At 52.8% G+C, this 57,671-nt stretch carries 55 protein-coding genes and 4 tRNA genes (1 of these 59 running past the window's edge); 45 read left to right on the top strand and 14 right to left on the bottom strand.

What is annotated here, in order from left to right:
- The 12 genes from rfbA to NNO03_RS14390 form a co-directional block, all read left to right on the top strand.
- A protein-coding gene (gene rfbA, locus NNO03_RS14445; protein ID WP_271449832.1) for a glucose-1-phosphate thymidylyltransferase RfbA crosses the window boundary here: on the top strand, positions 1–33 show its end. Its footprint begins 849 nt before the window's first position; only the last 33 of its 882 coding nucleotides appear in the window; its start codon lies beyond the left edge, outside the window; the stop codon is at positions 31–33.
- On the top strand, positions 11–688 hold the full coding sequence (gene rffC / locus NNO03_RS14440) for a dTDP-4-amino-4,6-dideoxy-D-galactose acyltransferase (RefSeq protein WP_271449831.1): 678 nt from the start codon (positions 11–13) through the stop codon (positions 686–688). The genes rfbA and rffC overlap by 23 nt, the downstream gene beginning before the upstream one ends.
- Before the next feature lie 4 nt (positions 689–692).
- The gene (rffA, locus tag NNO03_RS14435) at positions 693–1,823 is read left to right on the top strand and encodes a dTDP-4-amino-4,6-dideoxygalactose transaminase (protein WP_040230067.1); all 1,131 of its coding nucleotides are present in this window, start codon (positions 693–695) and stop codon (positions 1,821–1,823) included.
- 1 nt (position 1,824) lies between these two features.
- A complete protein-coding gene (wzxE, locus tag NNO03_RS14430; RefSeq protein WP_271449830.1) occupies positions 1,825–3,075 on the top strand; it encodes a lipid III flippase WzxE in 1,251 nt (416 codons plus the stop codon).
- Complete coding sequence (locus NNO03_RS14425) at positions 3,072–4,151, top strand: TDP-N-acetylfucosamine:lipid II N-acetylfucosaminyltransferase (protein WP_271449829.1); 1,080 nt, start codon at positions 3,072–3,074, stop codon at positions 4,149–4,151. Before wzxE ends, NNO03_RS14425 begins: the two co-directional genes overlap by 4 nt.
- Positions 4,148–5,503, top strand: a complete 1,356-nt coding sequence (gene wzyE / locus NNO03_RS14420; RefSeq protein ID WP_271449828.1) for an ECA oligosaccharide polymerase — start codon at positions 4,148–4,150, stop codon at positions 5,501–5,503. Before NNO03_RS14425 ends, wzyE begins: the two co-directional genes overlap by 4 nt.
- Entirely contained in the window at positions 5,503–6,243 is a 741-nt protein-coding gene (wecG, locus tag NNO03_RS14415) for a lipopolysaccharide N-acetylmannosaminouronosyltransferase (RefSeq protein ID WP_005133328.1), read from the top strand. Before wzyE ends, wecG begins: the two co-directional genes overlap by 1 nt.
- Positions 6,244–6,522: 279 nt before the next feature.
- On the top strand, positions 6,523–7,908 hold the full coding sequence (locus NNO03_RS14410) for an amino acid permease (protein WP_271449827.1): 1,386 nt from the start codon (positions 6,523–6,525) through the stop codon (positions 7,906–7,908).
- A 102-nt stretch (positions 7,909–8,010) separates the two neighbouring features.
- Positions 8,011–8,087 (top strand) — tRNA-Arg (locus tag NNO03_RS14405).
- Positions 8,088–8,143: 56 nt separating this feature from the next.
- Positions 8,144–8,219 (top strand) — tRNA-His (locus tag NNO03_RS14400).
- A 20-nt stretch (positions 8,220–8,239) separates the two neighbouring features.
- Positions 8,240–8,326, top strand: a tRNA-Leu gene (locus NNO03_RS14395).
- Positions 8,327–8,367: 41 nt separating this feature from the next.
- Positions 8,368–8,444, top strand: a tRNA-Pro gene (locus NNO03_RS14390).
- 424 nt (positions 8,445–8,868) lie between these two features.
- Here the strand turns inward: NNO03_RS14390 and hemY are convergent.
- The 4 genes from hemY to hemC are packed head-to-tail and all read right to left on the bottom strand — an operon-like array spanning position 8,869 to position 12,955.
- Positions 8,869–10,068 (bottom strand): protoheme IX biogenesis protein HemY, encoded by a 1,200-nt coding sequence (gene hemY, locus NNO03_RS14385; protein WP_271441037.1) that lies wholly within the window; start codon positions 10,066–10,068, stop codon positions 8,869–8,871.
- Between the two features lie 2 nt (positions 10,069–10,070).
- Positions 10,071–11,255 carry a uroporphyrinogen-III C-methyltransferase gene (gene hemX, locus NNO03_RS14380; protein ID WP_271441005.1) on the bottom strand — a complete coding sequence of 395 codons (1,185 nt, stop codon included), beginning with the start codon at positions 11,253–11,255 and terminating at the stop codon, positions 10,071–10,073.
- A 21-nt stretch (positions 11,256–11,276) separates the two neighbouring features.
- Positions 11,277–12,017, bottom strand: coding sequence for a uroporphyrinogen-III synthase (gene hemD, locus NNO03_RS14375; protein WP_271441006.1), 741 nt, complete (start codon positions 12,015–12,017; stop codon positions 11,277–11,279).
- Complete coding sequence (gene hemC / locus NNO03_RS14370; protein WP_271441007.1) at positions 12,014–12,955, bottom strand: hydroxymethylbilane synthase; 942 nt, start codon at positions 12,953–12,955, stop codon at positions 12,014–12,016. The genes hemD and hemC overlap by 4 nt, the downstream gene beginning before the upstream one ends.
- 395 nt (positions 12,956–13,350) lie before the next feature.
- Between hemC and cyaA the strand changes: the two genes are divergently transcribed.
- Entirely contained in the window at positions 13,351–15,897 is a 2,547-nt protein-coding gene (gene cyaA, locus NNO03_RS14365) for a class I adenylate cyclase (RefSeq protein ID WP_202039645.1), read from the top strand.
- Positions 15,898–15,972: 75 nt separating this feature from the next.
- Here the strand turns inward: cyaA and cyaY are convergent, their stop codons facing one another.
- Positions 15,973–16,293: an iron donor protein CyaY gene (gene cyaY, locus NNO03_RS14360; protein ID WP_271449826.1), complete on the bottom strand. Its 321-nt coding sequence runs from the start codon at positions 16,291–16,293 to the stop codon at positions 15,973–15,975.
- A 137-nt stretch (positions 16,294–16,430) separates the two neighbouring features.
- Between cyaY and NNO03_RS14355 the strand changes: the two genes are divergently transcribed.
- From NNO03_RS14355 to corA, 8 genes are all read left to right on the top strand, one after another.
- Positions 16,431–16,634, top strand: a complete 204-nt coding sequence (locus NNO03_RS14355; protein WP_005133315.1) for a lipoprotein — start codon at positions 16,431–16,433, stop codon at positions 16,632–16,634.
- A gap of 36 nt (positions 16,635–16,670) precedes the next feature.
- A complete protein-coding gene (gene dapF, locus NNO03_RS14350) occupies positions 16,671–17,495 on the top strand; it encodes a diaminopimelate epimerase (RefSeq protein WP_040230073.1) in 825 nt (274 codons plus the stop codon).
- On the top strand, positions 17,492–18,199 hold the full coding sequence (locus NNO03_RS14345) for a DUF484 domain-containing protein (protein ID WP_271441009.1): 708 nt from the start codon (positions 17,492–17,494) through the stop codon (positions 18,197–18,199). Before dapF ends, NNO03_RS14345 begins: the two co-directional genes overlap by 4 nt.
- Positions 18,196–19,098, top strand: a complete 903-nt coding sequence (xerC, locus tag NNO03_RS14340) for a tyrosine recombinase XerC (protein WP_271449825.1) — start codon at positions 18,196–18,198, stop codon at positions 19,096–19,098. The genes NNO03_RS14345 and xerC overlap by 4 nt, the downstream gene beginning before the upstream one ends.
- A complete protein-coding gene (yigB, locus tag NNO03_RS14335) occupies positions 19,098–19,814 on the top strand; it encodes a 5-amino-6-(5-phospho-D-ribitylamino)uracil phosphatase YigB (protein ID WP_271449824.1) in 717 nt (238 codons plus the stop codon). Before xerC ends, yigB begins: the two co-directional genes overlap by 1 nt.
- A gap of 88 nt (positions 19,815–19,902) precedes the next feature.
- The gene (uvrD, locus tag NNO03_RS14330; protein WP_271441012.1) at positions 19,903–22,065 is read left to right on the top strand and encodes a DNA helicase II; all 2,163 of its coding nucleotides are present in this window, start codon (positions 19,903–19,905) and stop codon (positions 22,063–22,065) included.
- 264 nt (positions 22,066–22,329) lie between these two features.
- Complete coding sequence (ysgD, locus tag NNO03_RS14325; protein ID WP_212723238.1) at positions 22,330–22,386, top strand: YsgD/CorL family protein; 57 nt, start codon at positions 22,330–22,332, stop codon at positions 22,384–22,386.
- 154 nt (positions 22,387–22,540) lie between these two features.
- Complete coding sequence (gene corA / locus NNO03_RS14320) at positions 22,541–23,491, top strand: magnesium/cobalt transporter CorA (protein WP_271449823.1); 951 nt, start codon at positions 22,541–22,543, stop codon at positions 23,489–23,491.
- 88 nt (positions 23,492–23,579) lie between these two features.
- Here the strand turns inward: corA and rarD are convergent, their stop codons facing one another.
- Together rarD and yigI are read right to left on the bottom strand one after the other, a co-directional pair.
- Positions 23,580–24,473: an EamA family transporter RarD gene (gene rarD / locus NNO03_RS14315; protein WP_271449822.1), complete on the bottom strand. Its 894-nt coding sequence runs from the start codon at positions 24,471–24,473 to the stop codon at positions 23,580–23,582.
- Positions 24,474–24,524: 51 nt separating this feature from the next.
- Positions 24,525–24,992 carry an acyl-CoA thioesterase YigI gene (gene yigI / locus NNO03_RS14310; RefSeq protein ID WP_005133301.1) on the bottom strand — a complete coding sequence of 156 codons (468 nt, stop codon included), beginning with the start codon at positions 24,990–24,992 and terminating at the stop codon, positions 24,525–24,527.
- A 165-nt stretch (positions 24,993–25,157) separates the two neighbouring features.
- On the opposite strand from yigI, the gene pldA reads away from it, so the two are divergent.
- The 3 genes from pldA (at position 25,158) to rhtC (ending at position 28,628) form a co-directional block, all read left to right on the top strand.
- Positions 25,158–26,027, top strand: a complete 870-nt coding sequence (pldA, locus tag NNO03_RS14305; RefSeq protein ID WP_271441015.1) for a phospholipase A — start codon at positions 25,158–25,160, stop codon at positions 26,025–26,027.
- An 87-nt stretch (positions 26,028–26,114) separates the two neighbouring features.
- Entirely contained in the window at positions 26,115–27,944 is a 1,830-nt protein-coding gene (gene recQ, locus NNO03_RS14300; protein ID WP_271441016.1) for an ATP-dependent DNA helicase RecQ, read from the top strand.
- Positions 27,945–28,007: 63 nt separating this feature from the next.
- Entirely contained in the window at positions 28,008–28,628 is a 621-nt protein-coding gene (gene rhtC, locus NNO03_RS14295; protein WP_271449821.1) for a threonine export protein RhtC, read from the top strand.
- A 45-nt stretch (positions 28,629–28,673) separates the two neighbouring features.
- Here rhtC and rhtB read toward each other — a convergent pair whose 3' ends face one another.
- Entirely contained in the window at positions 28,674–29,294 is a 621-nt protein-coding gene (gene rhtB, locus NNO03_RS14290; RefSeq protein WP_271441019.1) for a homoserine/homoserine lactone efflux protein, read from the bottom strand.
- Between the two features lie 110 nt (positions 29,295–29,404).
- Here rhtB and pldB point away from each other — a divergent pair, with 110 nt between their 5' ends.
- The 3 genes from pldB (at position 29,405) to NNO03_RS14275 (ending at position 32,217) form a co-directional block, all read left to right on the top strand.
- Positions 29,405–30,421 (top strand): lysophospholipase L2, encoded by a 1,017-nt coding sequence (gene pldB, locus NNO03_RS14285; RefSeq protein ID WP_271441020.1) that lies wholly within the window; start codon positions 29,405–29,407, stop codon positions 30,419–30,421.
- 15 nt (positions 30,422–30,436) lie between these two features.
- The gene (gene yigL / locus NNO03_RS14280; protein WP_202037303.1) at positions 30,437–31,237 is read left to right on the top strand and encodes a sugar/pyridoxal phosphate phosphatase YigL; all 801 of its coding nucleotides are present in this window, start codon (positions 30,437–30,439) and stop codon (positions 31,235–31,237) included.
- 80 nt (positions 31,238–31,317) lie between these two features.
- Positions 31,318–32,217 carry a carboxylate/amino acid/amine transporter gene (locus NNO03_RS14275; protein WP_271449820.1) on the top strand — a complete coding sequence of 300 codons (900 nt, stop codon included), beginning with the start codon at positions 31,318–31,320 and terminating at the stop codon, positions 32,215–32,217.
- On the opposite strand, the gene metR is transcribed toward NNO03_RS14275, so the two are convergent.
- A complete protein-coding gene (gene metR, locus NNO03_RS14270) occupies positions 32,105–33,058 on the bottom strand; it encodes an HTH-type transcriptional regulator MetR (protein ID WP_271449819.1) in 954 nt (317 codons plus the stop codon). The genes NNO03_RS14275 and metR overlap by 113 nt on opposite strands.
- A gap of 235 nt (positions 33,059–33,293) precedes the next feature.
- Here metR and metE point away from each other — a divergent pair, with 235 nt between their 5' ends.
- The gene (gene metE / locus NNO03_RS14265) at positions 33,294–35,555 is read left to right on the top strand and encodes a 5-methyltetrahydropteroyltriglutamate--homocysteine S-methyltransferase (protein ID WP_271449818.1); all 2,262 of its coding nucleotides are present in this window, start codon (positions 33,294–33,296) and stop codon (positions 35,553–35,555) included.
- A gap of 77 nt (positions 35,556–35,632) precedes the next feature.
- Here metE and NNO03_RS14260 read toward each other — a convergent pair whose 3' ends face one another.
- Positions 35,633–36,439, bottom strand: a complete 807-nt coding sequence (locus NNO03_RS14260; RefSeq protein ID WP_137383154.1) for a dienelactone hydrolase family protein — start codon at positions 36,437–36,439, stop codon at positions 35,633–35,635.
- Between the two features lie 265 nt (positions 36,440–36,704).
- Here NNO03_RS14260 and udp point away from each other — a divergent pair, with 265 nt between their 5' ends.
- The 9 genes from udp (at position 36,705) to tatD (ending at position 44,646) form a co-directional block, all read left to right on the top strand.
- Positions 36,705–37,466 (top strand): uridine phosphorylase, encoded by a 762-nt coding sequence (gene udp / locus NNO03_RS14255; RefSeq protein ID WP_006686084.1) that lies wholly within the window; start codon positions 36,705–36,707, stop codon positions 37,464–37,466.
- 140 nt (positions 37,467–37,606) lie between these two features.
- The gene (gene rmuC / locus NNO03_RS14250) at positions 37,607–39,037 is read left to right on the top strand and encodes a DNA recombination protein RmuC (RefSeq protein WP_271449817.1); all 1,431 of its coding nucleotides are present in this window, start codon (positions 37,607–37,609) and stop codon (positions 39,035–39,037) included.
- A gap of 94 nt (positions 39,038–39,131) precedes the next feature.
- Entirely contained in the window at positions 39,132–39,887 is a 756-nt protein-coding gene (gene ubiE, locus NNO03_RS14245; protein ID WP_202037298.1) for a bifunctional demethylmenaquinone methyltransferase/2-methoxy-6-polyprenyl-1,4-benzoquinol methylase UbiE, read from the top strand.
- A 13-nt stretch (positions 39,888–39,900) separates the two neighbouring features.
- Positions 39,901–40,506, top strand: a complete 606-nt coding sequence (gene ubiJ / locus NNO03_RS14240; RefSeq protein ID WP_202037297.1) for a ubiquinone biosynthesis protein UbiJ — start codon at positions 39,901–39,903, stop codon at positions 40,504–40,506.
- The gene (gene ubiB / locus NNO03_RS14235; protein WP_271441027.1) at positions 40,503–42,143 is read left to right on the top strand and encodes a ubiquinone biosynthesis regulatory protein kinase UbiB; all 1,641 of its coding nucleotides are present in this window, start codon (positions 40,503–40,505) and stop codon (positions 42,141–42,143) included. Before ubiJ ends, ubiB begins: the two co-directional genes overlap by 4 nt.
- Positions 42,144–42,221: 78 nt before the next feature.
- Positions 42,222–42,476: a Sec-independent protein translocase subunit TatA gene (gene tatA / locus NNO03_RS14230; RefSeq protein WP_003017888.1), complete on the top strand. Its 255-nt coding sequence runs from the start codon at positions 42,222–42,224 to the stop codon at positions 42,474–42,476.
- 3 nt (positions 42,477–42,479) lie between these two features.
- Entirely contained in the window at positions 42,480–43,028 is a 549-nt protein-coding gene (gene tatB, locus NNO03_RS14225; RefSeq protein WP_271441028.1) for a Sec-independent protein translocase protein TatB, read from the top strand.
- Positions 43,029–43,030: 2 nt separating this feature from the next.
- Positions 43,031–43,822, top strand: a complete 792-nt coding sequence (tatC, locus tag NNO03_RS14220) for a Sec-independent protein translocase subunit TatC (RefSeq protein ID WP_137383148.1) — start codon at positions 43,031–43,033, stop codon at positions 43,820–43,822.
- A gap of 41 nt (positions 43,823–43,863) precedes the next feature.
- Positions 43,864–44,646, top strand: a complete 783-nt coding sequence (gene tatD / locus NNO03_RS14215; RefSeq protein ID WP_137383147.1) for a 3'-5' ssDNA/RNA exonuclease TatD — start codon at positions 43,864–43,866, stop codon at positions 44,644–44,646.
- 6 nt (positions 44,647–44,652) lie between these two features.
- Here tatD and rfaH read toward each other — a convergent pair whose 3' ends face one another.
- On the bottom strand, positions 44,653–45,141 hold the full coding sequence (rfaH, locus tag NNO03_RS14210; RefSeq protein ID WP_137383146.1) for a transcription/translation regulatory transformer protein RfaH: 489 nt from the start codon (positions 45,139–45,141) through the stop codon (positions 44,653–44,655).
- A gap of 166 nt (positions 45,142–45,307) precedes the next feature.
- Here rfaH and ubiD point away from each other — a divergent pair, with 166 nt between their 5' ends.
- The 4 genes from ubiD to NNO03_RS14190 all read left to right on the top strand — a co-directional run bounded on the left by ubiD (position 45,308) and on the right by NNO03_RS14190 (position 49,694).
- Positions 45,308–46,801 carry a 4-hydroxy-3-polyprenylbenzoate decarboxylase gene (gene ubiD, locus NNO03_RS14205; protein ID WP_040230095.1) on the top strand — a complete coding sequence of 498 codons (1,494 nt, stop codon included), beginning with the start codon at positions 45,308–45,310 and terminating at the stop codon, positions 46,799–46,801.
- A gap of 40 nt (positions 46,802–46,841) precedes the next feature.
- Positions 46,842–47,543 carry an NAD(P)H-flavin reductase gene (gene fre, locus NNO03_RS14200; RefSeq protein ID WP_271449816.1) on the top strand — a complete coding sequence of 234 codons (702 nt, stop codon included), beginning with the start codon at positions 46,842–46,844 and terminating at the stop codon, positions 47,541–47,543.
- A 248-nt stretch (positions 47,544–47,791) separates the two neighbouring features.
- Positions 47,792–48,706, top strand: a complete 915-nt coding sequence (locus tag NNO03_RS14195) for an ROK family protein (protein ID WP_271449815.1) — start codon at positions 47,792–47,794, stop codon at positions 48,704–48,706.
- A 7-nt stretch (positions 48,707–48,713) separates the two neighbouring features.
- Complete coding sequence (locus NNO03_RS14190) at positions 48,714–49,694, top strand: LacI family DNA-binding transcriptional regulator (protein WP_271449814.1); 981 nt, start codon at positions 48,714–48,716, stop codon at positions 49,692–49,694.
- Between the two features lie 154 nt (positions 49,695–49,848).
- Here NNO03_RS14190 and fadA read toward each other — a convergent pair whose 3' ends face one another.
- Together fadA and fadB are read right to left on the bottom strand one after the other, a co-directional pair.
- Positions 49,849–51,012 (bottom strand): acetyl-CoA C-acyltransferase FadA, encoded by a 1,164-nt coding sequence (gene fadA / locus NNO03_RS14185; RefSeq protein ID WP_271449813.1) that lies wholly within the window; start codon positions 51,010–51,012, stop codon positions 49,849–49,851.
- 9 nt (positions 51,013–51,021) lie between these two features.
- Complete coding sequence (gene fadB / locus NNO03_RS14180) at positions 51,022–53,211, bottom strand: fatty acid oxidation complex subunit alpha FadB (RefSeq protein WP_271441033.1); 2,190 nt, start codon at positions 53,209–53,211, stop codon at positions 51,022–51,024.
- Between the two features lie 189 nt (positions 53,212–53,400).
- On the opposite strand from fadB, the gene pepQ reads away from it, so the two are divergent.
- The 4 genes from pepQ to hemG are packed head-to-tail and all read left to right on the top strand — an operon-like array spanning position 53,401 to position 57,393.
- Positions 53,401–54,732 (top strand): Xaa-Pro dipeptidase, encoded by a 1,332-nt coding sequence (gene pepQ / locus NNO03_RS14175; protein WP_271441034.1) that lies wholly within the window; start codon positions 53,401–53,403, stop codon positions 54,730–54,732.
- Entirely contained in the window at positions 54,732–55,346 is a 615-nt protein-coding gene (locus tag NNO03_RS14170) for an IMPACT family protein (protein ID WP_271441035.1), read from the top strand. Before pepQ ends, NNO03_RS14170 begins: the two co-directional genes overlap by 1 nt.
- Positions 55,347–55,384: 38 nt before the next feature.
- Positions 55,385–56,836 (top strand): Trk system potassium transporter TrkH, encoded by a 1,452-nt coding sequence (gene trkH, locus NNO03_RS14165; RefSeq protein ID WP_003017848.1) that lies wholly within the window; start codon positions 55,385–55,387, stop codon positions 56,834–56,836.
- Between the two features lie 11 nt (positions 56,837–56,847).
- Positions 56,848–57,393: a menaquinone-dependent protoporphyrinogen IX dehydrogenase gene (gene hemG / locus NNO03_RS14160; RefSeq protein WP_271449812.1), complete on the top strand. Its 546-nt coding sequence runs from the start codon at positions 56,848–56,850 to the stop codon at positions 57,391–57,393.
- Between the two features lie 24 nt (positions 57,394–57,417).
- On the opposite strand, the gene NNO03_RS14155 is transcribed toward hemG, so the two are convergent.
- Positions 57,418–57,671, bottom strand: a 254-nt coding sequence (locus NNO03_RS14155; RefSeq protein ID WP_271449811.1) for a hypothetical protein, incomplete at its 5' end; no start/stop codon positions are given.

Genomic DNA, 57,671 nt, shown 5'->3' with positions numbered 1-57,671 from the left:
GAGCTTCTCCGTGCCCGTCCGCGCCAGTATTGAGTCCCTGGATTGGGAAAATACGTTCTTTGGTGTGAATAGCGCCATCGTACGGTTTGACCCGCATGCACCGATTCTGACAGCAGAAGTCTTACAGCGCTGGGACCGGGTGCAGGCAAAAATTCATGCTGCAAATACGAATGAAATAGATGCTTTACAGCAGCTGGGTTTTTCACTGGTAGAAGGTGAAATGGACTTTGTTCTGCCGGTTACGTGCGCCCGTGAAAATCCCGGTGCTCAGGTGGCACAAGCTGCGGATATTCCGCTACTGCGTCAACTGGCTGGAGAGGCGTTCGCCCAAAGTCGTTTCCGCGCACCGTGGTATCCCGTGGAGGCCAGTGCGCGTTTTTATGCACAGTGGATAGAAAACGCTGTGCTGGGCACGTTCGATCATCAGTGCCTCATTTTTCGCACACAGACTGGTGGGATTCGCGGTTATGTCTCACTACGTGACGTCAATGATACTGATGCACGAATTGGCCTGCTGGCTGGTCGTGGTGCGGGCGCAGAACTCATGCAAGCTGCGCTTTGCTGGGCGCTGGCTCGCGGTAAAACAACATTGCGCGTGGCGACCCAGATGGGCAACACCGCCGCGCTTAAACGTTATATACAGAGTGGTGCAAATGTGGAAAGCACCGCGTACTGGTTATACAGGTGACAAAATGATTCCATTTAACGCGCCGCCGGTGGTGGGAACCGAGCTTGAATACATGCAGTCAGCGATGAGCAGCGGTAAGCTGTGTGGCGATGGCGGTTTTACCCGTCGTTGCCAGCAATGGCTGGAGCAGCATTTTGGCAGTGAGAAAGTGCTGCTGACGCCATCCTGTACCGCGTCACTGGAGATGGCGGCATTATTGCTGGACATCCAGCCCGGCGATGAAGTCATCATGCCCAGCTACACATTTGTATCTACCGCGAATGCATTCGTGCTGCGTGGCGCAAAAATCGTCTTTGTCGATATCCACCCGGATACCATGAACATTGATGAAACGCTGATTGAAGCGGCGATTACTGAGAAAACCCGCGCTATCGTGCCGGTGCACTACGCCGGGGTTGCCTGTGAAATGGATACCATTATGGCGTTGGCGTCACAGTACAACCTGTTCGTGGTGGAAGATGCTGCTCAGGGCGTAATGTCGACCTACAAAGGCCGTGCGCTGGGGACCATTGGGCATATTGGCTGCTTTAGCTTCCATGAGACCAAAAACTATACCGCAGGCGGTGAAGGCGGGGCGACGCTGATCAACGACCGTAAATTAGTTGAACGTGCAGAAATCATCCGTGAAAAGGGGACGAATCGCAGTCAATTTTTCCGCGGTCAGGTTGATAAATATACCTGGCGTGATATTGGCTCCAGTTATTTGATGTCCGATCTCCAGGCTGCCTATCTGTGGGCGCAACTGGAAGCGGCAGAGCGTATTAATCATCAGCGACTGGTACTGTGGCAGAATTATTATGATGCCCTCGAACCGCTGGCGCGCGCCGGGCGCATTGATTTACCCGTCATCCCGGAAGGTTGTGCGCAGAATGCCCATATGTTTTATATCAAGCTGCGTGATATTGATGATCGCACGGCGTTGATTAACTTCCTGAAAGAAGCCGAAATTATGGCGGTATTCCATTATATTCCGCTGCATGATTGTCCGGCTGGCGATAAATTTGGTGTGTTTTCCGGAGTCGATCGTTATACCACCAAAGAAAGTGAACGTCTGTTGCGTCTGCCGCTGTTTTACAACCTGTCGCCGGTTAACCAGCGCACAGTGATTACGACCTTACTCAACTACTTTTCCTGATATGTCGCTGGCTAAAGCGTCCTTGTGGACGGCTACCAGTACGCTGGTAAAAATTGGTGCGGGTTTGTTGGTGGTAAAACTGCTGGCGGTCTCTTTCGGCCCTGCGGGTGTGGGCCAGGCGGGAAACTTCCGCCAGATGGTCACCGTGCTTGGCGTGTTGGCGGGCGCTGGGATTTTCAACGGCGTCACGAAATACGTTGCTCAGCACCATGATGATCCGGCGCGGTTGCGTAAGGTGGTGGGGACATCATCCGCAATGGTGCTGGGATTCTCTACGCTGATGGCGGCGATTTTTTTGCTGGCAGCAGCGCCCATCAGCCAGGGATTGTTTGGTCATACGCATTTTCAGGGGTTGGTACGCCTGGTTGCGCTGGTACAGATGGGGATTGCCTGGGCAAACCTGTTGCTGGCGTTGATGAAGGGCTTTCGCGATGCGGCGGGAAACGCGCTGTCGCTGATTGTGGGTAGCCTGGTCGGCGTCGTGGCCTACTACGGCTGCTATCGGTTGGGCGGATACGAAGGTGCCTTGCTGGGCCTGGCGCTGGTACCTGCGTTGGTCGTTATTCCTGCCGCTATTATGCTGATTAAGCGCGGGGTGATCCCCCTGCATTACCTGAGGCCCTCGTGGGACAACGGCCTGGCAGGGCAACTCAGCAAGTTTACGTTGATGGCGCTCATTACCTCTGTGACGCTACCAGTGGCGTATGTGATGATGCGAAACCTATTGGCGGCGCAATACAGCTGGGATGACGTGGGGATCTGGCAGGGGGTGAGCAGTATCTCTGATGCGTACCTGCAATTTATTACTGCTTCATTCAGTGTGTATCTACTGCCAACACTGTCTCGCCTTACTGAAAAGCGCGACATCGCGCGTGAAGTTATCAAGTCGCTGAAATTTGTATTGCCGGCGGTTGCCGCCGCGAGTTTTACCGTCTGGCTGTTACGTGATTTTGCTATCTGGCTGCTTTTCTCCGCTAAATTCACCGCTATGCGTGATTTATTTGCCTGGCAATTGGTGGGGGATGTTCTGAAAGTAGGTGCCTACGTATTTGGCTATCTGGTGATCGCGAAGGCCTCGCTGCGTTTTTATATTCTGGCCGAAATTAGCCAGTTCATTTTGTTGACGGCATTTGCCCACTGGTTGATCCCCGCGCACGGTGCTCTCGGCGCGGCACAGGCCTATATGGCAACGTACATCGTCTATTTTTCTCTTTGTTGTTGCGTGTTTTTACTCTGGCGTAGGCGGGTATGACTGTACTGATTCACGTTCTGGGATCGGATATCCCTCACCATAACCAAACCGTGCTGCGGTTCTTCAACGACGCGTTGGCTGTAACAAGTGAGCACGCGCGCGTGTTTATGGTTGCTGGTCAGGATACGGGATTAAGCGAGAGCTACCCGGCGTTATCACTGAGTTTCTACGGCGGAAAAAAGGCGCTGGCAGAGGCCGTTATCGCCAAAGCTAAGATGGATCGCCAGCAGCGTTTCTTCTTTCATGGGCAGTTCAATACTAGCCTGTGGCTGGCATTGCTGAGCGGGGGCATTAAACCTGAGCAGTTTTACTGGCATATTTGGGGTGCCGATCTGTATGAAGTCTCCAGTGGGCTGAAATTCCGTCTGTTTTACCCAATTCGTCGAATAGCGCAAAACCGCGTGGGATGTGTCTTTGCCACGCGAGGCGATCTGAGCTATTTCGCTGAGCAGCATCCGCGTGTACGTGGGGAATTGCTCTATTTCCCAACGCGTATGGATCCATCGCTGAACAATATGAGTAATGAGCGCCTGCGACGCGGGAAAATGACGATCCTGGTCGGAAACTCTGGCGATCGCAGTAATGAGCATGTAGCCGCGCTACGCGCTGTTCATCAGCAGTTTGGTGATACGGTGAATGTGATTGTGCCAATGGGTTACCCGGCAAATAATGCAGGCTATATTGATGAAGTACGCCAGGCAGGTCTGGCGTTATTTAGCGCCGATAATCTGCAAATTCTCAGCGAAAAGCTGGAGTTTGATGACTATCTGGCGCTACTGCGTCAGTGCGATCTGGGTTACTTTATTTTTGCCCGTCAACAGGGGATTGGTACATTGTGTCTGCTGATTCAGGCGGGGATTCCGTGCGTGCTCAACCGTGAAAACCCATTCTGGCAGGATATGGCAGAGCAAAATATCCCGGTTCTGTTTACGACAGATGTACTCAATGAAGGTATTGTACGCGAAGCGCAGCGCCAGCTGGCATCGGTTGATAAAAGTGCAATTACTTTCTTTAGTCCGAATTATCTGCAACCGTGGCATAACGCGCTGCGCATTGCCTCAGGAGAAACCGTATGAGTCTGATGCAATTCAGCGGTCTGCTGGTGGTGTGGCTACTCTCTACTTTGTTTATCGCCACGCTGACCTGGTTTGAATTCCGACGCGTGCGGTTTAACTTCAATGTCTTCTTTTCATTGCTGTTTTTATTGACGTTTTTCTTTGGTTTCCCGTTGACCAGCGTGCTGGTCTTTCGCTTTGATGTGGCGGTGGCCCCGCCGGAAATTCTGCTGCAGGCGTTGCTGTCTGCTGCCTGTTTCTACGCAGTGTACTATGTGACCTATAAAACACGCCTGCGTAAACGGAGCCCGGAGAGAACGCGCAGACCGCTGTTTACGATCAATCGCGTTGAAGCACATTTGACCTGGATTATCCTGATGGCGATTGCGCTGGTGAGCGTGGGCATTTTCTTTATGCACAACGGTTTCCTGCTATTCAGGCTGCAATCCTATAGCCAGATTTTCTCCAGTGAAGTCTCCGGGGTGGCTCTGAAACGCTTCTTCTACTTCTTCATTCCGGCGATGCTGGTGGTCTACTTCCTGCGTCAGGACAGCAAAGCGTGGTTGTTCTTCCTGGTAAGTACCGTTGCATTTGGTTTGCTGACGTACATGATTGTTGGCGGAACCCGCGCCAATATTATTATCGCGTTTGCCATTTTCCTGTTTATCGGCATTATTCGTGGCTGGATTTCACTATGGATGCTGGCCGCCGCGGGTGTACTGGGTATTGTCGGGATGTTCTGGCTGGCGCTGAAGCGCTACGGGATGAACGTCAGCGGTGATGAGGCGTTCTATACTTTCCTGTACCTCACGCGCGATACCTTCTCGCCGTGGGAGAATTTGGCGCTATTGCTACAAAATTACCACAATATTGAGTTTCAGGGGCTGGCGCCGATCGTCCGTGATTTCTACGTCTTTATACCGTCCTGGCTGTGGCCGGGCCGACCGAGCATTGTGCTCAATTCCGCGAACTATTTTACCTGGGAAGTGCTGAACAACCACTCGGGCCTGGCTATCTCCCCGACGCTGATTGGTTCGCTGGTGGTGATGGGCGGTGCCTTGTTTATACCGTTAGGTGCGATTGTGGTCGGCCTAATTATTAAATGGTTCGACTGGTTGTATGAATTAGGTAACCGGGAGACTAATCGCTATAAGTCAGCGATTTTGCACAGTTTCTGTTTCGGCGCCATTTTTAATATGATCGTTTTGGCACGTGAAGGGTTAGATTCGTTTGTCTCGCGAGTGGTCTTTTTCCTCGTGATTTTCGGCGTCTGTCTGTTGGTGGCAAAATTGTTGTACTGGCTGTTTGATAGTGCGGGACTCATCCATAAACGAATAAAGTCGGTGCCCCGGACACAGGTTGAAGGATCGTAATGACAGATAACACAACTGCGCCGCTGTATTCACTGCGCGGATTAGAACTGATTGGCTGGCGCGATATGCAGCATGCGCTGAATTACCTGTTTGCTGAGGGACGCCTCAGGCAGGGGACGCTGGTAGCAATTAACGCCGAGAAAATGCTGACAGCGGAGGATAACCCAGAGGTTCGGACGTTGATCGAGGCCGCTGAGTTTAAATATGCGGATGGGATCAGCGTGGTGCGTTCCGTGTGCAAAAAATTCCCGCAGGCGCAGGTATCACGTGTGGCGGGGGCCGATCTCTGGGAAGCGCTGATGGCTCGCGCCGGGAAGGAAGGAACGCCCGTATTCCTTGTTGGCGGTAAGCCTGATGTTCTGACACAAACAGAGGCAAAATTGCGCGCACAATGGCACGTCAATATTGTTGGCAGTCAGGACGGCTATTTTACCGCCGATCAGCGTCAGGCGCTGTTTGAGCGTATTCATGCCAGCGGCGCACAGCTTGTTACCGTGGCGATGGGGTCGCCGAAACAAGAAATTTTTATGCGCGATTGTCGCCAGGTCCATCCACATGCGCTGTATATGGGCGTGGGTGGCACCTACGATGTGTTTACCGGCCACGTAAAGCGTGCGCCCAAATTCTGGCAGAGCCTGGGATTGGAGTGGCTGTATCGCTTGCTGCTGCAACCGAGTCGTATCACCCGCCAACTTCGTTTATTACGTTATCTCCGCTGGCACTATACCGGCAATCTCTGACATCACCTCTGCGTTGTTCAGTAGCGCGTTATGCTAAACGCGCTACTTATTCACAACATAATCGCTGCTTTCTCGCACAATCTATTCATTTTTTGAATGCTTTAATTGCCATTTAGACGATTTTAAGAAACCATTCGCAACAATCATTGCAGTGCCGTGGTGTTTTTGGCGCCAACCGTAAGCGGTCGGTGCTGAATGGCCTGTTATGGCAAAAAAAACGATGTACCCATAACGATAACCGGAAATACCGGAAACAATGCAATCACAACAAGAGGATCTATGGCAGAGAATAAATCTGAGCTACAGCGTGGGCTGGAGGCTCGTCATATCGAATTGATAGCCCTTGGGGGGACCATTGGTGTCGGACTGTTTATGGGGGCTGCCAGTACCCTGAAATGGGCTGGACCATCGGTTCTGCTGGCGTATATCGTCGCTGGGCTGTTCGTCTTCTTCATCATGCGTTCCATGGGGGAGATGTTGTTCCTGGAGCCGGTCACTGGCTCATTCGCCGTTTACGCTCACCGTTATATGAGCCCCTTCTTTGGCTATCTTACCGCATGGTCATATTGGTTTATGTGGATGGCGGTGGGGATCTCGGAGATTACCGCCATTGGGGTCTACGTGCAGTTCTGGTTCCCGGAAATGGCACAATGGATACCCGCGTTGATTGCGGTGGGTCTGGTAGCGCTGGCAAACCTGGCAGCAGTTCGCTTGTATGGTGAAATCGAATTCTGGTTTGCCATGATTAAAGTGACCACCATCATTGTGATGATTGTCATTGGCGTAGGGGTTATTTTCTTCGGTTTTGGTAATGGTGGTCAGGCGATTGGCTTTGGCAATTTGACCGAGCATGGCGGCTTCTTCGCGGGGGGCTGGAAAGGGTTCCTGACAGCACTGTGTATTGTTGTTGCTTCCTATCAGGGCGTGGAGCTTATCGGCATCACGGCAGGTGAGGCTAAAAACCCGCAGGTCACGCTACGTAGCGCCGTGGGTAAGGTTCTGTGGCGCATTCTGATTTTCTACGTAGGTGCGATTTTTGTTATCGTCACTATCTTCCCGTGGAATGAGATTGGTAGTAACGGCAGCCCGTTCGTTCTCACTTTTGCCAAGATTGGTATTACGGCAGCCGCTGGGATTATCAACTTTGTGGTCCTGACGGCCGCGCTATCTGGCTGTAACAGCGGGATGTACAGCTGTGGCCGTATGCTCTATGCGCTGGCAAAGAACCGCCAATTACCTGCCGCCGTCGGAAAAGTCTCTCGTCACGGAGTGCCAGTCGCTGGTGTGGCGATTTCTATCGTGATCCTGCTGATTGGCTCGTGCCTGAACTACATCATTCCCAATCCGCAGCGGGTGTTCGTTTATGTCTATAGCGCCAGCGTGTTGCCGGGCATGGTTCCGTGGTTTGTGATCCTGATAAGCCAGTTGCGTTTCCGTCAGGCACATAAGGAAGCGATAGCCAGCCATCCGTTCCGTTCCATTCTGTTCCCGTGGGCGAATTATTTGACGATGGCATTCCTGATTTGCGTATTAATTGGGATGTACTTTAATGAAGATACCCGAATGTCGCTTTTTGTTGGCATTGGCTTCCTGTTGGCAGTAACGCTCATTTATAAGGTTTTTGGCCTGAATCGCCATGGTGTAGCCCAAAAACTGGAGGAATAAGCGACAAAACGCACAAAGCGTGACCAAACGATAATTTATTTTAAAAAAGCACTAGACAGCAGACCGAGACCTCCGTAATATCCAGCCCCGCAACGGCGCTAAGCGCCCGTAGCTCAGCTGGATAGAGCGCTGCCCTCCGGAGGCAGAGGTCTCAGGTTCGAATCCTGTCGGGCGCACCATTTAGTAGGGTGCCAGAGCTGCGGTGGTTTTAATACCGCGTAAAAGATTTGCAGTGGTGGCTATAGCTCAGTTGGTAGAGCCCTGGATTGTGATTCCAGTTGTCGTGGGTTCGAATCCCATTAGCCACCCCATTAATTTAAAGTTGTGAAATGCGAAGGTGGCGGAATTGGTAGACGCGCTAGCTTCAGGTGTTAGTGTTCTTACGGACGTGGGGGTTCAAGTCCCCCCCCTCGCACCACGACTTAAAGAATTGAACTAAAAATTCAAAAAGCAGTAAAACGGCGAGTAGCGCAGCTTGGTAGCGCAACTGGTTTGGGACCAGTGGGTCGGAGGTTCGAATCCTCTCTCGCCGACCAATTTTGAACCCCGCTTCGGCGGGGTTTTTTGTTTTCTGTTCCTCACTTTTGTACCTCTTCTCCCCCAAATGTCATGAAGTCTTAAAAAGCCGCAATCCCTGGTTTTTACAGTGCAATCACCACATACGCTGTGTAATAATATGCGTGTAGATGCTCATTCCATCTCTTATGTTCGCCATCAGGCCTCATAAACTCAGGAATGATGCAGAGCCGTTTACGGTGCTTATCGTCCACTGACAGATGTCGCTTTAGCTTCATCAAACACCATGGACATAACGTTGAGTGAAGCACCCATTTATGTTGTCATACAGACCTGTTTAGCGCCTGCTCCAAAAGAGCGGGCGTTTTTTTATGCATATCCGTCCGGAATGATTTTGTGTATGCGGTAGGCCCGGCAGGCGAAGCGCTACCGGGCAAGGGAGAATTACTGCGGGGGATTGTTGTTCTGCAGCGTCAACATCAGGCCATCACGACGCATTGTTGCGGCCTCTTCCGGCTGATGTAGTCTGTCCAGCGCGTCAGCAAGCCAGGCATAGTCGTATGCATCCGGGCGTTGTTTAAGCGCGGCACGGAAGGCGAGCGTAGCTTCCTGCCATTCACCGTGCTTCATCAATGACTGACCAAGCGTACTCCACAGCAGTGGGCGGTCGCCCACCACTTTAATTTGCTGGCGCAGCACTTTTTCTATCTGTTCCGGGTTGTTGGTTTTCAGACGTGGGATCGGCAGCACCAGGCGGTCGTCATACTGACGTTTCAGACCATCGATGATGATTTGCTGTGCCGTATCGTGATCGTCACACTCAATCAGATGTTCTGCCATCGCCACCTGTAGGGCAACCTGCTGACGAGTCTTACGGCTCTGGTTTTTCCACCATGCGCGTAATCCCTCGCTGCCCTGATCGGCGCGAACCTGATCCATCAGACCCACCCATGCCTGCTGTTCCAGCATCGCACGGTGTTCTTCATCACCCACATGCGCCTTCGCCATTGATGGAATGATATCCAGCAAAGAACTCCACGCACCGGTGCGAATGTAAGCCTGTTCAGCCAGGCGCAAGACTTCCGGATGGCGTGGCGTCACTTCCAGCAGTTTGTCTACACTGTGGCGTGCGGCATGGTTTTCATTACGGGCCAGCTGCAAACGAACACGGGCGATTTCGACCGGGATCGTATCATTTCCGGCGAGTTCGGCTGCGCGTTCAAGGTGTTGATTAGCGCGAGCTTCATCACCACGCTGCTGAGCCGCTTCTGCCGCCAGAAGGTAATTCACCACCGGTTGTTCTGCGTGATCGGCATTTTTTGACATCAGCTTTTCAACCTGCTGATAGTCGCCTTCTGCCAGTTTAAGCAGCGCCTGCTCGGTCTGCTTGCGCGCACGACGGCGTTTACGCCCCACAAACCAGCCGCGGGTATGCGCACCAGTACGGAATATACGGCGCAGCAGCCACTCAATCGCAAAAAGAATAACCATTGCGACGATCAGAATGATCACCAGACCCGTCACGCTGGTTTCGATGTTGTAGTTATCCGTCTGGATCAGAACATAACCCTGATGACCAGCAATCATCGGACCAACGACGATCCCGGCGATCAACAGCACAAAGAGTAATAATACTTTTAGCATCATTATTCTCCCTGCGGCGCGGTTGCCGGAGCATCTGCCTGAGGTACTGGTGCAGGTGCGGCTTCCGCCGGTGATGTGGATGGTTGGGCCAGCAAATTACGCACGCGAGTCTGCATTAGCTTCTCAAGAACAGCCTGGCTCTGAAGTGTTTCCGGTACGTCCATGCTGATGCTTTGCTGGCTCAGTTGATCGACCTCTTCAAGGAACGCTTTTGTCGCTGCATCGTCAGTGTCGTAATAGGCGCGAACCCATGTGGAGACATTTTCCAGCGCCTGGCGGTATGTTTCTTCCTGATGGCGAGGTACGGCTTGCGCCGCCACGAGCAGGCGTGAACGGATGTTCTCACGTAAGTAAACATCCTGGTTTGGCGCCAGTAGCGGGACGGCGGTTTCATCACGACGGCGAATGGTGATAAAGCTGTCCATAAAGTTCTGCCAGCTTTTTTGTAGATTGACGCGCCATTCGCTAATGGAGCTGGAAAGCTCGCTGCTGTCCGAATCCATCGGTGAATCATCGGTATCGTTATCAGCCAGACGCAGGTTATCAATTTGGTTAGCGAGCTGGTTTACCTTGAGGATAATGCCGTCATAGTCGACCTGAGTGACCGCAGAGAGGCTGGCGATATCGTCGGTAATCGCGCGACGAGCGGCAATTAAACTGGGGTCATTCATGTCAGCCAGGCTGGCGTCGGCGCTTTTCAGCAACGCTGCGGCGGTGGTAACGTCCTGATCGCTCCATAATTTACGCCCCGCCAGTTTCACCAGAAAATCGGCCTGCGCCAGCAGCCAGGTTTTGGCATCGCTTCCGGATATAGTGGCGATTTTTTGCTGAACCTCATCAAGCTGTTTGGCCAGCGCAGTCTGCTGGCGATTGGCTTCATCCAGCTGTGTTGCCTGCTGCTTAATAATTCCTTCCAGCTCAGTCTTTTGGGTTTCTTGCGCTTTTTGCAGCGCCATGAGCTGGTTTGCCAGCGCATCACTGGTTGCTGTCTGCGTAGTGGCCTGCTGTTTCCCCCAGCCATACAGCCCCACGCCTGCCGCCAGCGCAATAGCAATCGCCACAGCGCTCAGAATCAGTGCGGTACTGTTCTTACTCTTTTTTTCAGTGTTGTTGACTGGCTGTGATGTGGTGTCCACGGCCTCCCTGGTCTCTTCAACCACGGCGGAGGTTTTTTCTTGTTCCGTCATTATGGCATCCCATTATGAGAGTTATTGTAATGCGCGTAGTAGCGCATCGTTGTCGGCGTTATCAGCGACCTTAATATCTTGCCAGCCCAGTTCCCGGGCGAGGTTCGCCAGACGCTCACTGACGACCAGCAGCCGACAGCGTAGTAACCAGTGCTCACGATACCACTGCGGAATAAGCGCCCAGAGCTGCTGTAGCATCTCTCCGCTGGTGACAACCACTGTTTTCACACCGCGTGATTGCCAGCGCATCGCTTCCTCTGCGCCATCGTAATGTTTTGCACTGCGTTGATAACATTCACAAAAATCAACATCGGCTCCGCGCGTTATCAGGGTTTCACCGATCAACTCCCGACCGCCGTTGCCACGTAAAATCAGCGCGCGTTTTCCCGCAATATTTTGTAATTCAGGTAATTGTAGCAAGACTTCGCTAATTTCCCGATCCAACGGATAGTGAATATTGCATCCGCTCACGGTGTGCAACGCCAGCGCCGTTGTACGGCCGATGGCAAAATAGCGCGGGAGAGTGGACCAACTTACCCCTTGCCGCTGAAGTTGAGCATCGGCAAAGGTCACGGCGTGCTGTGAGAGAGCAAAAACCAGATCGTTTTCGGTGAGCGCCGAAAGACGGGGAGCCAGCGTTGGCAGTTCCCGGCCCGGCGCGAACTCAATAAGCGGAAAACTCCAGGCCACCTGCCCCAGTGTGCGCAGACGGCTCACTAACTCTTCCCCAGCGGGAGATGGGCGGGTGACCAGAATACTCATGCGGGGGCATCTCCGTTATAAACTTCAGCCAGAATGGCGCGTGCACCGTTTTCCAGCAGTTCTTCTGCCAGAGATATACCCATTTTTTCCGCATCCTGCGCAGCGCCACGACGTTCTCCACATACCATCTGTGAACCATCTGGCGCACCGACTAACGCGCGTAGCCAAATCTCACCGTTGATGAGTTCCGCATAGCTGCCGATAGGAACCTGACATCCCCCTTCGAGGCGGGTGTTCATGGCGCGTTCTGCTTTTACGCGCAGGGCTGTTTCTTCATGGTTGAGTGGCGCTAACAGTGCCTGAGTGCGCTGATCGTCGAGTCGACATTCGATACCCACAGCGCCTTGTCCGACCGCAGGCAGAGACACTTCTGGTGCCAGTGCTGCGCGGATTCGTGACTCCAGCCCTAAGCGTTTTAATCCAGCGACGGCCAGAATAATGGCGTCGTAGTCACCGTTGTCCAGTTTGCTCAGGCGAGTACCTACGTTGCCGCGCAGCGAGCGGATGATGAGATCCGGGCGCTGTTTTGCCAATTGGCACTGGCGACGTAAGCTGGACGTTCCAACGATGCTCCCTGCTGGCAGCTCATCCAGCGTGTTGTATTTATTTGAGACGAAAGCATCACGCGGATCTTCACGCTCGCAAATAGTGACCAGCCCAAGACCTTCAGGAAATTCGACCGGCACATCCTTCATGGAATGCACGGCGATATCTGCGCGTTTTTCCAGTAGCGCGACTTCCAACTCTTTAACAAACAAGCCCTTACCCCCGACTTTTGCCAGTGGGGTATCCAGAATCACGTCGCCACGGGTCACCATGGGAACCAGTTCAACGACCAGACCGGGGTGGTTTGCCATTAAGGCGTCTTTGACATAATGTGCCTGCCAGAGCGCAAGGGGGCTTTGGCGTGTGGCAATTCTCAAAACATTGTCTAACATGCTTGTTACCGTCATTATCAATCATTGACCATCCTAACATCCTTATCAAAGGGATGTCAGCGTTACGCTCAAACGTAAGTGAGAGGAAAAGGCGCTGCATCATCACTGGCAGTGATTAATGACGAGAAACCTCCCGACCGTATGAAGGAATTTACACGTAACGAACGGTGCTACACTTGTATGTAGCGCATCTTTCTTTACGGTCAATGAGCAAGGTGTTAAATTGATCACGTTTTAGACCATTTTTTCGGCTGTACTCCCTAAAAAAATAGGGGTGAAAAAACGGTAACGGTTATTTTTGACATACGGTTTATCCGAATTGCTGAAGATTGTTGATGAGCGCTTGCGCCGCAGCAATCGACAACATGATGGATAGCAACATCAGGCGATACGTCTTGTACCTCTATATTGAGACTCTGAAACAGAGACTGGATGCCATAAATCAACTGCGTGTGGATCGCGCGCTTGCTGCCATGGGACCTGCCTTCCAGCAGGTATACAGTCTGCTGCCGACATTATTGCACTACCACCACCCACTGATGCCGGGTTACCTCGATGGTAACGTTCCCAAAGGCATATGCTTTTACACGCCTGATGAAACCCAACGCCACTACCTGAATGAGCTGGAACTGTACCGCGGTATGTCACCGCAGGACCCTCCAAAGGGCGAACTGCCGATCACCGGCGTTTACTCTATGGGCAGCACCTCTTCCGTAGGGCAAAGCTGTTCCTCTGACCTCGATATTTGGGTCTGCCATCAATCCTGGCTGGATAGCGAAGAGCGGCAGTTGCTGCAACGTAAATGCAGCCTGCTGGAAAGTTGGGCCGCCTCGCTGGGCGTGGAAGTCAGTTTCTTCCTGATTGATGAAAACCGTTTCCGCCATAATGAAAGCGGCAGTCTGGGTGGTGAAGACTGTGGCTCGACGCAGCATATCCTGCTGCTTGATGAATTCTATCGCACCGCTGTGCGCCTCGCAGGTAAACGTATTCTGTGGAATATGGTGCCTGGCGATGAAGAAGAGCATTACGACGATTACGTCATGACGCTCTACGCTCAGGGGGTGTTAACGCCAAACGAATGGCTGGATCTGGGTGGACTCAGTTCGCTTTCCGCCGAAGAGTACTTTGGTGCCAGCCTCTGGCAGTTGTACAAGAGTATCGATTCCCCGTACAAAGCGGTGCTGAAAACGCTGCTGTTGGAAGCCTATTCCTGGGAATACCCCAATCCACGCCTGTTGGCGAAAGACATTAAACAGCGCCTGCACGACGGCGAGATTGTCTCTTTTGGTCTCGACCCATACTGCATGATGTTGGAACGTGTAACCGAGTACCTCACTGCGATTGAGGACCCAACACGTCTTGATTTAGTGCGTCGATGTTTCTACTTAAAAGTCTGTGAGAAACTGAGCCGTGAACGCGCCTGCGTGGGCTGGCGTCGTGAAGTGTTAAGTCAGTTAGTACAAGAGTGGGGTTGGGATGAAGCCCGCCTGACGATGCTGGATAACCGCGCTAACTGGAAAATTGACCAGGTACGCGAAGCGCACAACGAACTGCTCGATGCAATGATGCAGAGCTATCGTAATTTGATTCGTTTTGCGCGCCGCAACAATCTTAGCGTCAGCGCCAGTCCGCAGGATATTGGCGTGCTGACCCGTAAGCTGTATGCCGCATTTGAAGCCTTGCCCGGCAAAGTGACGCTGGTGAATCCGCAGATCTCACCGGATCTCTCAGAACCCAATCTGACCTTTATCCACGTGCCGCCAGGTCGCGCCAACCGTTCGGGTTGGTATCTCTACAACCGCGCACCTAACATGGATTCGATCATCAGCCATCAGCCGCTGGAATATAACCGCTATCTCAATAAGCTGGTGGCGTGGGCATGGTTTAACGGCCTGCTGACATCGCGTACGCATTTGTTTATTAAGGGTAACGGTATTGTCGACTTGCCGAAGCTGCAGGAGATGGTCGCCGATGTCTCGCACCACTTCCCGCTGCGTCTGCCGGCACCAACGCCGAAAGCGCTGTACAGCCCGTGCGAAATTCGCCATCTGGCAATTATCGTCAACCTCGAATATGACCCGACGGCGGCGTTCCGCAATCAGGTCGTGCATTTTGATTTCCGTAAGCTGGATGTCTTTAGCTTTGGCGAAGAGCAAAATTGTCTGGTGGGTAGCGTAGATCTGCTGTATCGCAACTCGTGGAATGAAGTGCGAACCCTGCACTTCAACGGCGAGCAGGCGATGATTGAAGCGTTAAAAACGATTCTGGGCAAAATGCATCAGGATGCCGCGCCACCGGATAGCGTTGACGTGTTCTGTTACAGCCAGCATTTGCGTGGTTTAATCCGCACGCGTGTCCAGCAACTGGTGTCTGAGTGCATCGAACTGCGCCTGTCCAGTACGCGCCAGGAAACTGGGCGCTTCAAAGCGCTGCGTGTTTCCGGTCAGACGTGGGGCCTGTTCTTCGAACGTCTGAACGTCTCGGTGCAGAAACTGGAAAACGCCATTGAATTCTATGGCGCGATTTCGCACAACAAATTGCACGGTCTTTCCGTTCAGGTTGAGACCAACCATGTGAAATTGCCGTCGGTGGTGGACGGTTTTGCCAGCGAAGGGATCATTCAGTTCTTTTTTGAAGAGACGGGTGATGAGCAGGGCTTTAACATCTACATTCTGGACGAGAGTAACCGTGTCGAGGTGTATCACCACTGTGAAGGCAGTAAAGAAGAGCTGGTGCGGGATGTCAGCCGCTTCTATTCATCGTCGCACGATCGCTTCACTTACGGCTCCAGTTTTATCAACTTTAACCTGCCGCAGTTTTATCAGATTGTGAAAACTGACGGGCGCGCGCAGGTGATCCCGTTCCGCACCCAGCCGATTAGTCCAGTCCCACAAACCAGTCAGGATAACGACACGCCGCTGTTGCAGCAGTATTTCTCGTGAGTTAACTTTCCCGGATGCATGACGCTTATCGGGCCAGAGTAGGCCGGATAAGCGAGGCGCATCCGGCACTAAAACTTAACGGAAGCTCACCTCTTCACCCGCCTGCAGCGTAGCAGCCTGTTCCAGCAGATCCCAGAACGTTTCGCCGCTGCGGTCGCAAATCCACTCGTCGCCTTTCAGGTCAAAATGGTAACCGCCCTGTTTAGTGGCCAACCATACCTGGTGCAGCGGTTCCTGACGGTTAATGATAATTTTGCTGCCATTTTCGAAGCTGATAGTCAGTACGCCACCGTTGATCTCACAATCGATATCGCTGTCGCCGTCCCAGTCGTCCAGACGCTCTTCAATGGTCATCCACAGGGTGTCGGTAAGGCGATGAAATTCACTGTCGTTCATTTTTTTATCCTGTTTTTCGTGATGGTCGCAGTATAACGCGGAATAAATCACGTTGCAGTTTTTAGCCAAACTCTTGCTTTTACGCCTTCTCCTGCGATGATAGAAAACAGAAAGCATGAACTTACAGGCAATCCATAATGAAAAACGTGTTTCAGGCACTCGCTGTACTTTTTACACTGTTCAGCCTGACGGGCTGTGGTCTGAAGGGACCTCTCTATTTCCCGCCAGCAGACAAAAACGCGCCGCCTCCGACGAAGAGCATTCAGTCGCCAGCACAATCTACGACGCCGGATAAAAACGATCGTGGAATCAGTGATGGACCTTCTCAGGTGAATTACTGACGGTAAGTTTCTGTACCCGCGTGAACGGAGTAAACAATGCAATTCTCTAAAATGCATGGCCTTGGCAACGATTTTATGGTCGTCGACGCGGTAACGCAGAATGTCTTTTTCTCACCCGAGCTGATCCGTCGTTTGTCTGACAGGCATCTGGGTGTTGGGTTCGATCAATTACTGGTCGTCGAGCCGCCTTACGATCCGGAGCTGGATTTCCATTACCGCATTTTCAATGCTGATGGCAGTGAAGTCTCGCAGTGTGGAAATGGCGCTCGTTGCTTTGCCCGTTTTGTGCGCCTGAAAGGGTTGACGAATAAGCGTGATATTCGTGTCAGTACCGCGAATGGCCGCATGGTATTAAGCGTAACGGACGATGAGCTGGTGCGGGTCAACATGGGAGAACCCAACTTTGAACCCTCGCAGGTCCCTTTTCGTGCCAATAAAGCAGAGAAGACCTATATTATGCGAGTGGCCGAGCAGACAGTATTGTGCGGCGTGGTTTCAATGGGGAATCCGCATTGCGTGATTCAGGTTGATGATGTTGATACGGCCACGGTGGAAACTCTGGGGCCGGTTCTGGAAAGCCATGAACGCTTCCCTGAGCGCGCCAATATCGGCTTTATGCAAGTGGTCAAACGTGAGCATATCCGACTGCGTGTTTATGAGCGTGGCGCAGGTGAAACGCAGGCTTGTGGCAGCGGCGCGTGTGCGGCTGTCGCTGTCGGTATTCAGCAGGGCCTGCTGGCAGATGAAGTGAGGGTGGAATTACCGGGCGGTCGACTTGATATCGCCTGGAAAGGTCCGGGTCATCCGTTATATATGACTGGCCCGGCGGCACATGTCTACGACGGATTTATTCACTTATGAAGCAACCAGGGGAAGAACTACAGGAAACGCTCATGGAACTGGACGACCGGGCGGTCGTCGATTATCTGCAACGTAATCCTGAGTTTTTTATCCGTAATGCTCAAGCGGTTGAAGCGATGCGCGTCCCGCACCCGGTGCGGGGCACGGTCTCTTTAGTTGAATGGCATATGGCTCGAGCACGTAATCATATCAACGTGCTGGAAGAGAACATGGCGTTGTTGATGGAACAAGCGAATGCCAACGAAAGCCTGTTCTATCGACTGTTAAATCTGCAAGGACGACTGGTGTCCGCGAACAGTCTCGATGACATGCTGATGCGACTTCATCGCTGGGCGCGTGAGTTAGGGCTGGCGGGAGCGACGGTTCGTCTGTTTCCGGATCGCTGGCGACTTGGTGCTCCCTCGAAATTTACCCATCTGGCATTAAGCCGTCAGGCTTTTGAACCGCTGCGCATTCAGCGTCTTGGTCAGTCACAGCACTACCTTGGACCACTCCACGGCCCGGAACTGTTAATCATGATGCCGGAAGCGAAAGCCATCGGCTCGGTGGCAATGTCGATGTTGGGGCAAGATGGCTCACTTGGTGTCATGTTGTTCAGTAGCCGTGATGCCAATCATTACCAGCAGGGGCAGGGCACGCAGTTATTGCAGGAAATTTCGCTGATGTTGCCGGAACTGCTGGAGCGTTGGATTGAACGCGTATGACCGATTCACCTCTTTCTCAGGATGTGACGCGCTTTTTACGTTATCTGGGCGTTGAGCGCCAACTGAGCCCTGTCACGTTACTTAATTATCAGCGTCAGCTTGATGCCATTATCGCGTTAGCCGGTGAAACCGGTCTGCAAAGCTGGCAGCAGTGTGATGCGCTCATGGTTCGTAGTTTTGCCGTACGTAGTCGCCGTAAAGGGCTGGGACCTGCCAGTCTGGCGTTGCGCCTGTCTGCACTGCGCAGTTTCTTCGACTGGATGGTTAATCAGGGCGAGCTGAACGCTAATCCGGCAAAAAGTGTTTCCGCGCCGAAAGCGCCGCGCCATTTACCCAAAAATATCGACGTTGATGATGTTAATCGCCTGCTGGATATCGATCTCAACGATCCCCTCGCCGTGCGCGACCGGGCAATGTTAGAAGTGATGTACGGCGCAGGGCTGCGTCTGTCTGAACTGGTTGGGCTGGATATTAAACATCTCGATCTTGATACTGGCGAAGTGTGGGTGATGGGCAAGGGCAGTAAAGAACGCCGTCTGCCGATTGGCCGCAATGCGGTGACGTGGATTGAGCACTGGTTGGATCTGCGCGGACTGTTTGGCAGCGATGACGATGCGCTGTTCCTGTCAAAACTGGGCAAACGCATCTCTGCGCGTAACGTGCAGAAACGCTTTGCCGAGTGGGGGATTAAACAGGGGCTTAACAGTCACGTGCATCCCCACAAATTGCGCCACTCTTTTGCGACACATATGCTGGAGTCGAGCGGCGATCTGCGCGGTGTGCAGGAGTTATTGGGCCATGCCAACCTCTCAACGACCCAAATCTATACCCATCTTGACTTTCAACACCTGGCTTCAGTGTACGATGCGGCGCATCCACGCGCCAAACGGGGGAAATAATGCGTTTTTACCGGCCTTTGGGGCGCATTTCTGCGCTCACCTTTGACCTTGATGATACCCTTTACGATAACCGTCCCGTTATCACACGCACCGAGCAGGAAGCGCTCGCGTTTGTCCAAAATTACCATCCCGCGCTGCGCGCGTTACAAAATAGCGACCTCCAGCGTTTACGCCAGGTTGTGCGCGACGCTGAACCGGAAATCTACCACGACGTTACCCGTTGGCGTCATCGTGCCGTCGAGCGCGCTATGCTGGAAGCTGGGCTGTCGACAGCAGAGGCGCTGATGGGGGCGAACGCGGCGATGATGAATTTCGCCAAATGGCGTAGCCGTATTGACGTCCCGCAGACAACGCATGACACATTAAAGGCACTGGCTCGCAAATGGCCGCTGGTGGCGATCACCAACGGTAATGCGCAACCAGAGCTGTTTGGTCTGGGGGATTACTTTGAGTTTGTGCTGCGTGCGGGCCCGGATGGGCGATCAAAACCGTTCAGCGATATGTACTCGCTGGCCGCGGAAAAACTAAAAATGCCGGTAGGTGAGATTCTGCACGTGGGCGATGACCTGACGACAGACGTCGCAGGTGCCATTCGTTGCGGCATGCAGGCTTGCTGGATCAAACCGGAAAATGCCGACCTGATGCAAACCGCAGACAGCCGTTTGCTGCCGCATATCGAAATTTCACAGTTGGCATCTCTGACCTCGCTGATATAATCACCAACAGAACTCTGTATATATACCCAGCTTTTTGGCGGATGGCGCTACGCTTATCCGCCCTACCTACTTTTACGCGGCGGTGCCAATGGACGTTTCTTACCTGCTCGACAGCCTTAATGACAAACAGCGTGAAGCGGTGGCCGCGCCACGCAGCAACATGCTGGTTCTGGCGGGCGCGGGGAGTGGTAAAACGCGTGTGCTGGTGCACCGTATTGCCTGGTTACTGACGGTTGAGAACAACTCGCCGTACTCCATTATGGCGGTGACGTTTACCAACAAAGCGGCGGCAGAAATGCGCCACCGTATTGGTCAGATCATGGGAACCAGCCAGGGCGGTATGTGGGTGGGGACGTTCCATGGCCTGGCACACCGTCTGCTGCGTGCGCACCATATGGATGCGAATCTGCCGCAGGATTTCCAGATCCTCGACAGCGAAGACCAGTTGCGTCTGCTCAAGCGCCTTATCAAAGCAATGAATCTGGATGAGAAGCAGTGGCCACCGCGTCAGGCGATGTGGTTCATCAACAGCCAGAAAGACGAAGGGCTGCGCCCGCACCATTTACAGAGCTATGGCAACCCAGTTGAGCAAACCTGGCAGAAAGTCTATCAGGCGTACCAGGAGGCGTGTGACCGCGCGGGGCTGGTGGATTTCGCCGAGCTGCTGCTGCGCGCCCATGAACTGTGGCTCAACAAGCCGCATATCCTGCAGCACTACCGCGAACGCTTTACCAATATCCTGGTGGACGAATTCCAGGATACCAACAACATTCAGTACGCGTGGATCCGTCTGCTGGCGGGCGATACCGGCAAAGTGATGATCGTGGGTGATGACGATCAGTCGATCTACGGCTGGCGCGGCGCGCAGGTGGAAAACATCCAGCGCTTCCTCACTGACTTCCCCGGTGCAGAAACCATCCGTCTGGAGCAGAACTACCGTTCGACCAACAACATCCTCAGCGCGGCCAACGCGCTGATTGAAAACAACAACGGGCGTCTGGGTAAAAAGCTGTGGACTGACGGCGCCGACGGTGAACCGATCTCTCTGTACTGCGCGTTCAACGAACTGGATGAAGCGCGCTTTGTGGTCAACCGTATCAAGACCTGGCAGGACAACGGCGGCGCGCTGGAACAATGCGCCATTCTGTATCGTAGCAACGCCCAGTCGCGCGTACTGGAAGAGGCGTTGTTACAGGCCAGCATGCCGTACCGTATTTACGGCGGTATGCGCTTCTTTGAACGCCAGGAAATCAAAGATGCGCTCTCTTACCTGCGTTTGATCGCTAACCGCAACGATGATGCTGCGTTTGAACGCGTGGTGAATACGCCAACCCGCGGGATTGGCGATCGTACTTTAGATGTGGTGCGTCAGACCTCGCGTGACCGCCAGTTGACGCTGTGGCAGGCATGTCGTGAGTTGCTACAGGAAAAAGCCCTTGCCGGTCGTGCTGCCAGCGCGCTACAGCGTTTTATGGAGCTGATTGATGCCCTGGCGCAGGAAACGGCCGATATGCCACTGCATGTGCAAACAGACCGGGTGGTGAAAGACTCCGGCCTGCGCATGATGTACGAGCAGGAGAAAGGCGAGAAAGGCCAGACACGTATCGAAAACTTAGACGAACTGGTCACAGCAACACGCCAGTTCAGCTACAACGAAGAAGATGAAGATTTAATGCCGCTGCAGGCATTTCTCTCCCACGCCGCGCTGGAAGCGGGCGAAGGGCAGGCGGATACCTGGCAGGACGCGGTACAGCTGATGACCCTGCACTCGGCGAAAGGCCTTGAGTTCCCGCAGGTGTTTATCGTGGGGATGGAAGAAGGTATGTTCCCCAGCCAGATGTCGCTGGACGAAGGTGGTCGTCTGGAAGAAGAACGCCGTCTGGCCTATGTCGGCGTCACCCGTGCTATGCAGAAGCTGACACTAACCTATGCCGAAACGCGCCGTCTGTACGGCAAAGAGGTGTACCATCGCCCATCGCGCTTTATCGGCGAACTGCCGGAAGCGTGCGTGGAAGAGGTTCGCCTGCGTGCCACCGTCAGCCGCCCGGTCAGCCATCAACGGATGGGAACGCCAATGGCGGAGAACGACACCGGTTATAAGCTTGGCCAGCGTGTGCGCCACGCCAAGTTTGGCGAAGGCACAATCGTCAATCTCGAAGGCAGCGGTGAGCATAGTCGCCTGCAGGTGGCGTTCCAGGGGCAGGGCATCAAATGGTTGGTGGCGGCCTACGCCAGACTGGAAACGGTGTGATCGGTTCTGCTTTGCCGGATGGCGACGCTGTAGCGCCTTATCCGGCCTACAGACCGGGTACATTTTTATTTGTAGGCCGGATAAGGCGAAGCCGCCATCCGGCTATCTGTCGGTTAATATTCTGAAATCATAGATAAATAATTCCCCTCTGCTAACCTTTCTGTATAAGGGGAAATTATTACTTTTTCGCCATCCGTTGCGTGTTGACGTCAAAATTTTGCTGGCGTAACATGCGCGCACGATTACGCTAAGAGGACATTCGCCTTGGACACACCCAGTAGATACTGGCTCATTATCCTGTCATCCAGGATCAACTCCTAAGGCTATCCCTTTTTGCTGATAGCCTTCGCGGTTGTCAGCGACCTTCTGTTTTTTCCCGTCGCGCTGAGTCAGGCTGTTTAATGGTCTGAAACCCAATTTGTTTCTGTGTGCCCACCGAACTGTCCGATAATTTTTTGCATTGGGAGTCCCGGTCATGCTGAGCGCATTTCAACTGGAAAACAATCGTTTAACACGTCTTGAGGCGGATGAGATCGAGCACCTGGCCAGTTCGGTCTGGGTTGATTTAGTCGAGCCGGACGACGATGAACGAAACCGTGTGCAAAAGGACTTGGGCCAGAATCTGGCCACGCGCCCTGAACTGGAAGACATCGAAGCATCCGCACGTTTTTTTGAAGACGAAGACGGTTTGCATATCCACTCCTTCTTCTTTTATGAAGACGCCGACGATCACGCGGGCAACTCAACTGTCGCATTTACCATTCGCGAAGGCCGCTTGTTTACCCTACGCGAACGTGAGCTACCGGCATTTCGCCTGTACCGCATGCGTGCGCGTAATCAGGCGATGGTGGATGGCAACGCCTATGAGCTGCTGCTCGATCTGTTCGAAACCAAAATAGAACAGTTGGCAGATGAGATAGAAAACATCTATAGCGATCTGGAAAAACTCAGCCGTGTGATCATGGAAGGGCGTCAGGGTGATGAGTACGACGAAGCGCTGTCCACGCTGGCGGAGCTGGAAGATATCGGCTGGAAGGTACGTCTGTGTCTGATGGATACCCAGCGCGCACTGAACTTCCTGGTGCGCAAAGCGCGTCTGCCGGGTAGTCAGCTGGAGCAGGCGCGTGAGATCCTGCGCGATATCGAGTCCCTGTTGCCGCACAACGAATCACTGTTCCAGAAAGTTAACTTCCTGATGCAGGCGGCGATGGGCTTTATCAACATCGAGCAGAACCGCATCATCAAGATCTTCTCGGTGGTTTCTGTCGTGTTCCTGCCGCCGACGCTGGTCGCTTCCAGCTATGGCATGAACTTTGAGTTTATGCCTGAGCTGCACTGGAGCTTCGGTTATCCTGGCGCGATTGTCTTTATGATGCTCGCAGGTCTGGCGCCGTATCTGTACTTTAAGCGCAAGAACTGGCTGTAATGATATGCCGGATGGCGCTTCGCTTATCCGGCCTACAAAAGCACATCTCCGTAGGCCGGATAAGGCGTAGCCTCCATCCGGCACTTCTTCAGTTCCGACGTACCCGTCTTTGCGTATAAATTGCATCCATCACGAAAATTGCCAGCGCTACCCAGATAAAGGCGAAGGTGACCATTTTATCCGCTCCCGGCACTTCACCGTAGAACGTTACCGCCAGCAGGAACATCAGCGTTGGCCCGATATACTGGAAAAAGCCCAGCGTGGATAGACGTAAACGGGTTGCCGCACCGGTAAAGCACAGCAGTGGGATAGTGGTCACGACACCCGCAGCAATCAGCAGCAGATTGAGTGACATGGGGTTCTGACCCATATGGCTGGTCGGGCTGTCTGCGATACCAAACAGATAGATGGCCGCAATGGGTAAGAGCCACAGAGTTTCGATCAGCATGCCGGTTTGTGCTTCGACAGCGATTTTCTTGCGCACCAGACCATAGAAAGCAAAGCTGAACGCCAGTCCCAAGGCGATTATTGGCAGCGATCCAAAGGTCCACAGCTGTACCAGTACGCCGCAGGCGGCTAACAGTACTGCCAGCCACTGCATACGGCGGAAGCGTTCTCCGAGGAAAATCATCCCCAACACGATATTTACCAGTGGGTTAATAAAGTAACCGAGGCTGGCTTCCAGCATATGGTGGTTATTGACCGCCCAGATAAAGAGCAGCCAGTTTCCGCCGATTAGGACCGCCGAGAGCGCCAGCAGAAAAATCTTCTTTGGCGTTTGCAGCAGCGTTTTGACACCTGACCATTGGCGACTAACGCTCATCAGCGCCACCATAAAGAAAAATGACCAGATGACGCGGTGCGTCAGGATCTCATCCGCCGGGACGTAGTAAATCAGTTTGAAGTAGGCGGGAGCGATACCCCAAATAAAATAGGCAGCAAGAGCGAGTAACACGCCCTGCCGCGTTTGTTTAGCATCCATTGGGAGAACTCATTGCAGAAAAGTAACCGTAGTTTACCTTTTTTCAGGCGCTTACCCCACCATATAAGTGGCAGTTGCACTGGCGATATAAAGCTGTTCTTCGTTGTGCAGTTCCACCCGCGCGACTGCCACTTTATTGCCTGCTCGCAGCAGACTGCTGGTGGCCGTAAAGCGATTTCCTCTGCCTGGTCGCAGGTAATCAACGCGCAGATCGATGGTGCCCATTCGTGACATTCGCTGGCGTAGCTCGTCCTCGCTGATGGTCTCGTGGCGGGTTAGCGTACTGCCAACGCACACCAGCCCGGCGGCAACGTCCAGCGCTGAGGCGATCACCCCGCCGTGCAGGATGCTTTGTGCCCAGTTGCCGACCATCATCGGTTGGTTATTAAACGCTAATTGCGCAAATTCTTTTTCATAACGTTCCAGTTCCAGCCCCAATGCCCGATTAAACGGCATATGATAGACAAACATTTCACCCACTAATTTAAGGGCTTGCTCAGCAGTAAGAACAGCAGACATACGATCCCGACACCTTATTGGTTAATGAAATGTTGATATTATGCTTATTATTTGTTGTTTTCTACTTTAGGACGGGATAACTAACGAGGAACTAGCTAAGTATGTAGAATACTTGGTAGATAATTATACAATTCATCAATATTTTGGTTCAGGAGAACACTACCGATGCGGGCGATTCTGGGTTGGTTACTACCAGCAGTCATGCTGCCGTTGACCGCGTATGCGCAGGAAGCGACAGTGAAAGAGATTCATGATGCACCAGCAGTGAGAGGCAGTATTATCGCCAATATGCTGCAAGAACACGATAATCCTTTCACGCTGTACCCCTATGACACCAACTATCTCATCTACACCAATACCAGCGACATGAACAAAGAGGCGATCAGCAGCTATAACTGGTCGGATAATGCGCGCAAAGATGAGGTTAAGTTTCAGCTAAGCCTGGCATTTCCGCTTTGGCGCGGGATTTTGGGCCCGAATTCAGTGCTCGGTGGTTCATATACTCAGAAATCCTGGTGGCAGCTTTCTAATAGTGAAGAGTCTTCACCGTTTCGTGAAACTAACTACGAGCCGCAGCTGTTTCTGGGTTTCGCCACGGATTATCGCGTTGCTGGCTGGACGCTACGTGATGTCGAAATGGGCTATAACCATGATTCAAATGGGCGATCCGATCCCACCTCGCGTAGCTGGAACCGTCTGTACACTCGTCTGATGGCTGAAAATGGCAACTGGCTGGTGGAGGTTAAACCGTGGTACGTCATCGGCAGCACTGACGATAACCCCGACATCACCAAATACATGGGCTACTACCAGCTGAAAATGGGCTATCACCTCGGTGATGCCGTCATCAGCGTGAAAGGCCAGTACAACTGGAATACCGGTTACGGTGGTGCTGAAATCGGCGCGAGCTACCCGATCACTAAGCATGTTCGCTTCTACACCCAGGTCTATAGCGGCTACGGCGAATCGCTGATCGACTACAATTTCAATCAGACGCGTGTGGGTGTGGGTGTGATGCTCAACGATATCTTCTGATAGGTTTGATAGCATTTTAATCATTGCAGTTTCTCTCTCAGGCGCTGAAAATAGCGCCTGTTTTTCTTTAAGGCTAATGGGGTTAATGTGGCGCAGGCGGAAGTGTTGAATCTGGAAATGGGCGCTAAACAGGTTTTGCAGGAAACCTTTGGCTACCAACAGTTTCGCCCTGGGCAGGAAGAAATTATCGATACTGTGCTTTCTGGTCGCGACTGCCTGGTCGTCATGCCGACCGGTGGTGGTAAATCCCTGTGCTATCAAATCCCCGCATTATTGCTGAACGGACTCACCGTTGTTGTCTCGCCGCTTATTTCCCTGATGAAAGATCAGGTCGACCAATTATTAGCAAACGGCGTGGCGGCGGCGTGTCTGAACTCTACCCAAAGTCGTGAACAGCAGCTTGAGGTCATGGCTGGCTGTCGCAGCGGGCAAATTCGCTTGCTGTACATTGCGCCCGAACGTTTGATGCTGGATAACTTCCTCGAACATCTGGCGCACTGGAATCCGGTGTTGCTGGCCGTTGATGAAGCGCACTGCATCTCGCAATGGGGGCACGATTTCCGCCCTGAATACGCCGCGTTGGGGCAATTGCGTCAGCGTTTCCCGACGCTGCCGTTCGTGGCGCTGACCGCGACTGCTGATGACACCACTCGCCTGGATATTGTGCGTCTGCTGGGGTTGAACGATCCGCTCATTCAGATCAGCAGTTTTGACCGGCCGAATATTCGCTACATGCTGATGGAGAAGTTTAAGCCGCTCGATCAGCTGATGCGCTATGTACAAGAACAGCGCGGCAAGTCCGGCATTATTTACTGTAACAGCCGCGCGAAGGTCGAAGACACCGCAGCGCGTCTGCAAAGTCGTGGCATCAGCGCGGGGGCCTATCATGCTGGACTGGAAAACAGTGTACGTGCCGAGGTGCAGGAAAAATTCCAACGCGATGACCTGCAAATCGTGGTGGCGACCGTAGCGTTCGGGATGGGAATCAACAAACCTAACGTACGCTTTGTGGTGCATTTTGATATCCCGCGTAACATCGAATCTTATTACCAGGAAACCGGCCGTGCAGGGCGTGATGGCCTGCCTGCGGAAGCGATGCTGTTTTACGATCCCGCTGATATGGCATGGTTACGCCGTTGCCTGGAAGAGAAACCAGCCGGGCAGTTACTGGATATTGAACGGCATAAACTCAATGCGATGGGAGCGTTTGCCGAGGCGCAAACCTGTCGTCGTCTGGTATTGCTGAATTATTTTGGTGAAGGGCGTCAGGAGCCGTGCGGCAACTGCGATATTTGTCTCGACCCGCCAAAACAGTACGATGGTTTAATGGATGCGCGTAAGGCGCTGTCGACAATCTACCGCGTCAACCAACGCTTTGGTATGGGATATGTCGTGGAAGTCTTGCGCGGAGCCAATAACCAACGTATTCGCGAGCTGGCTCATGACAAGCTGCCGGTCTATGGCATTGGTCGTGAACAGAGCCATGAACATTGGGTGAGTGTGATCCGCCAATTGATTCACCTTGGTCTGGTGACGCAGAATATTGCCCATCACTCTGCGTTACAGTTAACCGAAGCCGCACGACCGGTTCTGCGTGGCGAAATCTCGTTACAACTTGCCGTGCCGCGTATTGTGGCGCTGAAACCGCGTGCGATGCAGAAATCCTTCGGTGGCAACTACGACCGCAAGCTCTTCGCCAAATTGCGTAAGCTGCGTAAGGCGATTGCCGATGAAGAAAATATCCCGCCGTATGTGGTTTTCAACGATGCGACGCTGATAGAAATGGCCGAGCAGATGCCGGTTTCTCCGAGCGAAATGTTAAGCGTCAACGGCGTGGGCATGCGTAAACTTGAGCGTTTCGGCAAAGAGTTTATGGCGCTTATTCGTGCGCACGTTGATGGCGACGACGAAGAGTAGTCAGCCGGGCAAAAAAGTGCCAGGATGGTGACTCACTGAACTATTCCCCCGCGAGTCATTTTTATGTTAACGCTATTTTTCACCGTTGCGTTGGTGCATATCGTTGCACTGATGAGTCCCGGTCCCGATTTTTTCTTTGTCTCTCAAACAGCTGTGAGCCGTTCGCGTAAAGAAGCGATGATGGGTGTGCTGGGTATTACCTGTGGCGTCATGGTATGGGCTGGCGTGGCACTGCTCGGTTTACACCTGATTATCGAAAAAATGGCCTGGCTGCATACCATTATTATGGTCGGCGGGGGGCTGTATCTGTGTTGGATGGGCTACCAGATGCTGCGCGGCGCGTTTAAAAAGCAGAGTGTTGCGACTCCAACACCACAGGTTGAACTGGCACAGAGCGGGCGCAGCTTTTTAAAAGGTCTGCTCACCAACCTGGCGAACCCTAAAGCCATTATCTACTTTGGCTCCGTGTTCTCATTGTTCGTTGGCGATAATGTAGGAACGGGCGCGCGCTGGGGGATCTTTGCCCTAATCATCGTGGAAACGCTGGCGTGGTTTACCGTGGTCGCCAGCCTGTTTGCACTGCCGAAAATGCGTCGTGGTTATCAGCGTCTGGCGAAGTGGATCGATGGATTCGCTGGCGCACTGTTTGCAGGCTTCGGTATTCACCTGATTATTTCGCGTTAATTTACCTGCAGGCCGGATAAGCGTTAGCGTCATCCGGCACTCACATCACGCATGCCTTGCCGACGCCAGCAGGGCGCCTATCAGCATAAACAGTGAACCAAACACCTTGTTCAGCGCCTTCATTTGCTTTGGCCCCTTAATCCAGCCCGCAATGCGGGTGGCCAGCGTCGCGTAACCGATCATCACAATGATATCGACCACGATGGTGGTGATACCAAGCACCACATACTGCATGACCTGAGGTTCTTGCGGCATGATGAACTGTGGGAACAGGGCGGCGAGAAACACAATGCTCTTTGGGTTGGTCAGGTTGACGAAGACCGCGCGTTTGAACAGGCGGCTGCGTGTTTGCGTGTTTGCCATGGTGTTCAGATCGATAGCGCCCGCTGCCCGCCATTGCTGAATACCCAACCAAATCAAATAGGCCGCTCCCGCCCACTTCAGTACTTCAAACGCGATGACTGAACGTGAGAACAGTGTCCCCAGCCCAACACCAACCAGTACGATATGAATGCCAAGCCCGGTCTGCAAACCGGCAATAGAGGCGCTGGCGCCACGATAGCCGTGACTGATGGCGGTGGTCATGGTGTTGATTGCGCCAGAGCCCGGAGACAAGCTCAAAATAATAGAGGTCAGCAGGTAGGCGAACCACCATTCAAAGGTCATGAGAAACTCCCGGATTGTCTATTTTTATGCCACAATACGCTACTGCCGTTGCGTTGTATCAGGTGCGGCGAAAAAAACGATTTTACTTGGTCAGCGAGGCTGGATACCCGATGTTTCAGCAGCAAAAAGACTGGGAAACAAGAGAAAACGCGTTTGCCGCTTTTTCCATGGGTCCACTGACAGATTTCTGGCAGCAACGGGAGGAAGCGGAGTTTACGGGTGTAGATGATGTTCCCGTACATTTTGTTCGCTTTCGTGCCGAAAAAAACGATCGCGTCATCGTTGTCTGTCCCGGGCGCATTGAAAGCTATGTGAAATACGCTGAGCTGGCGTATGACCTGTTTCATTCTGGTTTTGACGTACTCATTATCGATCACCGTGGTCAGGGGCGTTCCGGGCGGATGTTATCGGACCCGCATCGTGGTCATGTCGATAACTTTAATGACTACGTCGATGATTTAGCCGCCTTCTGGCAGCAGGAAGTACAGCCTGGCCCGTGGCGAAAACGCTATATACTGGCGCATTCCATGGGCGGCGCGATTGCCACCTTGTTCCTGCAGCGCCATCCCAATCAATGTGATGCCATTGCGCTTTGTGCGCCCATGTTTGGTATCGTGATGCGTTTTCCCGACTGGATGGTGCGCCACATTCTTGACTGGGCTGAAGGGCATCCACGCATCCGTGAAGGCTATGCGATGGGGACCGGCCGCTGGCGGGCGCTGCCATTCGGTATGAATGCACTAACCCATAGTCGACAGCGCTATCGGCGTAACCTACGCTTTTACGCAGATGATCCGCGGTTACGTGTGGGTGGCCCTACCTATCACTGGGTGCGTGAAGGTATTCAGGCGGGCGAACAGGTTCTGGCCGGAGCGGGTGATGACGCAACGCCAGCGCTGCTTATTCAGGCCGAAGAAGAGCGTGTGGTGGATAACCGCATGCACGATCGTTTTTGTGAACTCCGCGCTGCAGCAGGCCATCCGGTAGAAGGAGGTCAGCCGCTTGTCATAAAAGGCGCGTACCATGAGATCCTTTTCGAAAAGGACGCAATGCGCTCAGTCGCGCTTAACGCCATTGTTGATTTTTTCAACAGGCATAACTCATCCAGCGGAACTCGCTTTTCCTAGAGGTTTAATTTTCTTATGTATCAGGTTGTTGCGTCTGATTTAGACGGTACGCTGCTTTCTCCCGACCATACTTTGTCCCCTTATGCCAAAGAGACGCTGAAACTTCTGACGGCTCGCGGTGTTCACTTCGTGTTTGCCACCGGTCGTCATCATGTTGATGTGGGGCAAATTCGCGATAACCTCGGCATTAAAACCTACATGATCACGTCCAACGGTGCCCGCGTGCACGATCCTGACGGAAATCTGGTGTTTTCCCACAACCTGGATCGCGACATTGCCAGCGATCTGTTTGGCGTTGTGAACGCCAACCCGGATATCGTGACGAATGTTTACCGCGATGATGAGTGGTTCATGAACCGCCACCGCCCGGAAGAAATGCGTTTCTTTAAAGAGGCGGTATTCAATTATTCACTGTTTGAACCTGCACTGCTGGAGCCGGAAGGCGTTAGCAAAGTGTTTTTCACCACCGATTCTCACGAAAGGTTGCTGCCGCTGGAACAGGCGATTAACGCCCGCTGGGGCGATCGCGTGAACGTCAGTTTCTCCACACTGACGTGTCTGGAAGTGATGGCAGGTGGCGTGTCGAAAGGCCATGCGCTGGAAGCTGTGGCGAAAGCGATGGGCTATAGCCTGAAGGACTGTATCGCCTTCGGCGACGGTATGAACGACGCGGAGATGCTCTCCATGGCAGGCAAAGGCTGTATCATGGGCAACGCGCATCAACGCCTGAAGGATCTGCATCCGGAACTGGACGTGATTGGCCTCAATGCCGATGATGCCGTGCCGCATTATCTGCGAGAGCTTTTTCTGCAGTAACGTTGTTGGTCGTTAGTTGACCAGTTGTCAACCGTGTTCTTCGCTACAATGGGTGTACCTTTTGTTAAGAGACATCCATTGTGGCGTTACTCATCATTACCACAATTCTGTGGGCCTTTTCCTTCAGCCTGTTTGGCGAGTACCTTGCCGGTCATGTCGATAGCTATTTTGCGGTGCTGGTGCGCGTTGGGCTGGCGGCTCTGGTGTTTTTTCCGTTTTTGCGTACCCGTGGGCACAGCGTAAAAACAATCGCGCTGTATATGCTGGTGGGAGCCATGCAGCTTGGCATTATGTATATGCTGAGTTTTCACGCCTATCTGTATCTGACGGTTTCAGAATTGCTGCTCTTTACCGTTCTGACGCCGTTGTACATTACGCTAATTTATGACCTGATGAGCGGGCGCCGTTTACGTTGGAGCTATGCGTTCAGCGCACTACTGGCGGTAATTGGCGCAGGGATTATCCGTTACGATCAGGTGACCAGCCACTTCTGGACCGGCCTGCTGCTGGTACAGCTTTCTAACATTAGCTTTGCCATCGGTATGGTGGGTTACAAACGCCTGATGGAAACGCGCCCGATGCCACAACACAACGCCTTTGCCTGGTTTTACATGGGTGCCTTTATGGTGGCGGTCGTGGCCTGGTTCATGCTGGGCAATGCTCAGAAAATGCCTGCAACTACGCTACAGTGGGGAATTCTGGTGTTTCTTGGCGTGGCAGCGTCCGGCATTGGTTACTTTATGTGGAACTACGGCGCGACCCAGGTGGATGCCGGTACGTTGGGCATTATGAACAATATGCATGTGCCGGCGGGGCTGCTGGTCAATCTGGCTATCTGGCACCAACAACCGCACTGGCCAAGCTTTATCATTGGCGCGGCTGTGATAGTGGCTTCACTGTGGGTACATCGTAAGTGGGTCGTTCCGCACTCCGCACAAACGGCAGGTGGTCACAGGCGTGATTCCGCGCTGAACGAATAAACGCTTCTGTTACCGGCTGGCGCTGTTCTCCGTCGCGCACGGCGGCGTACAGTCGGCTCCACAACCCATCGCCCAGGGTTTTGGTTACGACCAGACCCTGGCGTTCAAAACTCTCTACTACCCAGTGCGGCAAAGCCGCGATACCCATTTTTGCGGCAACCATCTGAATCAGCAGCAGTGTGTTATCCACACTCTTCAGCGACGGACTGATGCCTGCGGGCTGCAGGAAATGCCGCCAGACATCCAACCGACTACGCTGCACCGGATAAATAAGCAGAGTTTCGCTGGCCAAATCTTCCGGCGTGATTTGCGTTTTGCTGGCCAGCGGATGGTCGGGGGCCAGGATCAGGCGTACTTCAAAATCGAACATCGGTGAGTAGTGCAATCCGCTGCGCGGCAGAATGTCGGATGTCATCACCAGATCCAGCTCATCCTGCTGTAGCGCCGGTTGCGGATCGAAGGTCACACCGGATTTAAAATCCATCTCCACCTGCGGCCAGTTGGCACGAAAATTCTCCAACGCGGGCGTCAGCCACTGAATGCAACTGTGGCATTCGATAGCGATACGTAATCGGGTTTGCTGCGGTTCGTTGCATGCCTGCAGCGCGCGACCTATTTGCGGCAATACCTGGTTTGCCAACTGGAGCAGAATTTCACCCTGTGGCGTAAAACGCAAAGGCTGGCTCTTGCGGACAAAAAGCCGAAAGCCAAGGCGCTGCTCCAGATCGCTGAACTGGTGAGAAAGGGCGGATTGCGTCTGATGCAACGTGGCCGCTGCTGCTGCCAGAGAGCCACTGTTCCGCAACGCCTGGAGCGTTTTCAGGTGTTTAATCTCGATCATGAAAGTCCTTCACTTCGGCATGAACAAATTGCGCTTGAGGAATATACAGTAACTGGCAAATATGGATGTGTAAACATCTGGACGGCTAAAATCCTTCGTCTTTTAAATTTATGGTGCGTTGGCTGCGTTTCTCCACCCCGGTCTCTTACTTCAGTAAGCTCCCGGGGATGAACAAACTTGCCGCCTTCCCTAAATTCAAAATCCATAGGATTTACATATAATTAGAGGAAGAAAAATGACAATATTGAATCACACCCTCGGTTTTCCTCGCGTTGGCCTGCGTCGCGAGTTGAAAAAAGCGCAAGAAAGTTACTGGGCGGGTAATTCTTCCCGTGAAGATTTGCTGACCGTTGGCCGCGAGCTGCGTGCCCGCCACTGGGAGCAGCAGAAACAGGCGGGTATAGACCTGCTGCCGGTGGGTGATTTTGCCTGGTACGATCACGTCCTGACCACCAGCCTGCTGCTCGGCAACGTTCCGGCTCGCCATCAAAATAAAGATGGCTCCGTCGATATCGATACCTTATTCCGTATTGGCCGTGGCCGTGCACCGACGGGTGAACCGGCGGCGGCGGCAGAAATGACCAAATGGTTTAATACCAACTATCACTACATGGTGCCGGAGTTCACCAAAGGTCAGCAGTTCAAACTGACCTGGACCCAACTGCTGGATGAAGTGGACGAAGCGCTGGCGCTCGGTCACAAGGTAAAACCCGTACTGCTTGGCCCGGTAACTTACCTCTGGCTGGGGAAAGTGAAGGGCGAACAGTTTGACCGCCTGAGCCTGCTCAACGACATTCTGCCGGTTTACCAGCAGGTGCTGGCTGAGCTGGCGAAACGCGGTATTGAGTGGGTGCAGATTGATGAGCCTGCTCTGGTACTGGAGCTGCCGCAAGTGTGGTTGAATGCTTTTAAACCGGCTTATGACGCCCTGCAGGGCCAGGTGAAGTTGCTGCTGACCACCTACTTCGAAGGCGTAACGCCAAACCTGGAGACCATTACCGCGCTGCCGGTGCAGGGTCTGCATGTTGACCTGGTCCATGGCAAAGATGATGTCGCCGAGCTGCACAAACGCCTGCCTGCCGACTGGCTGCTGTCAGCGGGTCTGGTAAATGGTCGTAATGTCTGGCGCGCCGATCTCAGCGAAAAATACGCGCAAATTAAAGATATCGTTGGGAAACGCTCGCTGTGGGTGGCGTCTTCATGTTCTCTGCTGCACAGCCCAATTGACCTGAGTGTTGAAACCCGCCTGGATGCCGAAGTGAAGAGTTGGTTTGCCTTCGCGCTGCAAAAATGCGGAGAGCTGGCGCTACTGCGTGATGCGCTGAACAGCGGTGATACCGCGGCGCTGGTTGAATGGAGCGCACCGATTCAGGCGCGTCGCCACTCCACCCGTGTACACAACGCCGCAGTGGAAAAACGTCTGGCGGCGATCACCGCCCAGGACAGCCAACGCGCCAACGCTTACCCGGTTCGCGCCGAGGCGCAACGTGCCCGCTTTAATCTGCCAGCATGGCCGACCACCACTATCGGCTCATTCCCGCAAACCACGGAGATTCGCGGTCTGCGCCTGGACTTCAAAAAGGGCAACCTGGATGCAGGCAACTACCGTACAGGGATCGCAGAACATATCAAACAGGCGATTGTTGAGCAGGAACGTCTGGGCCTCGACGTACTGGTACACGGTGAAGCTGAACGTAACGACATGGTCGAATACTTTGGCGAACATCTGGACGGCTTCGTCTTTACCCAGAATGGTTGGGTGCAGAGCTACGGCTCTCGCTGCGTGAAACCGCCGGTGGTGATTGGCGACGTCAGCCGCCCGGAAGCGATTACCGTTGAGTGGGCTAAATACGCGCAGTCGCTGACTGACAAACCGGTTAAAGGCATGCTGACCGGACCGGTGACCATTCTTTGCTGGTCGTTCCCGCGTGAAGATGTGACCCGTGAAACGATCGCGAAACAGATTGCGTTGGCGTTGCGTGATGAAGTGGCAGATCTGGAAGCGGCGGGTATCGGTATTATCCAGATTGATGAACCTGCACTGCGTGAAGGCCTGCCGCTGCGTCGCAGTGACTGGGCGGCATATCTGGAATGGGGCGTTGAAGCCTTCCGCATCAACGCTGCGGTGGCGAGGGATGAAACTCAGATCCACACCCATATGTGTTACTGCGAGTTTAACGACATCATGGATTCCATTGCTGCGCTGGATGCGGACGTGATCACCATCGAAACCTCACGCTCTGATATGGAACTGCTGGAGTCGTTTGAAGAGTTCGATTACCCGAACGAAATCGGGCCGGGCGTCTATGATATTCACTCACCGAACGTCCCGAGTGTAGAGTGGATTGAAGCCCTGCTGAAGAAAGCGCAACAGCGTATTCCGGCTGAGCGTCTGTGGGTGAACCCGGACTGTGGCCTGAAAACGCGCGGCTGGCCGGAAACTCGGGCTGCGCTGGCTAATATGGTCAAAGCTGCGCAGAATCTGCGTCAGGCTTAACGATACGTAGGCCCGGTCAGCGAAGCCGCTCCGGGCAATAGGTCGGGTAGCGGTTTTGCCTTACCCGACCGACTCGATTATCTCTTCTCACCGTATTGCGCAAACCACTCCAGCATTCTCTGCCAGCCATCTTTCGCGGACTCTTCGTGATAGCTCGGGCGATAATCGGCATTAAACGCATGGCCAGCATCGGGATAGACGACGATTTCCGCTTTAGCATTGGCGGCTCGTAATGCCTGACGCATGGTTTCCACGCTGTCCTGTGGAATACTGGTATCCTGACCGCCATACAGTCCCAACACGGGAGCGTTCAGATCGGTGGCAATATCGACAGGGTGTTTGGGGGAGTTCAGCGTTTTATCGCCAACCAATTTGCCATACCACGCCACCGCCGCTTTTAGCTGTGGATTGTGTGCGGCATACAGCCAGGTAATACGTCCACCCCAGCAAAAACCCGTCATCATTAATTGATGCACATCGCCGCCGTTGCGGGAGGCCCAACTGGCAACATGGTCCAGATCCGCCAGGACCTGTGAGTCGGGAACTTTCGCCACCAGGCCGCTTAGAAGCGTCGGGATATCGGCAAAGTCACTGGGATCGCCCTCGCGAAAATAGAGTTCGGGTGCAATAGCCAGATAACCTTCCAGCGCCAGTCGACGGCAAACATCACGAATGTGCTCATGAATACCAAAAATTTCCTGCACAACAATGACGATGGGCAGCGGACCATCGGTCTGTTGCGGTCGTGCGTGATACGCAGGCATATCATCGCCTTGTGATGGAATTGATGTCACTCCGGCGATAATCGCGTTATCCGGGGTGTGAACCGTCGTGGACGACGGTGGGGATACAGCAGGTGCAAAACCAGATTGTCGTGTTGTCATGGTATTCTCCGTACCCTTAAATATTATGCAAAATAGCGCATTGTTAACTATAGACATATGCAACGAACCACATTGCCTCAAACGGTCTATCTTTTGTGCAAGGCTTCCTTACATTGCGCCATTAATGTGATGGTCATCACCATTTCACGGTAAATCAATGCAATTGATTTGCGTCATAGTGATGGCTGTCACGAAAAGATGTTTATGCCTTCGGTAAAGTGTGTTTTTGCTTCTTCTGACAAAACCGATTCACAGAGGAGTTTTTATGTCTAAGTCTGATGTTTTTCATCTCGGCCTCACTAAGAACGATTTACAAGGGGCCCAGCTCGCTATCGTCCCTGGCGACCCGGAGCGTGTGGAAAAGATCGCCGCGCTGATGGATAAGCCGGTCAAGCTGGCATCTCATCGCGAGTTCACTACCTGGCGTGCTGAACTGGATGGTAAAGCCGTGATCGTTTGCTCTACCGGTATCGGCGGCCCGTCCACCTCCATCGCCGTAGAAGAACTGGCGCAACTGGGCATCCGTACCTTCCTGCGTATCGGTACGACTGGCGCTATTCAGCCGCATATCAATGTGGGTGATGTACTGGTGACTACCGCATCTGTCCGTCTGGACGGTGCGAGCCTGCACTTTGCACCAATGGAATTCCCGGCTGTTGCAGACTTCGAGTGCACCACCGCGCTGGTGGAAGCGGCAAAATCTATCGGTGCGACCACCCACGTAGGCGTTACCGCGTCTTCAGACACCTTCTACCCGGGCCAGGAGCGTTATGACACCTTCTCTGGCCGCGTAGTGAGCCGTTTCAAAGGCTCTATGGAAGAGTGGCAGTCGATGGGCGTCATGAACTATGAAATGGAATCTGCGACGCTGCTGACCATGTGCGCAAGCCAGGGTCTGCGTGCAGGTATGGTTGCTGGCGTTATCGTCAACCGTACTCAGCAAGAGATCCCGAATGCAGAAACGATGAAGCAAACGGAAAGCCACGCGGTGAAAATCGTGGTAGAAGCCGCACGCCGTTTACTGTAATTCTCCCTTCTTTGCTAAAAGGCCGACGTGTTCGGCCTTTTTATTTTGCGTAGCACCTCGCAGGAAATTCCTTTTAAACTGGACGTTTATACAGCACAATTCTATTTTGTGCGGGTAAGTCGTTGCTGTAAGGGGGCGTTGTGGATATTTCAATTTTGATGAGTGCCGTGCTGGCATTAGCTGCAGGGCTGCTGGTGGGCTGGCTGGCGACAAAGGCGCGCGCCGATCAGATCCGCGCAGACCTCATCGAAGAACGACGAGAACTGGATATTGCCCTCAGTGCAGCCCGGCAACAGCTCTCGCAGGAAGCCCACTGGCGTGACGAATGCGAGCTGCTGAATAACGAACTCCGTAGCCTGCAGAGTATCAATACCTCACTGGAGGCCGATCTCCGGGAAGTCACCACCCGTCTGGAAGCAACGCAGCAGCATGCGGAAGATAAAATTCGCCAGATGATCAACAGCGAACAGCGCCTGAGCGAACAGTTCGAGAATCTGGCGAACCGCATTTTCGAACACAGTAACCGTCGCGTCGATGAGCAAAATCGCCAAAGCCTTAACAGTCTGCTGACACCATTACGCGAACAGCTGGACGGTTTTCGCCGCCAGGTTCAGGATAGCTTTGGTAAAGAGGCGCAAGAGCGCCACACCCTGGCACACGAAATTCGTAATCTCCAGCAACTGAACGCGCAGATGGCGCAGGAAGCCGTTAACCTGACACGGGCATTGAAAGGTGATAACAAAACACAGGGAAACTGGGGAGAGGTGGTACTTACGCGGGTGCTTGAAGCCTCTGGTCTGCGGGAAGGCTATGAATACGAAACCCAGGTTAGCATCGAGAATGATGCGCGCTCACGGATGCAACCAGACGTTATTGTCCGGCTACCGCAAGGTAAAGATGTCGTGATTGACGCTAAAATGACGCTGGTTGCCTATGAGCGCTATTTTAATGCAGAAGATGAATACACCCGGGAGGGTGCGCTGCAGGAGCATATCGCCTCTGTGCGAAATCATATTCGTCTGCTGGGTCGTAAAGATTATCAACAGCTTCCAGGGCTGCGTACGCTGGACTATGTGCTGATGTTTATCCCCGTCGAACCTGCTTTCCTGCTGGCGCTGGACAGACAGCCCGAACTGATTACCGAAGCGCTTAAAAATAACATTATGCTGGTCAGCCCCACGACGTTGTTGGTGGCATTACGTACGATCGCTAACCTGTGGCGCTATGAGCATCAAAGCCGCAACGCGCAACAAATTGCGGATCGGGCCAGTAAACTTTATGACAAGATGCGCCTGTTTGTGGATGATATGTCGGCAATCGGCCAAAGCCTGGACAAAGCCCAGGATAACTACCGACAGGCAATGAAGAAGCTCTCTTCGGGGCGTGGAAATGTCTTATCACAGGCGGAAGCCTTCCGCGGCTTAGGCGTGGAAATTAAGCGTGAGATTAATCCTGAGTTGGCTGAACATGCCACGAGTCAGGATGAAGAGTACCGTTTGCGCTCGGTCTCCGAGGCGCAACAAGAAGAGACATACGCCGATAATGCGGCGGTAAATCAGCAATCGAGCTAGCCCATTTGGGGTAGTTGAACCCGGCAGAAGGGTAGGGCAAATGGGCCCAATCTGTTACACTTCTCGAACATTTTTTGGATGAGCAGGCACTGAGATGGTGGATAATTCACAAGAAACGACGCACTTTGGCTTTCAGACCGTCGCTAAAGAGCAGAAAGCTGACATGGTGGCCCACGTTTTTCATTCTGTGGCGTCTAAATATGACGTTATGAATGACTTAATGTCATTTGGCATTCATCGTTTGTGGAAGCGCTTCACCATTGACTGTAGTGGCGTGCGTCGTGGACAAACCGTTCTGGATTTAGCGGGCGGCACGGGCGATCTGACGGCGAAATTTTCTCGCATGGTTGGTGAAACCGGTAAGGTTATTCTGGCAGATATCAATGACTCAATGCTCAAAATGGGTCGCGAAAAGCTGCGCAATATTGGCGTGATTGGTAACGTTGAATATGTCCAGGCAAATGCTGAGGCACTGCCGTTCCCTGACAATACCTTTGATTGCATTACCATTTCTTTCGGCCTGCGTAACGTTACGGATAAAGAGAAAGCGCTACGCTCGATGTATCGTGTGTTGAAACCTGGTGGGCGCTTACTGGTGCTGGAATTCTCCAAACCGATCATCGAACCGCTGAGCAAAGCGTATGATGCGTACTCTTTCCATATTCTGCCACGTATTGGTTCGATGGTTGCGAGCGACGCAGATAGTTACCGCTATTTGGCTGAGTCGATCCGTATGCATCCCGATCAGGACACGTTAAAAGCAATGATGCAAGATGCCGGGTTTGAAAGTGTTGATTACTACAACCTGACGGCAGGTGTTGTTGCGCTGCATCGTGGTTACAAGTTCTGACAGGAGACCGGGGATGCCTTTAAAACCCTTAGTGACCGCTGGCGTTGAAAATCTGCTCAACACCTTTCTGTATCGTTCACCTGCGCTAAAATCAGCCCGAACGCGTTTGCAGAGCAAGGTACTGCGTGTTGATCTCAAAGGATTTTCTACGCCGTTAGTCCTGGTGTTCAGTGAGCGCCAGGTCGATGTGCTGGGGGCATGGGAAGGCGAAGCAGATTGCACCGTGATCACTCATGCCAGCGTGTTACCAAAATTACGCGACCGGCAGCAGCTCACCACGCTTATTCGTAGCGGCGAACTGGAAGTGCAGGGCGATATTCAGGTGGTGCAGAACTTTGTGGCTCTGGCTGACCTGGCGGAATTTGACCCTGCAGAGCTATTAGCACCTTATACCGGTGATATTGTCGCGGAAGGTGTTAGCAAAGTCCTGCGCGGTGGCGCGAAGTTCCTGCGTCGTGGCATTCAACGTCAGCAACGTTATGTTGCCGAAGCGATCACTGAAGAGTGGCGTATGGCCCCTGGCCCGCTTGAAGTTGCATGGTTTGCGGAAGAAACGGCAGCGGTTGAGCGCGCGGTTGAATCTCTGGCCAGACGGCTGGAAAAACTGGAGGCCAAATGACGCCAGGAGAAGTACGGCGCCTTTATTTCATCATTCGCACTTTTTTAAGCTACGGTCTTGATGAACTCATCCCCAAAATGCGTATTACGCTGCCGCTCCGTTTGTGGCGTTACACATTGTTTTGGATGCCAAACCGACATAAAGATAAGCCGCTGGGTGAAAGGCTGAGACTGGCTTTGCAGGAATTGGGGCCGGTGTGGATCAAATTTGGTCAAATGCTCTCCACCCGTCGTGATCTGTTTCCGCCGCATATCGCTGATCAGCTCGCACTGTTGCAGGATCGGGTTGCTCCATTCGATGGACAACGAGCAAAAGAACAGATTGAAGAAGCAATGGGTGGGCTACCTGTTGAAGAGTGGTTTGATGATTTTGAGATCACACCACTGGCATCTGCGTCTATTGCTCAGGTGCATACCGCACGACTGAAGTCGAATGGCAAAGAGGTGGTGATCAAGGTTATTCGTCCGGATATCCTGCCGGTAATCAAAGCCGATTTAAAACTGATCTATCGTCTTGCTCGCTGGGTCCCTCGCCTGTTGCCGGACGGACGTCGTCTGCGGCCAACCGAAGTGGTCCGTGAATATGAAAAAACATTGATCGATGAGCTGAACCTGCTGCGTGAGTCGGCAAACGCCATTCAACTGCGACGCAATTTTGAAGACAGCCCGATGCTGTACATCCCGGAAGTGTATTCCGACTATTGCAGTCAGAACATGATGGTGATGGAGCGTATTTACGGTATCCCTGTTTCGGATGTTGCAACGCTTGAGAAGAACGGTACCAACATGAAACTGTTGGCCGAGCGTGGTGTTCAGGTCTTCTTTACTCAGGTATTCCGCGACAGTTTTTTCCATGCCGATATGCACCCGGGTAACATTTTCGTCAGCTATGAGCACCCTGAAAACCCGAAATACATCGGCATTGATTGCGGGATCGTGGGCTCATTAAATAAAGAAGATAAGCGTTATCTGGCTGAAAACTTTATTGCGTTTTTTAATCGCGATTACCGTAAGGTTGCCGAGCTACATGTCGATTCTGGTTGGGTTCCTCCCGATACCAATGTTGAAGAATTTGAATTTGCCATTCGTACCGTGTGTGAGCCTATCTTCGAAAAGCCGCTGGCAGAGATCTCCTTTGGTCACGTGTTGTTGAATCTGTTCAATACAGCACGTCGATTTAATATGGAAGTCCAGCCTCAACTGGTGTTGTTGCAGAAGACGCTGTTGTACGTTGAGGGTGTTGGCCGACAGCTCTATCCTCAGTTGGATTTGTGGAAAACGGCCAAGCCTTTCCTAGAATCCTGGATTAAAGATCAGGTAGGTATTCCGGCGCTTGTCAGGGCATTTAAAGAAAAAGCACCGTTCTGGGTCGAAAAAATGCCAGAAATACCTGAACTTGTGTATGACAGTTTGCGCCAGGGCAAATATTTACAGCACAGTGTTGATAAGATTGCGCGCGAGCTTCATGCGAATCACGTACGTCAGGGACAATCCCGTTATTTATTGGGTATTGGCGCAACGTTGCTGTTAAGTGGGACATTCCTGCTGGTAAGCCGTCCTGAGTGGGGGCTTATGCCTGGCTGGTTAATCGCGGGTGGTGTTCTCGCCTGGCTGATCGGCTGGCGCAAAATGCGCTGATTTTTTCATCGCCCAAGGCAGGTCGTGTAACGTATACTACGGCCTAATTAATTCATCATCTATGACAGAGGAACATGTATGGGTGGTATCAGTATTTGGCAGTTGTTGATCATTGCCGTCATCGTTGTACTGCTATTTGGCACCAAGAAACTCGGCTCCATCGGTTCCGACCTTGGCGCGTCTATTAAAGGCTTCAAGAAAGCGATGGGTGATGATGAACCTAAGCAGGATAAAACCAGCCAGGACGCTGATTTTACCGCTAAATCCATCACCGATAAGCAGGGTGAAGTGAAGAAAGAAGACGCCAAAAGCCAAGATAAAGAGCAGGTATAATCCGTGTTTGATATCGGTTTTAGCGAACTGTTACTGGTGTTCGTTATCGGCCTCATCGTACTGGGGCCACAACGATTGCCCGTAGCGGTAAAAACGGTCGCGGGCTGGGTCCGTGCGCTGCGCTCTCTTGCAACTACTGTGCAGAATGAACTGACCCAGGAGCTTAAGCTTCAGGAGTTTCAGGACAGCCTGAAGAAAGTAGAAAAAGCGAGCCTGACAAATTTGACGCCGGAGCTGAAAGCATCGATGGATGAGCTGCGCGAAGCGGCTGAGTCGATGAAGCGTTCTTACAGCGTGCACGATCCTGAGAAAGCGAGCGATGAAGCGCACACTATCCATAACCCTGTGGTGAAAGGAAGTGAAGCGCAGCACGAGGGGGTTACCCCTGCTACTGCTGAAGGACAGGCCAGTTCGCCGGAGCAAAAACCGGAATCCACGGGTGCTGACGCGCCGGAGTTGAAGGAAACTGCTTCCGTTACGTCGATGGACGCGGAAAAGAAACCTGCTGCACCTGCTGTCGAATCCTCACCCTCGTCGAGTGATAAACCGTAAACATGTCTGTAGAAGATACTCAACCGCTCATCACGCATCTTATTGAGCTGCGTAAGCGACTCCTGAACTGCATTATTGCGGTTATGGTGATCTTTCTGGCGTTGGTTTATTTTGCCAACGACATTTACCATATGGTTGCGGCACCGCTGATTAAGCAGATGCCTCAGGGTGCAACGATGATCGCCACCGATGTGGCTTCACCGTTCTTTACCCCGATAAAGCTAACCTTTATGGTGTCGCTGATCCTGTCGGCACCTGTGATCCTGTACCAGGTATGGGCATTTATCGCGCCTGCTTTGTATAAGCATGAACGCCGCCTTGTCGTGCCGCTGCTGGTCTCAAGTTCGCTGTTGTTCTATATCGGGATGGCATTCGCCTATTTTGTCGTCTTCCCGCTGGCGTTTGGCTTCCTTGCCAACACAGCTCCGCAAGGCGTGCAGGTTTCGACAGACATTGCCAGTTATCTCAGCTTTGTCATGGCACTGTTTATGGCGTTTGGTGTCTCTTTTGAGGTTCCTGTCGCCATTGTATTGCTGTGCTGGATGGGCATTACGACACCTGATGATTTACGTAAGAAACGTCCTTACGTAGTTGTCGGGGCATTTGTCGTGGGGATGTTACTGACTCCACCAGATGTCTTCTCGCAAACGCTGTTGGCGATACCGATGTACTGCCTGTTTGAAGTGGGTGTTTTCTTCTCTCGTTTCTATGTCGGTAAGCGACGTACGCGAGATGAGGACAACGAGGCTGAAGAAGCAAAAGAAGCCGACGCCACCGAGAAAACCGAAGAGTAAATTCAGCCGCCCGTAAGGGCGGTTGTCATATGGGAGGAAGCATGTTTGATATTGGCGTTAATCTAACCAGTTCACAATTTGCGAAAGACAGGGATGAGGTTGTAGCACGCGCTTTTGCTGCCGGTGTAAACGGCATGCTTCTGACCGGAACAAACCTGCATGAAAGCCAGCAGGCGCTAAAGCTGGCACAGCATTATCCACATTGCTGGTCCACTGCAGGCGTCCACCCGCATGACAGTAGCCAATGGCAATCCTCAACAGAGGCGGAAATTATTGCATTGGCGAACCAGTCCGAAGTGGTCGCCATTGGTGAATGCGGCCTGGATTTCAATCGCAATTACTCCACTCCACAGGAACAGGAACGGGCTTTTGAGGCGCAATTGCGTATTGCCGCCGAATTGCAGATGCCTGTTTTCATGCATTGTCGGGATGCCCACGAACGTTTTCTGACGCTGCTGGAACCCTGGCTGGACAGCCTCCCTGGCGCAGTGCTGCACTGTTTCACTGGCTCGCGCCAGGAGATGCAGGACTGCGTGGACAGAGGGCTTTATATCGGGATTACCGGATGGGTCTGCGATGAGCGTCGGGGTATGGAACTACGGGAGCTACTGCCTTTTATCCCGGTGGAAAGGCTGCTGATAGAAACAGACGCGCCCTATTTACTCCCACGCGATCTGGCCGTGAAGCCGACTTCCCGACGCAATGAACCTGCGCACCTGCCGCATATTCTTGAGCGTATTGCGCACTGGCGCGGGGAAGATCCTCAGTGGCTATCAACGGCGATTGATGCCAACGTCAGAACGTTATTCGAAGTGACTTTCTGAGTCTGTTTATATCTTTCGAAAGCCGGTGTTTTTCACGCTCTGCTTAACCTCTTTATTCAACAGGTTAAGCAGGAGCATGGAACGCGCTTCGCCGTCGGGTTCGGTGAAAATCGCCTTCAACCCTTCAAATGCCCCTTCAGTGATAATGACACTGTCGCCAGGATGCGGCGTTTCCGGGTCTACAATCCCCTCGGGCTTGTAGATAGAAAGCTGGTGAATAACGGGAGAGGGAACGGTAGCTGGTGTTGCCCCAAAGCGTACAAAATGGCTGACGCCACGCGTCGCATTGATGGTCGTGGTGTGGATCACTTCCGGATCGAATTCGACAAACATGTAATTAGGGAAAAGTGGCTCACTGACTGTGGTACGTTTACCCCGCACCATTTTTTCCAGGGTGATCATTGGCGTCAGACAGTTGACTGCTTGTCTTTCCAGGTGTTCCTGGGCACGCTGAAGTTGCCCGCGTTTGCAGTACAGTAAATACCAGGCTTGCATAATAACTCTTATCCGCTTGTTCTGAGCGCAAGCATAGCAAAAGTCATTATACACTTCATCTTTCAAGCCTCATCGGTGTTGGTTGCCAGAGTTCACGCTAATTTAACAAAAATACAGCATCACAATGATGAACGCCGTATAATGAGGCGCTTACAAAGAGGCCAAAATGGACGCCATGAAATATCACGATTTACGCGACTTCCTGACGCAGCTTGAACAGCAGGGCGAGCTCAAACGCATTACGCTTCCAGTGGATCCCCATCTGGAGATCACTGAAATTGCCGATCGCACCTTGCGTGCTGGTGGGCCTGCGCTGTTGTTTGAGAATCCAAAAGGCTATTCAATGCCGGTACTGTGCAATTTGTTTGGCACTCCGAAGCGTGTCGCCATGGGGATGGGGCAAGAAGATGTCTCAGCACTAAGGGAAGTTGGTAAGCTGTTGGCGTTTTTGAAAGAGCCGGAGCCGCCGAAAGGATTCCGCGATCTGTTTGATAAGCTGCCGCAGTTCAAGCAGGTGCTTAACATGCCGACCAAACGGCTACGCGGTGCGCCTTGTCAGCAAAAAATATCCTCAGGCGATGACGTTGATTTAAACCGTATACCGATCATGACCTGCTGGCCGGAAGATGCAGCGCCGCTAATTACATGGGGACTCACCGTCACGCGTGGACCGCATAAAGAGCGACAGAATCTGGGTATTTATCGCCAACAGTTGATTGGCAAAAATAAGCTCATTATGCGTTGGCTTTCACATCGTGGCGGCGCGCTGGATTATCAGGAGTGGTGCGCTGCACACCCTGGTGAGCGTTTCCCTGTCTCCGTTGCGTTAGGGGCAGACCCAGCGACCATCCTGGGTGCTGTGACCCCTGTGCCTGATACATTATCAGAGTACGCCTTTGCTGGGCTGCTGCGTGGCACTAAGACCGAAGTTGTCAAATGTATCTCCAACGATCTCGAAGTACCCGCCAGCGCTGAAATTGTTCTGGAAGGCTATATCGAGCCGGGTGAACTGGCACCGGAAGGACCGTATGGCGATCATACGGGTTATTACAATGAAGTGGATAGCTTCCCGGTTTTCACTGTCACACACATTACCCAGCGTGAAGATGCGATTTATCACTCCACCTACACCGGACGTCCACCAGATGAACCAGCGGTGCTCGGTGTGGCGCTGAATGAGGTCTTTGTCCCTATTCTGCAAAAGCAGTTCCCGGAAATCGTCGACTTTTATCTGCCGCCGGAAGGTTGTTCTTATCGGCTGGCCGTGGTGACGATGAAAAAACAGTACGCAGGCCATGCCAAACGCGTCATGATGGGCGTTTGGTCATTTTTGCGTCAGTTTATGTACACCAAATTTGTTATTGTCTGCGATGATGATGTCAACGCACGTGACTGGAACGATGTGATTTGGGCAATTACTACCCGTATGGACCCGGCCCGGGATACGGTACTGGTAGAGAATACGCCGATTGATTACCTGGACTTTGCCTCGCCGGTTTCCGGCCTTGGTTCAAAAATGGGGCTGGATGCCACAAATAAATGGCCGGGTGAAACCCAACGAGAGTGGGGACGCCCGATTAAAAAAGATCCTGAAGTGACTGCGCGTATTGACGCAATTTGGGATGAATTAGCCATCTTTAATGACGGCAAAAGCGCCTGAGGCGCGATCGTTTTGCCTATTGATCCGACAGAGAGAGCGCATGACAACCTTAAGCTGTAAAGTGACCTCGGTAGAAGCTATCACTGACACCGTATATCGCGTACGTTTAGTGCCGGACGCGGCGTTTTCCTTTCGTGCTGGTCAGTATTTAATGGTCGTGATGGACGAACGTGATAAACGCCCGTTCTCCATGGCATCTACGCCGGATGAGCACGGATTCATTGAGCTGCATGTGGGTGCTTCTGAGCTAAATCTTTATGCCATGGCTGTTATGGACCGAATTCTGAAAGATCGGGAAATTAAGGTCGATATCCCGCACGGTGAAGCCTGGCTGCGTGATGATGAGAATCGTCCGCTGATCCTGATTGCTGGCGGCACAGGGTTTTCATACGTACGTTCGATTTTGCTGACAGCACTGACGCGCAATCCAAACCGGGATATCACTATTTACTGGGGCGGACGAGAAGAGAAACATCTCTACGATCTCTCTGAACTGGAGGCACTGTCAGTTAATCATCCGAACCTGCGTGTTGAGCCGGTAGTGGAACAGCCTGAAACGGGCTGGCGTGGTCGTACGGGAACCGTATTAACGGCGGTGTTACAGGATTACGGCACTCTGGCGGAACATGATATTTATATCGCCGGGCGTTTCGAGATGGCTAAAATCGCGCGCGACCTGTTCTGCAATGAACGTCAGGCACGTGAAGATCGTCTGTTTGGCGACGCGTTCGCGTTTATTTAAGCGATATGCGCCGGAACCCCGCCGGCGCATTGATAAATTCCCCACCTTCCACATAACGGTTGCTGGCCCAGCATCTTTGCATATCTCCTGCTTTACAAAACCGTATTGTTTTTAGTAAACAAAACTATTTTTCTGTTTATCTGCAGACATCACAGCATTTTGTGACATCTCACTATTTGTTTAGTAAACAAATTGGGCACTCTATGCAGCATCATAACTGCGAGATGCCAATGAGAGGAGAGGTCACCATGAGGCTCGGACTGGATATAGGCGGGACTAAAATTGAAGCGGTGGTAATTGATAAAACGGGTGAGATTATTTACCGCGAACGATGCGCTACACCCAGGCAAAGCTACGGCGATTTTTTCCAGGCCGTGACGGATATGATTGCTAAGGCTATGCAGACCGTTAACCAACCTTTGTCGGTCGGTATCGGAGTTCCTGGAGCAGTAGACAGCAAGGGATTAATTAAAAATTCCAACATTCTGGTGCTAAATCAGCAGGCTTTTACCCGTGACCTTGAACACGCATTAGGGATGCCTGTGCCCGTCACTAACGATGCTAACTGTTTTACACTGTCAGAGGCTATGGACGGCAGTGGACGCGGACACAGTGTGGTATTTGGCGTAATTCTCGGTACTGGCTGCGGAGGCGGATTGTGTATTGATAACCGTTTGATCTCCGGTCCTAATGCCTGCGCAGGGGAGTGGGGGCATAATGCATTGCCACGTTACCATGAGTCCCGGGATGGTGAGGTGGTTACCTGTTATTGCGGACAACAGAACTGTATCGAAAGTTTTATCTCTGGCAGTGGTCTGGAACGCCAGTACATGAATCACACTCATCAACATGTCAGCGTTCCTCACATCATGCAGCAGGTAGAATTGGGTGATGCAGACGCTTGCCTGTTATGGGAGCGTTACTGTGATCAACTGGCGCGCGCGTTGGCAGGCATTGTGAATACACTCGACCCTGATGTCATTGTGCTGGGAGGGGGGGTCTCTAATATCACATTACTGTATTCGGGTTTGCAGGCACGCGTGGCACAGTACGTGTTCGGTAAACAGTGCCATACACCGATTATTCAGGCCCGCCACGGTGACAGCAGCGGCGTACGCGGCGCGGCCTGGCTGGGAGCACAACAAGCCAGCGAAAATCAATGAGAGTGAAATGACGAAACCTGTACGAATCAGAGATATTGCCGAAGCCTGCGGCGTCTCAGTTGGCGCTGTATCCCGCGCACTAAAAGGTCAGCCCGGGTTGCGTGAAGATACCCGGTTGCGCATTATTTCTGTGGCGCAACAGCAAGGTTATGATTTTTCCCGCCTGCGCAGTGACAAGCTCAAGCGAGTCCTGTTTTTGTTGCATCGACAACACAATATTAGCCGGGCATTGCCGTTTTACTCACAGCTGTTACTGGGTATTGATGATGCCTGCCGTGATCAGGGTATTGCGCTGAGCTTTCTCTCTATCGGTCCGGGCGATGCGGTAAGTGAGCAGGTGATGTTGCACCAGCCGGATGCGCTGATCTGCGCCGGATTTTTTGAGCCTGAATTGCTTGGGTTGCTGCAACAGATGAAATTGCCGCTGGTGCTGGTGGATCTGTGGGCTCCAGGTTTGCCATGCGTCAATCCGGACAATACCCAGGGCGGCTATCTGGCGACAAAACACTTGATCGAACAGGGGCGTAGCCGTATCGCTTTTCTTGCCAGTACTCTCTCACACTTCAGTATTCGTCAGCGTGAAAAGGGTTATCGCCAGGCACTGTATGAAGCCCGTCTGCTGATGCCTCCAGAGTATGAAGCCATCGCACCGCCGCTGCTGGATACCGAACAATCGTTGGTCGAGGCGGTTAATGAACTGCTCAGTCTGCCGGAACCGCCCGATGCCATTTTTGCTTATAACGATGCGGCGGCGATGGTTGTTCAGCGGGTGTGTGTGCAGCAGGGGATTCGTATTCCGGAAGATCTTGCGCTGGTAGGATTTGATGATATTGATGCTGCGGCCTGGTCACATCCGCCGCTGACTACAATCGCGGTTGATAAGCAGCAACTGGGGCGCGAAGCACTGCGTTTACTGCTGGAAGGCAAGCCGGAAGAGAATCTGTTGCTGCCGGTGCAGTTGGTGGTACGTGGTAGTTCAGGGAAATAAAAAACCCGCCCCTGACAGGCGGGAAGAACGGCAACTAAATTGTTATACAATGGCATTTGCATTGTAGGCCGGATAAGACGCATCAGCGTCGCCATCCGGCATAGTCGCCGGGGGCGCCTCGCTTGCCCGGCCTACAATAAGTAACGTGCCTTGATTACACTCGCTCAAATACTGTCGCGATGCCCTGGCCTAACCCGATACACATCGTCGCCAGACCAAACTGCACGTCTTTGCGTTCCATCAGGTTGAGCAGGGTGGTACTGATACGCGCACCAGAGCATCCCAGTGGGTGACCCAGTGCGATCGCCCCGCCATTGAGGTTGATCTTCTCGTCGATCTGCTCCATCAGCCCCAGATCTTTAATGCACGGCAGGATCTGGGCGGCAAAGGCTTCGTTCATCTCAAACAAGCCGATGTCGCTGGTGGAGAGTCCCGCTTTTTTCAGCGCCAGCTTTGAGGCAGGAACCGGACCATAACCCATGATTGAGGGGTCACAGCCGACTACGGCCATTGAGCGGATACGCGCACGCGGCGTCAGACCCAGTTCACGAGCACGGCTCTCACTCATTACCAGCATCGCGGCAGCACCATCGGAGAGCGCGGAAGAGGTACCCGCGGTGACGGTACCGCTGACCGGATCGAATGCCGGGCGAAGGGTGGACAGCGCGTCGACAGTGGTTTCCGGACGGATAACCTCATCATAGTTAAACTGTTTCAACACGCCATCGGCATCGTGACCGCCAGTCGGGATGATCTCGTTTTTAAAGGCACCGGACTGAGTAGCAGCCCAGGCACGAGCATGTGAGCGTGCGGCGAAGGCATCCTGCATTTCACGGCTGATACCGTGCATACGAGAGAGCATTTCTGCCGTCAGCCCCATCATTCCCGCGGCTTTCGCTACGTTACGGCTCATACCCGGGTGGAAATCAACGCCGTGGCTCATCGGCACATGGCCCATATGTTCCACGCCGCCCACCAGGCACGCTTGTGAATCGCCAGTCATAATCATGCGTGCCGCATCGTGCAGCGCCTGCATCGACGAACCACACAGACGGTTGACCGTAACCGCAGGAACGGAGTGTGGGACTTCTGCCAGCAGGGCGGCGTTACGGGCGATATTGAAACCCTGCTCCAGCGTCTGCTGCACACAACCCCAGTAAATATCATCGAGCGCGGTGGGTTCCAGCGCGGGATTACGCGCCAGCAGACTACGCATCAAGTGTGCGGAGAGATCTTCTGCCCGCACGTTGCGAAACGCGCCCCCTTTCGAACGGCCCATCGGGGTACGGATCGCATCAACAATTACAACCTGTTCCATTGTGACTCCTTAAGCCGTTTTCAGGTCGCCAACCGGGCGGGCAGGCTCAACCGGGGGATAATACGGTTCGTTATGGCGTGCTTTATCACGCAGACCGGCTGGTACTTCGTACAGCGGACCCAGGTGCTGATACTGCTGCGCCATATCGAGATACTTCGCACTGCCAAGTGTATCCAGCCAGCGGAACGCACCACCGTGGAACGGAGGGAAGCCCAGACCATAAACCAGTGCCATATCGGCTTCTGCCGGGCTGGCAATGATGCCTTCCTCCAGGCAACGCACCACTTCGTTGACCATTGGGATCATCATACGAGCGATAATCTCTTCGTCGCTGAAGTCGCGTTTCGGCTGGCTGACGTCTGCCAGTAAGCCATCAACGGCGGCGTCTTCTTCTTTCTTCGGCTTGCCCTTGTTGTCTTCTTTATAGCGCCAGAATCCAAGACCGTTTTTCTGTCCGAAACGGCTGGCATCAAACAGCGCATCAATCGCGTCGCGATAATCTTTCTGCATACGCTGCGGGAAGCCCGCGGACATCACCGCCTGAGCGTGATGCGCGGTATCAATACCCACCACGTCCAGCAGATAAGCCGGGCCCATTGGCCAGCCAAACTGTTTCTCCATCACTTTGTCGACTTTGCGGAAATCCGCACCGTCGCGCAGTAACTGGCTGAAGCCCGCAAAGTAAGGGAACAGCACGCGGTTGACAAAGAAGCCTGGGCAGTCGTTAACCACAATAGGTGTTTTACCCATCTGGCTTGCCCACGCGACAACCTTGGCGATAGTTTCATCCGAGCTTTTCTCTCCGCGAATGATTTCAACCAGCGGCATACGGTGTACCGGGTTAAAGAAGTGCATACCGCAGAAGTTTTCCGGGCGTTTGAGAACGCTGGCCAGCTCGTTAATTGGGATAGTAGACGTATTCGACGCCAGTACGGTGTCCGGGCGCACCTTATCTTCGGTTTCCGCCAGTACCGCTTTTTTCACTTTCGGGTTTTCGACTACCGCTTCAACTACCACATCTACACGCTCGAAACCGCTATAGTCGAGAGTTGGCTGAATGGTTGAAATGACGCCGGCCATTTTCAGACCGTCTATCTTGCCGCGCTCAAGCTGTTTGTTCAGCAGCTTGGCCGCTTCGGTCATACCCAGCGTCAGTGATTTGTCATTGATGTCTTTCATCACTACTGGCACGCCTTTCCAGGCAGATTGGTAAGCAATACCGCCGCCCATAATGCCTGCGCCCAGCACCGCTGCTTGCTTTGGTGCCTCAATATTTTTGGTGAGCTTTTTGGCTTTGGCTTTCACGAACTGATCGTTAAGGAAGATCCCAACCAGCGCGCGGGCTTCACTGGTGTGCGCCAGTGGAACAAAGCTTTTATTTTCCAGATTCAGCGCTTCTTCACGGCCAAAACGGGCCGCTGCTTCAATGGTTTTTACCGCGGTAATCGGTGCGGGATAATGCTTACCGGCCGTCTGCGCCACCATGCCTTTGGCGATGGTAAAGCTCATGGCCGCTTCAATTTTGCTGAGTTTCAGTGGTTCCAGCTTCGGCTGGCGTTTGGCTTTCCAGTCGAGGTCGCCGTTAATCGCCTGACGTAATACCGCGATCGCGCCATCAAGCAGTTTGTCTTGTTTCACTACGCCATCGACCAGGCCGATTTTTAGCGCCTGCTCAGCACCAACATCTTTACCCGCAGCAATGATTTCCAGCGCACTGTCCGCACCCAACATGCGCGGCATACGCACGGAACCGCCAAAGCCCGGCATAATGCCCAGTTTGGTTTCCGGCAGACCAATGCGCAGATCCGGTGTTGCCAGACGATAATCAGTTGCCAGCACACACTCGCAGCCGCCGCCCAGCGCGTAACCGTTTACCGCAGAGATAGTCGGAACAGGCAGATCTTCCAGGCGATTAAAGACGCTATTGGCAAAGTGCAGCCACTGGCTCAACTGCTCTTCGGGAACGAGGAACAGTGAAAGAAATTCGGTGATATCGGCACCGACAATAAAAGCCGCTTTATTAGAGCGCAGGAGCAGCCCTTTTAAATTTGGTTGTTTTTCCAGCACGTCAAGCGCATGGCCCAGGCTGGCAACGGTGGCCGTGTCGAGTTTATTGACCGAACCAGGGGCATCGAACACCAGTTCGGCGATGCCATCTTCCAGCCAGTCAAGGTACAGGGTGTCGCCTTTGTAAAGCATGTCAGTCTCCTGAATCCGCAAGGTGATCTGGTCATACCAGATGAATCGAAGTGTGTGTTTTATGTTAAAAAAATGCAAATAAATGATTAAAGAAATGACGATTCGATCACGCTCGGCAGAAATCACGCAGTCATAAAGCGATGTGCTAAGATGCGGAGACTTGAGGTCAAAAAAACAGAAGGATAGAAAATGGAATCACTGGCCGCACTCTATAAGAATCATATTGTTACCTTACAAGAACGTACGCGTGATGCACTGGCTCGCTTCAAGCTGGATGCGTTACTTATTCATTCTGGCGAGCTTGTTAACGTTTTTCTCGACGACCATCCGTATCCGTTTAAGGTCAACCCGCAGTTTAAAGCCTGGGTTCCCGTAACGCAGGTTCCCAACTGCTGGTTGCTGGTGGATGGTGTGAATAAGCCAAAACTGTGGTTCTATTTGCCGGTTGATTACTGGCACAACGTAGAGCCGCTGCCGACCTCCTTCTGGACGGAAGAAGTCGAGATCATTGCGCTGCCTAAAGCGGAGGGTATCGGTAGCCAACTGCCTGCTGCACGCGGCAATATCGGTTATATCGGTCCGGTTCCGGAACGTGCGCTGCAACTGGACATCGCGGCCAGCAACATCAACCCGAAAGGGGTAATCGACTACCTGCACTATTACCGCGCCTATAAAACAGATTACGAACTGGCCTGTATGCGTGAAGCGCAGAAAATGGCGGTGAGTGGGCACCGTGCCGCGGAAGAAGCGTTCCGTTCCGGGATGAGCGAGTTTGATATCAACCTCGCCTACCTGACCGCGACCGGTCACCGCGATACCGACGTACCGTACAGCAATATCGTCGCACTCAATGAACACGCCTCTGTGCTGCATTATACCAAACTGGATCATCAGGCTCCGTCCGAAATCCGCAGCTTCCTGCTGGATGCGGGGGCGGAATATAACGGTTATGCAGCAGACCTGACGCGTACCTGGTCGGCGAAAAGCGACAACGACTATGCACAGTTGGTGAAAGACGTTAACGACGAAGAGCTGGCGCTCATCGCGACGATGAAAGCGGGTGTCAGCTATGTGGACTATCACATTCAGTTCCATCAGCGTATTGCGAAGCTGCTGCGTAAACATCAAATCATCACCGATATGAGTGAAGAGGCGATGGTGGAAAATGATCTCACTGGACCGTTTATGCCGCACGGTATCGGTCACCCGCTGGGTCTGCAGGTGCATGATGTTGCCGGTTTCATGCAGGATGACACGGGCACACACCTTGCCGCGCCGTCGAAGTACCCTTACTTGCGTTGCACCCGTGTGCTGCAGCCGGGCATGGTTCTGACCATCGAACCGGGTATCTACTTCATTGAATCGCTGCTCGCCCCGTGGCGTGAAGGGAAATTCAGCAAGCACTTCAACTGGCAGAAAATTGAAGCGCTGAAGCCCTTCGGCGGGATTCGTATTGAAGATAACGTGGTTGTCCACGAGAGCAATATTGAAAACATGACGCGGGATTTGAAACTGGCGTAATGGACAGTTGGTTAATCCCTGCGGCGCCGGTTAGCGTCGTTGAAGAAATCAAAAAAAGCCGCTTCATTACGTTACTTGCCCATACGGACGGTGTAGAAGCGGCGAAAGCGTTTGTTGAGTCAGTCAGAGCGGAACACCCGGATGCCCGTCATCATTGTGTGGCGTGGGTGGCGGGTGCGCCGAATGACTCGCAGCAGCTGGGGTTTTCAGACGATGGTGAACCGGCGGGTACGGCAGGAAAGCCGATGCTCGCACAATTGATGGGGAGCGGCGTTGGTGAGATTACCGCGGTGGTCGTGCGCTACTATGGCGGTATCCTTCTTGGCACCGGCGGGCTAGTGAAAGCCTATGGTGGCGGTGTAAATCAGGCGCTGCGTCAGTTGACGACACAGCGCAAGACGCCATTAACCGAATATACTTTGCAGTGTGAGTACGGCCAACTGGCAGGTATTGAAGCCTTGCTGGGGCAGTTTGACGGTAAAGTCGTCGCCAGTGATTACCAGGCTTTTGTTCGGCTCAGGGTGGCGCTTCCTTTTGCGAAAGTGGATGAATTTTCAGCAAAGCTGGCGGATTTTAGTCGTGGTTCATTGCAATTGTTAGCGATTGAAGAATAATCCCCACCTCATTTTAAAGAACTAAGGAAGCGGCAGAGATGCATTTTCGCGCCATCACCCGAATCGTTGGACTACTGGTCATCTTATTTTCGGGGACGATGATCATCCCCGGACTGGTAGCACTTATCTACCGTGATGGTGCGGGTCGTGCATTTACGCAAACTTTCTTTGTTGCCCTGGCGATCGGTTCCATGTTGTGGTGGCCGAACCGTAAGGAGAAGGGCGAGCTGAAATCCCGTGAAGGGTTTCTGATAGTCGTCTTATTCTGGACTGTGCTGGGCAGCGTGGGTGCGCTACCGTTTATTTTCGCAGAGAGCCCGAACCTCACGATCACCGATGCTTTTTTTGAATCCTTCTCCGGGTTAACCACCACGGGGGCGACGACGCTGGTGGGGTTGGATTCACTGCCGCATGCCATTCTCTTTTATCGTCAGATGCTGCAATGGTTTGGTGGTATGGGGATCATCGTGCTGGCGGTGGCTATCCTGCCTATCCTTGGCGTGGGTGGGATGCAGCTCTATCGTGCAGAAATGCCGGGGCCGCTGAAAGATAACAAAATGCGCCCACGTATTGCCGAAACGGCGAAAACCTTGTGGCTCATCTATGTGCTATTGACGGTTGCGTGTGCGCTGGCGCTGTGGTTTGCCGGGATGCCTGCCTTTGACGCTATTGGCCATAGCTTCGCCACCATTGCTATCGGCGGCTTTTCAACACACGACGCCAGTGTGGGCTATTTCGACAGCCCTACCATCAACACCATTATCGCTATCTTCTTGCTGATCTCCGGTTGTAACTACGGTTTGCACTTCTCTTTACTAAGTGGACGCAGCCTGAAGGTTTATTGGCGCGACCCTGAATTCCGCATGTTTATCGGAGTGCAGTTAACACTGGTGGCCGTTTGTACGCTGGTGCTGTGGATACACAATACATACGGTTCGGCGCTTACGACAATCAACCAGGCCTTTTTCCAGGTGGTATCGATGGCGACCACTGCCGGATTTACCACAGACAGTATTGCTCGCTGGCCGTTGTTCCTGCCGGTGTTGCTACTGTGTTCTGCGTTTATTGGTGGCTGTGCCGGGTCAACGGGCGGTGGTTTGAAGGTGATTCGTATCCTGTTACTGTTTAAACAGGGTAACCGCGAACTGAAGCGACTGGTTCACCCTAATGCGGTCTATAGCATTAAGTTAGGCAACCGTGCGTTGCCGGAACGAATCCTTGAAGCGGTATGGGGCTTCTTTTCTGCCTATGCGCTGGTCTTTATTATCAGTATGCTGGCAATTATTGCGACTGGTGTGGATGACTTCTCTGCGTTTGCCTCCGTAGTGGCGACGTTGAATAACCTCGGGCCTGGGCTCGGGGTTGTTGCCGACAATTTTGCCAGCATGAACCCGGTGGCGAAATGGATCCTGATTGCCAACATGCTGTTTGGTCGTCTGGAAGTCTTTACTCTGCTGGTGCTCTTTACCCCTACTTTCTGGCGTGAATAATGGAGTAACACGTGAAAACACTGATTCTTTTTTCTTCCCGGGACGGACAAACTCGCGAAATCGCTGAGTATCTGGCTTCTGAACTTAAAGAGCTGGGTGTCTGGGCAGATGTCATGAATTTGCATCGTACCGAAGAGCCTGAGTGGAAAAATTATGACAGCGTGGTGATTGGCGCATCAATTCGCTATGGCCATTACCATTCTGCATTTCAGGAGTTTGTGAAAAAGCATGCCACGCAACTGAATACAATGCCGAGTGCGTTTTACTCTGTTAACCTGGTTGCCCGTAAACCGGAAAAACGCACACCGCAAACTAATAGCTATGCGCGTAAGTTTCTGATGGGCTCTCCGTGGCGACCAGATCGCAGTGCAGTGATCGCGGGTGCTTTGCTTTATCCTCGTTATCGTTGGTATGACCGTGTCATGATCCAACTGATTATGAAGATGTCAGGCGGTGAAACGGATACAAAGAAAGAAGTGATCTATACCGACTGGGAACAGGTAGCGGGTTTTGCGCGGGAAATAGCCCAACTAACCAACAAAACGTTGCCAAAATAAACGGAAAGAATAAAAAATACGCACTCAGTAAATAATTTCAAATTTCCCCTTGTCAGCCTGAAATAACTCCCTATAATGCGCCTCCACTGACACGGAACAACGGATTACAAGCCGCCGGGTCAGCGGGGTTCCACTGAGAACTCCGGCGAAGAAAGCGAAATTAAATGCTTGACTTCGTAGCGGGATGGCGTAATATGCACACCCCGCGCCGCTGAGAAAAAGCGAAGCGGCACTGCTCTTTAACAATTTATCAGACAATCTGTGTGGGCACTCGAAGA

This window comes from Citrobacter sp. Igbk 16 (assembly GCF_028069755.1).
Classification (GTDB): Bacteria; Pseudomonadota; Gammaproteobacteria; order Enterobacterales; family Enterobacteriaceae; genus Citrobacter.
The sequence above is the reverse complement of the archived record's forward strand: the minus strand, read 5'-3'. Positions and strand labels throughout refer to the sequence as shown.

What these genes read in the sequence shown, in the direction of transcription:
- tatC (WP_137383148.1), top strand. Translation starts at nt 43,031, where the DNA reads ATGTCTGTAGAAGATACTCAACCGCTCATCACGCATCTTATTGAGCTG.
- fre (WP_271449816.1), top strand. Translation starts at nt 46,842, where the DNA reads ATGACAACCTTAAGCTGTAAAGTGACCTCGGTAGAAGCTATCACTGAC.
- xerC (WP_271449825.1), top strand. Translation starts at nt 18,196, where the DNA reads ATGACCGATTCACCTCTTTCTCAGGATGTGACGCGCTTTTTACGTTAT.
- corA (WP_271449823.1), top strand. Translation starts at nt 22,541, where the DNA reads ATGCTGAGCGCATTTCAACTGGAAAACAATCGTTTAACACGTCTTGAG.
- NNO03_RS14260 (WP_137383154.1), bottom strand. Translation starts at nt 36,439, where the DNA reads ATGACAACACGACAATCTGGTTTTGCACCTGCTGTATCCCCACCGTCG.
- NNO03_RS14170 (WP_271441035.1), top strand. Translation starts at nt 54,732, where the DNA reads ATGGACAGTTGGTTAATCCCTGCGGCGCCGGTTAGCGTCGTTGAAGAA.
- yigI (WP_005133301.1), bottom strand. Translation starts at nt 24,992, where the DNA reads ATGTCTGCTGTTCTTACTGCTGAGCAAGCCCTTAAATTAGTGGGTGAA.
- pldA (WP_271441015.1), top strand. Translation starts at nt 25,158, where the DNA reads ATGCGGGCGATTCTGGGTTGGTTACTACCAGCAGTCATGCTGCCGTTG.
- tatA (WP_003017888.1), top strand. Translation starts at nt 42,222, where the DNA reads ATGGGTGGTATCAGTATTTGGCAGTTGTTGATCATTGCCGTCATCGTT.
- rffA (WP_040230067.1), top strand. Translation starts at nt 693, where the DNA reads ATGATTCCATTTAACGCGCCGCCGGTGGTGGGAACCGAGCTTGAATAC.
- rfaH (WP_137383146.1), bottom strand. Translation starts at nt 45,141, where the DNA reads ATGCAAGCCTGGTATTTACTGTACTGCAAACGCGGGCAACTTCAGCGT.
- dapF (WP_040230073.1), top strand. Translation starts at nt 16,671, where the DNA reads ATGCAATTCTCTAAAATGCATGGCCTTGGCAACGATTTTATGGTCGTC.
- pldB (WP_271441020.1), top strand. Translation starts at nt 29,405, where the DNA reads ATGTTTCAGCAGCAAAAAGACTGGGAAACAAGAGAAAACGCGTTTGCC.
- NNO03_RS14355 (WP_005133315.1), top strand. Translation starts at nt 16,431, where the DNA reads ATGAAAAACGTGTTTCAGGCACTCGCTGTACTTTTTACACTGTTCAGC.
- hemC (WP_271441007.1), bottom strand. Translation starts at nt 12,955, where the DNA reads ATGTTAGACAATGTTTTGAGAATTGCCACACGCCAAAGCCCCCTTGCG.
- pepQ (WP_271441034.1), top strand. Translation starts at nt 53,401, where the DNA reads ATGGAATCACTGGCCGCACTCTATAAGAATCATATTGTTACCTTACAA.
- fadA (WP_271449813.1), bottom strand. Translation starts at nt 51,012, where the DNA reads ATGGAACAGGTTGTAATTGTTGATGCGATCCGTACCCCGATGGGCCGT.
- wzxE (WP_271449830.1), top strand. Translation starts at nt 1,825, where the DNA reads ATGTCGCTGGCTAAAGCGTCCTTGTGGACGGCTACCAGTACGCTGGTA.
- ubiB (WP_271441027.1), top strand. Translation starts at nt 40,503, where the DNA reads ATGACGCCAGGAGAAGTACGGCGCCTTTATTTCATCATTCGCACTTTT.
- hemD (WP_271441006.1), bottom strand. Translation starts at nt 12,017, where the DNA reads ATGAGTATTCTGGTCACCCGCCCATCTCCCGCTGGGGAAGAGTTAGTG.
- wecG (WP_005133328.1), top strand. Translation starts at nt 5,503, where the DNA reads ATGACAGATAACACAACTGCGCCGCTGTATTCACTGCGCGGATTAGAA.
- NNO03_RS14410 (WP_271449827.1), top strand. Translation starts at nt 6,523, where the DNA reads ATGGCAGAGAATAAATCTGAGCTACAGCGTGGGCTGGAGGCTCGTCAT.
- metE (WP_271449818.1), top strand. Translation starts at nt 33,294, where the DNA reads ATGACAATATTGAATCACACCCTCGGTTTTCCTCGCGTTGGCCTGCGT.
- rhtB (WP_271441019.1), bottom strand. Translation starts at nt 29,294, where the DNA reads ATGACCTTTGAATGGTGGTTCGCCTACCTGCTGACCTCTATTATTTTG.
- uvrD (WP_271441012.1), top strand. Translation starts at nt 19,903, where the DNA reads ATGGACGTTTCTTACCTGCTCGACAGCCTTAATGACAAACAGCGTGAA.
- metR (WP_271449819.1), bottom strand. Translation starts at nt 33,058, where the DNA reads ATGATCGAGATTAAACACCTGAAAACGCTCCAGGCGTTGCGGAACAGT.
- yigL (WP_202037303.1), top strand. Translation starts at nt 30,437, where the DNA reads ATGTATCAGGTTGTTGCGTCTGATTTAGACGGTACGCTGCTTTCTCCC.
- NNO03_RS14345 (WP_271441009.1), top strand. Translation starts at nt 17,492, where the DNA reads ATGAAGCAACCAGGGGAAGAACTACAGGAAACGCTCATGGAACTGGAC.
- fadB (WP_271441033.1), bottom strand. Translation starts at nt 53,211, where the DNA reads ATGCTTTACAAAGGCGACACCCTGTACCTTGACTGGCTGGAAGATGGC.
- cyaY (WP_271449826.1), bottom strand. Translation starts at nt 16,293, where the DNA reads ATGAACGACAGTGAATTTCATCGCCTTACCGACACCCTGTGGATGACC.
- ubiJ (WP_202037297.1), top strand. Translation starts at nt 39,901, where the DNA reads ATGCCTTTAAAACCCTTAGTGACCGCTGGCGTTGAAAATCTGCTCAAC.
- ubiD (WP_040230095.1), top strand. Translation starts at nt 45,308, where the DNA reads ATGGACGCCATGAAATATCACGATTTACGCGACTTCCTGACGCAGCTT.
- NNO03_RS14195 (WP_271449815.1), top strand. Translation starts at nt 47,792, where the DNA reads ATGAGGCTCGGACTGGATATAGGCGGGACTAAAATTGAAGCGGTGGTA.
- NNO03_RS14425 (WP_271449829.1), top strand. Translation starts at nt 3,072, where the DNA reads ATGACTGTACTGATTCACGTTCTGGGATCGGATATCCCTCACCATAAC.
- trkH (WP_003017848.1), top strand. Translation starts at nt 55,385, where the DNA reads ATGCATTTTCGCGCCATCACCCGAATCGTTGGACTACTGGTCATCTTA.
- yigB (WP_271449824.1), top strand. Translation starts at nt 19,098, where the DNA reads ATGCGTTTTTACCGGCCTTTGGGGCGCATTTCTGCGCTCACCTTTGAC.
- hemY (WP_271441037.1), bottom strand. Translation starts at nt 10,068, where the DNA reads ATGCTAAAAGTATTATTACTCTTTGTGCTGTTGATCGCCGGGATCGTC.
- hemX (WP_271441005.1), bottom strand. Translation starts at nt 11,255, where the DNA reads ATGACGGAACAAGAAAAAACCTCCGCCGTGGTTGAAGAGACCAGGGAG.
- rarD (WP_271449822.1), bottom strand. Translation starts at nt 24,473, where the DNA reads ATGGATGCTAAACAAACGCGGCAGGGCGTGTTACTCGCTCTTGCTGCC.
- ubiE (WP_202037298.1), top strand. Translation starts at nt 39,132, where the DNA reads ATGGTGGATAATTCACAAGAAACGACGCACTTTGGCTTTCAGACCGTC.
- udp (WP_006686084.1), top strand. Translation starts at nt 36,705, where the DNA reads ATGTCTAAGTCTGATGTTTTTCATCTCGGCCTCACTAAGAACGATTTA.
- wzyE (WP_271449828.1), top strand. Translation starts at nt 4,148, where the DNA reads ATGAGTCTGATGCAATTCAGCGGTCTGCTGGTGGTGTGGCTACTCTCT.
- rhtC (WP_271449821.1), top strand. Translation starts at nt 28,008, where the DNA reads ATGTTAACGCTATTTTTCACCGTTGCGTTGGTGCATATCGTTGCACTG.
- NNO03_RS14190 (WP_271449814.1), top strand. Translation starts at nt 48,714, where the DNA reads ATGACGAAACCTGTACGAATCAGAGATATTGCCGAAGCCTGCGGCGTC.
- tatD (WP_137383147.1), top strand. Translation starts at nt 43,864, where the DNA reads ATGTTTGATATTGGCGTTAATCTAACCAGTTCACAATTTGCGAAAGAC.